54 protein-coding genes and 2 rRNA genes (1 of these 56 running past the window's edge) are annotated in these 55838 nt (G+C 61.8%); 36 read left to right on the forward strand and 20 right to left on the reverse strand.

Annotated elements, in window-relative coordinates; genetic code table 11:
* Both rrf (ACP7DE_RS24705) and rrf (ACP7DE_RS24710) read left to right on the forward strand, forming a co-directional pair.
* A 5S ribosomal RNA gene (rrf, locus tag ACP7DE_RS24705) occupies positions 1-93 on the forward strand; the annotation flags it as partial.
* 180 nt (positions 94-273) lie between these two features.
* Positions 274-386: ribosomal RNA gene (rrf, locus tag ACP7DE_RS24710) — 5S ribosomal RNA — on the forward strand.
* Between the two features lie 60 nt (positions 387-446).
* Here the strand turns inward: rrf (ACP7DE_RS24710) and ACP7DE_RS24715 are convergent.
* The 4 genes from ACP7DE_RS24715 to ACP7DE_RS24730 form a co-directional block, all read right to left on the reverse strand.
* A complete protein-coding gene (locus ACP7DE_RS24715) occupies positions 447-791 on the reverse strand; it encodes a DUF1840 domain-containing protein (protein ID WP_426074586.1) in 345 nt (114 codons plus the stop codon).
* Between the two features lie 179 nt (positions 792-970).
* Positions 971-1516, reverse strand: a complete 546-nt coding sequence (locus ACP7DE_RS24720; RefSeq protein WP_426074587.1) for a hypothetical protein — start codon at positions 1514-1516, stop codon at positions 971-973.
* A 64-nt stretch (positions 1517-1580) separates the two neighbouring features.
* Positions 1581-3101 (reverse strand): YifB family Mg chelatase-like AAA ATPase, encoded by a 1521-nt coding sequence (locus tag ACP7DE_RS24725; RefSeq protein WP_426074588.1) that lies wholly within the window; start codon positions 3099-3101, stop codon positions 1581-1583.
* 111 nt (positions 3102-3212) lie between these two features.
* A complete protein-coding gene (locus ACP7DE_RS24730; protein WP_046683506.1) occupies positions 3213-3461 on the reverse strand; it encodes an accessory factor UbiK family protein in 249 nt (82 codons plus the stop codon).
* A 269-nt stretch (positions 3462-3730) separates the two neighbouring features.
* Between ACP7DE_RS24730 and ACP7DE_RS24735 the strand changes: the two genes are divergently transcribed.
* From ACP7DE_RS24735 to ACP7DE_RS24795, 13 genes are all read left to right on the forward strand, one after another.
* Positions 3731-4498, forward strand: a complete 768-nt coding sequence (locus tag ACP7DE_RS24735) for a TorF family putative porin (protein ID WP_426074589.1) — start codon at positions 3731-3733, stop codon at positions 4496-4498.
* A gap of 11 nt (positions 4499-4509) precedes the next feature.
* A complete protein-coding gene (locus ACP7DE_RS24740; RefSeq protein WP_010393464.1) occupies positions 4510-4848 on the forward strand; it encodes a P-II family nitrogen regulator in 339 nt (112 codons plus the stop codon).
* Between the two features lie 11 nt (positions 4849-4859).
* Complete coding sequence (locus tag ACP7DE_RS24745; RefSeq protein WP_426074590.1) at positions 4860-6398, forward strand: ammonium transporter; 1539 nt, start codon at positions 4860-4862, stop codon at positions 6396-6398.
* Positions 6399-6602: 204 nt separating this feature from the next.
* Positions 6603-7901 carry a glutamate--cysteine ligase gene (gshA, locus tag ACP7DE_RS24750; RefSeq protein WP_426074591.1) on the forward strand — a complete coding sequence of 433 codons (1299 nt, stop codon included), beginning with the start codon at positions 6603-6605 and terminating at the stop codon, positions 7899-7901.
* Between the two features lie 97 nt (positions 7902-7998).
* Complete coding sequence (gene gshB, locus ACP7DE_RS24755) at positions 7999-8967, forward strand: glutathione synthase (protein ID WP_426074592.1); 969 nt, start codon at positions 7999-8001, stop codon at positions 8965-8967.
* Positions 8968-8969: 2 nt separating this feature from the next.
* The gene (locus ACP7DE_RS24760; protein WP_426074675.1) at positions 8970-9374 is read left to right on the forward strand and encodes a PTS sugar transporter subunit IIA; all 405 of its coding nucleotides are present in this window, start codon (positions 8970-8972) and stop codon (positions 9372-9374) included.
* Positions 9375-9466: 92 nt separating this feature from the next.
* Positions 9467-9736: an HPr family phosphocarrier protein gene (locus ACP7DE_RS24765; protein WP_034749416.1), complete on the forward strand. Its 270-nt coding sequence runs from the start codon at positions 9467-9469 to the stop codon at positions 9734-9736.
* A 44-nt stretch (positions 9737-9780) separates the two neighbouring features.
* Complete coding sequence (ptsP, locus tag ACP7DE_RS24770) at positions 9781-11523, forward strand: phosphoenolpyruvate--protein phosphotransferase (protein ID WP_426074593.1); 1743 nt, start codon at positions 9781-9783, stop codon at positions 11521-11523.
* Positions 11524-11656: 133 nt separating this feature from the next.
* Positions 11657-12856: a homoserine O-succinyltransferase MetX gene (gene metX, locus ACP7DE_RS24775; RefSeq protein ID WP_426074594.1), complete on the forward strand. Its 1200-nt coding sequence runs from the start codon at positions 11657-11659 to the stop codon at positions 12854-12856.
* The gene (gene metW, locus ACP7DE_RS24780; RefSeq protein WP_070222822.1) at positions 12853-13464 is read left to right on the forward strand and encodes a methionine biosynthesis protein MetW; all 612 of its coding nucleotides are present in this window, start codon (positions 12853-12855) and stop codon (positions 13462-13464) included. Before metX ends, metW begins: the two co-directional genes overlap by 4 nt.
* Positions 13464-14723, forward strand: a complete 1260-nt coding sequence (locus ACP7DE_RS24785; RefSeq protein ID WP_426074595.1) for an AmpG family muropeptide MFS transporter — start codon at positions 13464-13466, stop codon at positions 14721-14723. Before metW ends, ACP7DE_RS24785 begins: the two co-directional genes overlap by 1 nt.
* Positions 14704-15606: a M48 family metallopeptidase gene (locus tag ACP7DE_RS24790; RefSeq protein WP_426074596.1), complete on the forward strand. Its 903-nt coding sequence runs from the start codon at positions 14704-14706 to the stop codon at positions 15604-15606. Before ACP7DE_RS24785 ends, ACP7DE_RS24790 begins: the two co-directional genes overlap by 20 nt.
* A gap of 1 nt (position 15607) precedes the next feature.
* Positions 15608-16507, forward strand: a complete 900-nt coding sequence (locus tag ACP7DE_RS24795) for a pseudouridine synthase (RefSeq protein ID WP_426074597.1) — start codon at positions 15608-15610, stop codon at positions 16505-16507.
* Positions 16508-16513: 6 nt separating this feature from the next.
* Here ACP7DE_RS24795 and ACP7DE_RS24800 read toward each other — a convergent pair whose 3' ends face one another.
* Positions 16514-17290, reverse strand: a complete 777-nt coding sequence (locus tag ACP7DE_RS24800; RefSeq protein ID WP_426074598.1) for an exodeoxyribonuclease III — start codon at positions 17288-17290, stop codon at positions 16514-16516.
* Positions 17291-17399: 109 nt separating this feature from the next.
* On the opposite strand from ACP7DE_RS24800, the gene pyrE reads away from it, so the two are divergent.
* A complete protein-coding gene (gene pyrE / locus ACP7DE_RS24805; protein WP_071325453.1) occupies positions 17400-18062 on the forward strand; it encodes an orotate phosphoribosyltransferase in 663 nt (220 codons plus the stop codon).
* A gap of 55 nt (positions 18063-18117) precedes the next feature.
* Here the strand turns inward: pyrE and ACP7DE_RS24810 are convergent, their stop codons facing one another.
* Complete coding sequence (locus ACP7DE_RS24810; RefSeq protein ID WP_426074599.1) at positions 18118-18366, reverse strand: GNAT family N-acetyltransferase; 249 nt, start codon at positions 18364-18366, stop codon at positions 18118-18120.
* A complete protein-coding gene (locus tag ACP7DE_RS24815; protein ID WP_426074600.1) occupies positions 18363-19112 on the reverse strand; it encodes a sulfite exporter TauE/SafE family protein in 750 nt (249 codons plus the stop codon). The genes ACP7DE_RS24810 and ACP7DE_RS24815 overlap by 4 nt, the downstream gene beginning before the upstream one ends.
* A gap of 125 nt (positions 19113-19237) precedes the next feature.
* On the opposite strand from ACP7DE_RS24815, the gene ACP7DE_RS24820 reads away from it, so the two are divergent.
* The 5 genes from ACP7DE_RS24820 to ACP7DE_RS24840 all read left to right on the forward strand — a co-directional run bounded on the left by ACP7DE_RS24820 (position 19238) and on the right by ACP7DE_RS24840 (position 22165).
* Positions 19238-20131: a LysR substrate-binding domain-containing protein gene (locus ACP7DE_RS24820; protein ID WP_070222806.1), complete on the forward strand. Its 894-nt coding sequence runs from the start codon at positions 19238-19240 to the stop codon at positions 20129-20131.
* 21 nt (positions 20132-20152) lie between these two features.
* Positions 20153-21019: an alpha/beta fold hydrolase gene (locus tag ACP7DE_RS24825; RefSeq protein WP_426074601.1), complete on the forward strand. Its 867-nt coding sequence runs from the start codon at positions 20153-20155 to the stop codon at positions 21017-21019.
* A 95-nt stretch (positions 21020-21114) separates the two neighbouring features.
* Complete coding sequence (locus tag ACP7DE_RS24830; protein WP_152253502.1) at positions 21115-21306, forward strand: YqaE/Pmp3 family membrane protein; 192 nt, start codon at positions 21115-21117, stop codon at positions 21304-21306.
* Positions 21307-21371: 65 nt separating this feature from the next.
* Positions 21372-21836 (forward strand): carboxypeptidase regulatory-like domain-containing protein, encoded by a 465-nt coding sequence (locus tag ACP7DE_RS24835; RefSeq protein WP_426074602.1) that lies wholly within the window; start codon positions 21372-21374, stop codon positions 21834-21836.
* Positions 21836-22165, forward strand: coding sequence for a hypothetical protein (locus ACP7DE_RS24840; RefSeq protein ID WP_426074676.1), 330 nt, complete (start codon positions 21836-21838; stop codon positions 22163-22165). Before ACP7DE_RS24835 ends, ACP7DE_RS24840 begins: the two co-directional genes overlap by 1 nt.
* A gap of 20 nt (positions 22166-22185) precedes the next feature.
* Here ACP7DE_RS24840 and ACP7DE_RS24845 read toward each other — a convergent pair whose 3' ends face one another.
* The 4 genes from ACP7DE_RS24845 to gatC form a co-directional block, all read right to left on the reverse strand.
* On the reverse strand, positions 22186-23223 hold the full coding sequence (locus ACP7DE_RS24845) for an oxidoreductase (RefSeq protein ID WP_426074603.1): 1038 nt from the start codon (positions 23221-23223) through the stop codon (positions 22186-22188).
* A gap of 118 nt (positions 23224-23341) precedes the next feature.
* Complete coding sequence (gene gatB / locus ACP7DE_RS24850; protein WP_426074604.1) at positions 23342-24802, reverse strand: Asp-tRNA(Asn)/Glu-tRNA(Gln) amidotransferase subunit GatB; 1461 nt, start codon at positions 24800-24802, stop codon at positions 23342-23344.
* Positions 24803-24854: 52 nt separating this feature from the next.
* Positions 24855-26339, reverse strand: coding sequence for an Asp-tRNA(Asn)/Glu-tRNA(Gln) amidotransferase subunit GatA (gene gatA, locus ACP7DE_RS24855; protein WP_426074605.1), 1485 nt, complete (start codon positions 26337-26339; stop codon positions 24855-24857).
* 53 nt (positions 26340-26392) lie between these two features.
* On the reverse strand, positions 26393-26695 hold the full coding sequence (gene gatC, locus ACP7DE_RS24860) for an Asp-tRNA(Asn)/Glu-tRNA(Gln) amidotransferase subunit GatC (protein ID WP_010393184.1): 303 nt from the start codon (positions 26693-26695) through the stop codon (positions 26393-26395).
* Between the two features lie 351 nt (positions 26696-27046).
* On the opposite strand from gatC, the gene ACP7DE_RS24865 reads away from it, so the two are divergent.
* The 6 genes from ACP7DE_RS24865 to ACP7DE_RS24890 all read left to right on the forward strand — a co-directional run bounded on the left by ACP7DE_RS24865 (position 27047) and on the right by ACP7DE_RS24890 (position 33926).
* Positions 27047-28090, forward strand: a complete 1044-nt coding sequence (locus ACP7DE_RS24865) for a rod shape-determining protein (protein ID WP_010393186.1) — start codon at positions 27047-27049, stop codon at positions 28088-28090.
* 109 nt (positions 28091-28199) lie between these two features.
* Complete coding sequence (gene mreC / locus ACP7DE_RS24870; RefSeq protein ID WP_426074606.1) at positions 28200-29267, forward strand: rod shape-determining protein MreC; 1068 nt, start codon at positions 28200-28202, stop codon at positions 29265-29267.
* Entirely contained in the window at positions 29264-29776 is a 513-nt protein-coding gene (gene mreD / locus ACP7DE_RS24875) for a rod shape-determining protein MreD (RefSeq protein ID WP_035824494.1), read from the forward strand. The genes mreC and mreD overlap by 4 nt, the downstream gene beginning before the upstream one ends.
* Positions 29777-29788: 12 nt before the next feature.
* The gene (gene mrdA, locus ACP7DE_RS24880; protein WP_426074607.1) at positions 29789-31759 is read left to right on the forward strand and encodes a penicillin-binding protein 2; all 1971 of its coding nucleotides are present in this window, start codon (positions 29789-29791) and stop codon (positions 31757-31759) included.
* Between the two features lie 8 nt (positions 31760-31767).
* Positions 31768-32883: a rod shape-determining protein RodA gene (gene rodA / locus ACP7DE_RS24885; protein ID WP_426074608.1), complete on the forward strand. Its 1116-nt coding sequence runs from the start codon at positions 31768-31770 to the stop codon at positions 32881-32883.
* Positions 32883-33926: a septal ring lytic transglycosylase RlpA family protein gene (locus ACP7DE_RS24890; RefSeq protein ID WP_426074609.1), complete on the forward strand. Its 1044-nt coding sequence runs from the start codon at positions 32883-32885 to the stop codon at positions 33924-33926. The genes rodA and ACP7DE_RS24890 overlap by 1 nt, the downstream gene beginning before the upstream one ends.
* On the opposite strand, the gene ACP7DE_RS24895 is transcribed toward ACP7DE_RS24890, so the two are convergent.
* The 7 genes from ACP7DE_RS24895 to argS are packed head-to-tail and all read right to left on the reverse strand — an operon-like array spanning position 33927 to position 40140.
* Positions 33927-34613 (reverse strand): SPOR domain-containing protein, encoded by a 687-nt coding sequence (locus ACP7DE_RS24895; protein WP_426074610.1) that lies wholly within the window; start codon positions 34611-34613, stop codon positions 33927-33929.
* Positions 34607-35365 carry a type III pantothenate kinase gene (locus ACP7DE_RS24900; RefSeq protein ID WP_426074611.1) on the reverse strand — a complete coding sequence of 253 codons (759 nt, stop codon included), beginning with the start codon at positions 35363-35365 and terminating at the stop codon, positions 34607-34609. The genes ACP7DE_RS24895 and ACP7DE_RS24900 overlap by 7 nt, the downstream gene beginning before the upstream one ends.
* 4 nt (positions 35366-35369) lie before the next feature.
* Positions 35370-36173, reverse strand: coding sequence for a biotin--[acetyl-CoA-carboxylase] ligase (locus ACP7DE_RS24905; protein WP_426074612.1), 804 nt, complete (start codon positions 36171-36173; stop codon positions 35370-35372).
* Positions 36174-36186: 13 nt separating this feature from the next.
* On the reverse strand, positions 36187-36969 hold the full coding sequence (locus ACP7DE_RS24910) for an SDR family oxidoreductase (RefSeq protein WP_426074614.1): 783 nt from the start codon (positions 36967-36969) through the stop codon (positions 36187-36189).
* 46 nt (positions 36970-37015) lie between these two features.
* Positions 37016-37687, reverse strand: coding sequence for a thiol:disulfide interchange protein DsbA/DsbL (locus ACP7DE_RS24915; protein WP_426074615.1), 672 nt, complete (start codon positions 37685-37687; stop codon positions 37016-37018).
* Between the two features lie 9 nt (positions 37688-37696).
* On the reverse strand, positions 37697-38410 hold the full coding sequence (locus tag ACP7DE_RS24920) for an SPOR domain-containing protein (protein ID WP_426074616.1): 714 nt from the start codon (positions 38408-38410) through the stop codon (positions 37697-37699).
* Positions 38411-38430: 20 nt separating this feature from the next.
* A complete protein-coding gene (gene argS, locus ACP7DE_RS24925) occupies positions 38431-40140 on the reverse strand; it encodes an arginine--tRNA ligase (protein WP_426074617.1) in 1710 nt (569 codons plus the stop codon).
* 375 nt (positions 40141-40515) lie between these two features.
* On the opposite strand from argS, the gene rsmB reads away from it, so the two are divergent.
* The 8 genes from rsmB (at position 40516) to ACP7DE_RS24965 (ending at position 48759) form a co-directional block, all read left to right on the forward strand.
* On the forward strand, positions 40516-41943 hold the full coding sequence (gene rsmB, locus ACP7DE_RS24930; protein ID WP_426074618.1) for a 16S rRNA (cytosine(967)-C(5))-methyltransferase RsmB: 1428 nt from the start codon (positions 40516-40518) through the stop codon (positions 41941-41943).
* Positions 41944-42040: 97 nt separating this feature from the next.
* Positions 42041-42547 (forward strand): DUF4390 domain-containing protein, encoded by a 507-nt coding sequence (locus ACP7DE_RS24935; RefSeq protein ID WP_226939765.1) that lies wholly within the window; start codon positions 42041-42043, stop codon positions 42545-42547.
* Complete coding sequence (locus ACP7DE_RS24940) at positions 42547-44844, forward strand: sensor histidine kinase (RefSeq protein ID WP_426074619.1); 2298 nt, start codon at positions 42547-42549, stop codon at positions 44842-44844. Before ACP7DE_RS24935 ends, ACP7DE_RS24940 begins: the two co-directional genes overlap by 1 nt.
* A 98-nt stretch (positions 44845-44942) precedes the next feature.
* On the forward strand, positions 44943-45662 hold the full coding sequence (locus ACP7DE_RS24945) for a response regulator (protein WP_426074620.1): 720 nt from the start codon (positions 44943-44945) through the stop codon (positions 45660-45662).
* Positions 45663-45667: 5 nt separating this feature from the next.
* Positions 45668-46060: a GTPase gene (locus ACP7DE_RS24950; RefSeq protein ID WP_426074677.1), complete on the forward strand. Its 393-nt coding sequence runs from the start codon at positions 45668-45670 to the stop codon at positions 46058-46060.
* Between the two features lie 166 nt (positions 46061-46226).
* Positions 46227-46484, forward strand: coding sequence for a BTH_I0359 family protein (locus tag ACP7DE_RS24955; RefSeq protein ID WP_071079509.1), 258 nt, complete (start codon positions 46227-46229; stop codon positions 46482-46484).
* A 77-nt stretch (positions 46485-46561) separates the two neighbouring features.
* On the forward strand, positions 46562-47341 hold the full coding sequence (locus ACP7DE_RS24960) for a class II glutamine amidotransferase (protein WP_426074621.1): 780 nt from the start codon (positions 46562-46564) through the stop codon (positions 47339-47341).
* Positions 47342-47478: 137 nt separating this feature from the next.
* On the forward strand, positions 47479-48759 hold the full coding sequence (locus tag ACP7DE_RS24965; protein ID WP_426074622.1) for an EAL and HDOD domain-containing protein: 1281 nt from the start codon (positions 47479-47481) through the stop codon (positions 48757-48759).
* A 66-nt stretch (positions 48760-48825) separates the two neighbouring features.
* Here the strand turns inward: ACP7DE_RS24965 and ACP7DE_RS24970 are convergent, their stop codons facing one another.
* A complete protein-coding gene (locus ACP7DE_RS24970; protein WP_426074623.1) occupies positions 48826-49197 on the reverse strand; it encodes an SPW repeat protein in 372 nt (123 codons plus the stop codon).
* Between the two features lie 112 nt (positions 49198-49309).
* Positions 49310-53104 carry a methionine synthase gene (gene metH / locus ACP7DE_RS24975; RefSeq protein WP_426074624.1) on the reverse strand — a complete coding sequence of 1265 codons (3795 nt, stop codon included), beginning with the start codon at positions 53102-53104 and terminating at the stop codon, positions 49310-49312.
* Between the two features lie 662 nt (positions 53105-53766).
* Here metH and ACP7DE_RS24980 point away from each other — a divergent pair.
* Positions 53767-55838 carry the 5' portion of an IPT/TIG domain-containing protein gene (locus tag ACP7DE_RS24980; protein ID WP_426074625.1) on the forward strand. Its footprint extends 400 nt past the window's final position, so only the first 2072 of its 2472 coding nucleotides appear in the window; it begins with the start codon at positions 53767-53769; the stop codon falls past the right edge of the window.

The raw sequence follows: 55838 nt of genomic DNA on the forward strand, positions 1-55838 counted from the left end.
GGTCCCACCCCTTCCCATCCCGAACAGGACCGTGAAACAACTTTGCGCCGATGATAGTGCTGCAACCAGTGTGAAAGTAGGTTATCGTCAGGCTTGTTATTCGTAGTAGAGAAAAACCCCGCCAGCAATGGTGGGGTTTTTTTTCGTCTGCTGGTTTATTCATTATAAAAGCACCATTTTTAGTCCCATCTTCAGGCAAATTCCTATATAATTCGCCTCCTCAGATCAGATGGTTTGCTGCCCCGTTGGGAGCAGGCTGTTGAAAAAGTTATGCCTGATGACCATAGCAAGTTGGTCCCACACCTTCCCATCCCGAACAGGACCGTGAAACAACTCTGCGCCGATGATAGTGCTGCAACCAGTGTGAAAGTAGGTTATCGTCAGGCTTGTTATATAAAAAAACCCCGCGTGTGCGGGGTTTTTTTTCGTCTGCAGCATTCATCGGACTAGATGCCCCAGGTGATGCTTTCACCTTCCGCCTTGGCCGCGCGCAGCATTTCCATCAGTGGGTAGGCGCGCTGCGAAAAATGCACTTTCTGCGCGCGCGCATGGGTGCCTGTTTCGCCATCTTCCAGAGTTTCCGGCGTATGCGCATCGTGTTCGATGTCATTTTCCGGATGTAATTTACTTTCCGTGACTTCTTTTTCCAGCAAGGCCAGGGCATCGCCTGCTTCCGCTGGCGTGATGACGCCGCGCGTGGGGTTCTTGTGCAGGATGTCGAGGATACGCTGGGCATGTTCCTGGTACATCAGCACTTCAGGGGAAGATTTGGATTTGAATGAGATCAACATAAGCGCTTTCTGAAACTTGTCATTAGTGTCGAAACAATATCACGACTTGGGTGTCGCACAGGCCGTCCGATTACCCGGATTGCATATTTGCAAGCTGGATACTGTCAATTGTTGGACAACACACGTATTTACAAGGGCATGCTGACCGTGAAAACACCCGTTTAAGCGATCATTAAGTTTTAATCCAGTTTGACTGAATCCATGAAAGTATCGATGGTGTCACGTGACAGCTTGCTTTCTTCACCGAGAATGATGACCTGGAAGATGCGTTTGTCCTGCGCCACAAAACGCCCGACCAGCAAGACGGGTTTGCCTTGCTGTGTGCCAGTCGCTTCGACGCTCAGCGAACTGCGTTGATGGCTGCCGGCCGCTGTGCTGCTGTCAGCCGAGGCCAGTTTTTCGCTGCGCACGACGCCATTGATATTTTTCAACAGGGCAGTCTGCATGGCGGGCAGGGCCGCTTGCGCCTGTTCTGGGCTGTCGAGTACGGCGCTGCCGATGGCGAAGGTATTGCCATCAACCTCGCTGGCTGTCATGGTCAGGCTGACTTTCTTGCCATCCAGATCGATTTCGCGTGTCAGCACGGCCGGCTTGCCTGGAAACAGGGCCGTGAACTGGGCGTCGGGGCTGCGATAGTCGCGCCAGTCGAATTTTGGACTGCAGGCGGAGAGCGTGCAAGCTGTCGCGAGCGCGGCCAGGAAGAGGGCAAGTGATGTTTTTTTCATCAGCAGATGGTAGCAGCGCCGCCAGTCACGCGCAATCGCGCACGTGTGGCGGTCACTGGCCGCCTTATATCTCGCGCAGTACGCGCCGGTACTGGATCGCTTCGGCGACATGCGGCGGCGTGATGGCGGAGCTGTCCGCCAGATCCGCAATGCTGCGCGCCACGCGCAGAACCCGGTGGTAAGTGCGGGCCGACCAGTGCAGACGCGTCATGGCGCCATGCAACAACAGTTCGCCATGTGGCTCCAGGCGACAATGCTGTTCAATTTCCATGTTGCTCAGGCGCTGGTTTGATTTTCCCTGGCGTGCCAGCTGCAAGGCAAAGGCTGCGGCGACCCGGGAGGCGATGGCTTGCGTACTTTCGCCGGCGCCTGCATGTCGCCCCAGCGCCGCCGGCGGCATGGCGGCAACTTCAATTTGCAGGTCGATACGGTCGAGCAGCGGGCCGGACAGGCGACTGTGATAGCGCAGCACGGCGTCGGGCGTGCAGCGGCAACGGCCAGAAGCGTGGCCCAGATAGCCGCACGGGCAGGGATTCATGGCGGCGATCAATTGAAAGCGGGCAGGAAATTCGGCCTGGCGGGCCGCGCGCGAAATGCTGATGACGCCCGATTCCATGGGTTGGCGCAGCACATCGAGCACCCGGCGCTGGAATTCGGCGATTTCATCGAGAAACAGCACGCCGCAGTGGGCCAGTGAGATTTCTCCCGGGCGCGGCAGGTTGCCGCCGCCCACCAGGGCCACGCCGGACGCCGTCTGGTGCGGGGCACGATAGGGACGACGTTTCCAGTGTTCCACTTTGAAGTGGCCGCCCAGCGAATGAACGGCGGCCGATTCCAGTGCCTCTTCATCGCTCATGGGGGGCAGCACGCCGGGGAAGCGGCTGGCCAACATGGTCTTGCCCGCGCCCGGCGGTCCCACCATCAAGATGTTATGGCCGCCCGCGGCCGCCACTTCCAGTGCGCGTCGCGCTTGCAACTGCCCCTGCACATCGGCAAAGTCGGGATACGCAAAAGCGTGCGCTGCCAGTAGGGGTTGATGGCGCTGCAGCGCGTTCTGGCTGGCGGGCGCGGCAAAATGCGCGCAGACCTCAAGCAGGCTGTGGGCGGGATAGATGCAGGCATCGCTGACCAGCGCCGCTTCGTCCGCGTTCGCTTGCGGCAGGATGAAGGCGCGTGGCGCGCCCGATTGACTGCGCTGCATGGCAAAGGTCATGGCCAGGGCGCCGCGGATGGGGCGCAACTGGCCCGAAAGCGACAGTTCGCCTGCAAATTCGTAGTGCTGCAGTTGGTCGCCCGGCAACTGGCCGGAGGCGGCCAGGATGCCCAGCGCAATCGGCAAGTCGAAGCGGCCTGATTCCTTGGGCAAGTCTGCCGGCGCCAGATTGGCCGTGATGCGCCGCGCCGGCATGTCAAAGCCGCAGTTTTGCAACGCGGCCCGAACGCGGTCGCGCGATTCCTTCACTTCCGTATCCGGCAGGCCGACAATGGTAAAGGACGGCAAGCCATTGGCAAGGTGAACTTCGACACTTACCTCGGGCGCCTCCATGCCGGCCAGGGCGCGGCTTTTCAGGACGGCCAGACTCATCAGACTCCCCTGTGGCGCGGGCGCGGGCAAGATCAGTCTAGCGCTTGCAACGCCATCAGGCTTGATGTATGCCAGCAAGGCCGTCAATAACGGGGCCTTGCCGGCCGCACCTTACGCCTTGGACTCGTTCAGGCGCGTTTCCAGTTCGATCAGGCGTAATTCCAGTGCGTCCAGTTTGGCGCGGGTCTTGGCCAGCACTTGCGCCTGGATATCGAATTCCTCGCGCGTGACGAGATCGAGGCGGGCGAAGCCCTGGGTCATCATCGATTTCACATTTTTCTCGATATCCTTGGCCGGCGAGTTTTCGATGGCTTGATGGATCTTGCCTTGCAAGTCGTTAAAGAAGGTATTCATGTCCATGGTCAGTCCTTTTATGGTGCGGCCTGTGCATCGCACCATTGCGGTGCACAGCGGCGTTAATCTGGTGCGAAACTGGGCGGTTCATTGTGCTTCAGCAGTCCGTATCCGCATTCCTGGCGGTGTGCAGGGTATGTGTGGACGGAAATGCACCTGTCAAGGTGGCAAGCGAGCTGGCACGTATTCTGCTAAAGAAATGATGAACGCTTTGTGATCTCCAGCCAAGATTTTAAACCTCAACCGCTTTAAAAGTTCAATAAAAGGGAATCGCCATGAAGAATCTGTCCAAGAACATGACTTTAGTAGCTGCGTTGACGCTGGCCATGACCGCCTTGTGCGGTAGCGTCATGGCCCAGGATGCATTGGCGGTGCCTGCTGCAGCCGAAGCCGTACCTGATAACGTGGTGAGCTACAACGTGGCGCTGACCAGCGACTACCGTTACCGCGGCATCTCGCAAAGCCGCTTGAAACCGGCCATCAGCGGTGGTGCCGACTATACCCATAACCCAACGGGCCTGTATGTGGGCACCTGGCTGTCGAGCATCAAATGGATCAAGGACGGCGGCGGCGATACCAATCTCGAATGGGATATCTACGGCGGCAAGCGTGGCGAGATCAGCAAGGATTTTACCTATGACGTGGGCGGTCTGTACTATTTCTATCCTTCGAATGGACTGAGCACCAATGCCAACACCTTCGAGCTGTACGGCCAGCTCGGCTACGGCCCGTTGTATATCAAGTACTCGCATTCGACCACCAATCTGTTCGGCGTCGCCGACAGCAAGAATAGCGGCTATCTTGACGTGGGCGGCAACTTCGACCTGATTGACGGCTATATCATGAACGTGCATGTGGGCCGCCAGAAAGTCGAGCACAACGATTCCCTCAGCTATAACGATGTCAAGATCGGCGTGACCAAGGACTTTGGCGTGGCGACCGTTTCCCTGGCTGCCGTCAAGGCCAATATCGTATCACTGGCACCGAATGGCAAGAATCTGGCGAAATCCGGTCTCGTGCTGACCGTGTCCAAAACCTTTTAAGCGAGACTGCCATGAAAATGATTACTGCAATCATTAAACCGTTCAAACTGGACGAAGTACGCGAAGCTTTGTCGGCTATCAATGTGCAAGGCATTACCGTCACCGAAGTGAAAGGTTTCGGCCGCCAGAAAGGTCACACGGAACTGTACCGTGGCGCTGAGTATGTCGTCGATTTCTTGCCAAAGACCAAGATTGAAGCGGCCGTCGATGACGCCATTGTCGACCAGGCCATCGAAGCGATCGAAGGTGCCGCGCGTACCGGTAAAATCGGCGATGGCAAGATTTTCGTGTACAACCTGGAACAGGTTATCCGCATCCGTACCGGTGAAACCGGCAACGAAGCGCTCTAAGGGGAATATTGATGCATAAAAATATAACAAAATTGCTCGCCGGGATAGCCTGCCTGTGTGCGTTTGGCGTTGCCACGCCGAGCTTTGCCGATGCGCCCGCCAAGACGGAAGCGGCTACGACCACTGCCGTCGCCACCCCCGCCGTCACGCCTGTTCCTGACGCCGCAGCACCGGCTGCTGCCGCTCCGGCCCCGGCCGCTGCCGTGCCAGCCGCCGCGCCCGTCGCCAACAAGGGCGACACCAGTTTCATGATGATCAGCACCTTGCTGGTGATCTTGATGACCATCCCCGGCCTGGCCCTGTTCTACGGCGGCCTGGTGCGCTCGAAGAACATGCTGTCGGTGCTGATGCAAGTGTTCATGGTGTTCGCGCTGGTCATCGTACTGTGGTGCATCTACGGCTACTCGATCGCCTTCACGGAAAAAACCGCCTTCTTCGGTGGCTTCGACCGCCTGTTCCTGAACGGCATCTGGGACCCGGCCAAGGGTACGTTTGCCGCCGCCGCCACCTTCAGCAAGGGCGTCGTCATTCCCGAGTTCGTGTTTGTCGCTTTCCAGGGCACCTTTGCCGCCATCACGTGCGCACTGATTGTCGGCGCCTTTGCCGAGCGCGCCAAGTTTGCCGCCGTGCTGGCCTTCGTCGTGCTGTGGTTCACCTTCGCCTACCTGCCAGCGGCCCACATGGTCTGGTTCTGGACGGGGCCTGACCTGATCACCAATGCCACCACCTCGGCCAGCGAAGCGCTTAAAGCGGGCTGGATCTGGCAAAAAGGCGCGCTGGACTTTGCCGGCGGCACCGTGGTGCACATCAATGCCGCCGTCGCCGGCCTGGTGGGCGCGATCATGATCGGCAAGCGTGTCGGCTACGGCCGCGAATCGATGGCGCCGCACTCGCTGACGATGACCATGATCGGCGCTTCCCTGTTGTGGGTGGGCTGGTTCGGTTTCAATGCCGGTTCCTCGCTGGAAGCGGGCGACGTGGCTGCCCTGGCCTTTGTCAACACGCTGCTGGCCACCGCTGCCGCCACCCTGTCGTGGGTATTCGGCGAGTGGATCAGCAAAGGCAAGCCATCCATGCTCGGTGGCGCATCGGGCGCCGTTGCCGGCCTGGTGGCAATCACCCCGGCGGCCGGCTTTGTCGGTCCGATGGGTGGCCTGGTCATCGGCTTGTTGGCCGGTGTCGTCTGCCTGTGGGGCGTGAATGGCCTGAAACGCCTGATCGGCGCCGATGATTCGCTCGACGTGTTCGGCGTGCATGGCGTGGGCGGCATCCTCGGTGCTTTGCTGACGGGTGTCTTTGCTGCACCACAACTGGGCGGTCAAGGCATCTTCGACTATGTCACCAACAAGATGTCGGCTGACCCATACTCCATCGGACACCAGGTATGGGTGCAGACGCAAGCGGTCGGCACCACCATCATCTGGTCGGCCGTGGTCTCCGTCATCGCCTATAAACTGGTCGACATCGTCATCGGCCTGCGCGTACCGGAAGAAGAAGAGCGCGAAGGCCTCGATATCACCAGCCATGGCGAGCAGGCATATCATGGTTAAATGATCATTATCTGGCATGCCAGCGCCCAGGCGCGGCATGCCTGGCTTGAAGAGGCGCCTCATTGAGGTGCCTTTTTTTCGTTGTGGGAATGGAAAAGGTCTTTAAAACAAGGCTTTTGCCCCGATTTGGGGTACTTACACGGTAATATAGTCGGCAGTTCTGTGTGCTTTTTTGAATACTGCACATAATTTAAGGATGTAACTATGGTTCCCCATCTCGTCACGGCCCTGACCGGACCGCTGCTCGACCTCGAAAAAAAGATTCTGGCCGCGACGCCGGCCATTGAGCGCTGGTTTCGCATGGAGTGGCAAGAGCACACGCCGCCCTTCTATTGCTCGGTAGACTTGCGCAATGCGGGTTACAAACTGGCGCCCGTCGATACCAATTTGTTCCCTGGCGGTTTTCATAACCTGGCCACGGAAATGCTGCCCTTGTCCGTGCAGGCGGCCATGGCCGCCATCGACAAGTATTGTCCGGACGCCCGCAACCTGCTGATGGTGCCGGAATTGCACAACACCACGCCGCAATACCTGCAAAATGTGGCGCGATTGATGCAGATCTTCCGCCAGACGGGGCTGCACGTACGCCTGGGCTCGTGGTCGCCCGAGATCACCCAGCCGACACCGTTGGCGTTGCCAGATGGCAACATGCTCGTCATCGAGCCCCTCGTGCGCCTGAACAACGGCCGCCGCCTGGGCTTGAAGGATTTCGATCCATGCACGATCTTGCTGAACAACGACTTGTCGGACGGTATCCCCGATATCTTGCAAAATATTCATGAACAAAGCTTGCTGCCGCCTCTGCACGCGGGCTGGGCCTTGCGCCGCAAGAGCAACCACTACGCGGCCTACGATGAAGTGGTGAAAAAATTCGGCAAGATGATCGATGTCGATCCATGGATGCTCAACCCCTTCCACGCCAAGTGCAGCGATGTGAACTTCCAGGAAGGCGAGGGCGAAGATGCGCTGGCCGCCAGCGTCGACGTGTTGCTGGCCAAGATCCGCAAGAAATACAAGGAATACGGCATCAAGGAAAAGCCCTTCGTCATCGTCAAGCCCGATGCGGGCACGTATGGCACGGGCATCATGACAGTGCGCGACGCCAGCGAAGTGCGCGACCTGTCGCGCAAGCAGCGCGACAAGATGTCCATCGTCAAGGATGGCAAGGTCGTCACCGACGTGATCATCCAGGAAGGCGTGCCTACCTTTGAAAGCATCAAGGATGCGGTAGCCGAACCTGTCGTCTACATGATCGACCGCTATGTGGTGGGCGGCTTCTATCGTGTGCACGCAGAGCGTGGCGTGGATCAGAATCTGAACGCGCCCGGCTCGCAGTACGTGCCGCTGGCGTTTGCCCAGCAGCATGCCGTGCCGGACTTGAAGGCCAAGCCGGGCACTGCCGCGCCGAACCGCTTCTATGTATATGGCGTAGTGGCGCGCCTGGCCTTGCTGGCCGCGTCGCTGGAAATGGAGCGCACGGACCCGAATCCCGAGGTGTATTGATCCATCCATGCAGCGTGCCGGGCGCGGTGACTACTGTGCCTGGCGATCTCGGCTAGAATCAAGCATTCCTTATCCAGGCTCCCCGATTGGACGCACCATGAAAATTGCATTCCTTGCCGACCCGCTGGCAGGCTTCAAGACTTACAAAGATTCCACCTTCGCCATGATGCGCGAGGCGGCAAAACGCGGTCACACCGTCTACGCCTTCGAGCAGAAGGACATGGCGTTGGAAGAGGGCATCGTCACGGCACTGGTACAGCACATCGAGCTGACCGGCGACGAGCACGACTGGTACAAGGTGATATCCACCGAGGAAGTACGCCTGTCATCACTGGACGCCATCATCGAGCGCAAGGACCCGCCGTTCGACATGGAATACGTGTATGGCACGTATTTGCTGGAGCTGGCGGAAAAGCAGGGCGCCTGCGTCTTCAACAAATCGTCCGCCATCCGCGACAACAATGAAAAGCTGGCCATTGCCCAGTTTTCCGAATTCACCTCGCCCACCCTGGTGACGTCGAACGAAGCGCGCCTGCGCGCCTTCCACGCCAAGCACCAGGACGTCATCTTCAAGCCGCTCGACGGCATGGGCGGCACAGGCATCTTCCGCGTCAAGGCCGATGGCCTGAATCTGGGCGCCATCATTGAGACCTTGAGCGAGAATGGCGCGCAAACCATCATGGCGCAGCGTTTTATCCCCGACATCGACAAGGGCGACAAGCGCATCCTCGTCATCGGCGGCAAGCCGGTGCCGTTTGCGCTGGCACGCATCCCGCAGGCGGGCGAAGTACGCGGCAACTTGGCCGCCGGCGGCACGGGCGTGGCGCAGCCCTTGACGGTGCGCGACCTGGAAATCGCTGAAAAACTGGGCCCGATCCTGGCCGCGCGTGGTCTGATGCTGGTAGGATTGGACGTGATCGGCGACTATCTGACGGAAGTCAATGTCACCAGCCCGACCTGCTTCCAGGAAATCATGCAGCAGACGGGGTTTGACGTGGCTGCCATGTTTGTCGACGCCGTCGAGCATGGCGTTGCGCAAGCGCAGCAGCGCCAGAAGGTGAAATGACTATGGTAGGGATTTTGCTTATGACACACGCACCGTTGGGACAGGCGTTCATCGCCGCCTGCGCGCATGTGTTTCGGGGGCCAACGGAACGTTTTGAAGCCATCGATGTCGTCGCCGACCAGGACCTGGCGGAAGTGCAGAAGCTGGCGTCGGACGCCATCTGCCGCCTTGACGAAGGCTCCGGCGTGTTGGTGATTACCGACGTGAAGGGCGGCACGCCGTCGAACTGCTGCAACAAGCTGGCCGATGCGGGCCGGGTGGAAGTCATCGCCGGCATCAGCCTGCCGATGCTGCTGCGCGCCATCACGTATCGCCGCGATACGCTTGACGTGGTGGTGGAGATGGCGCTGGCCGGTGCGCAAAGCGGCGCCGTGCGCGTCGATAACCGCATTCGTGTGGGCGAATAAGGAAGTGCATGGCCGCCGCCCTGAAGGCGGCGGGTTTTATAGGCCAAGATTGTCATCAGCGTAGTGCATTCAGGGATAGAGACCATACAAAAATGATTCAAAGAGAACTCGAAATCATCAACAAGCTGGGACTGCACGCACGCGCCTCCGCCAAATTTACCCAGCTCGCCGCCAAGTTCAAGAGCGATGTCTGGCTGACCCGCAACGCGCGCCGCATTAACGCCAAGTCCATCATGGGCGTAATGATGCTGGCCGCCGGCAAGGGCGCGAAAGTGACCCTGGAAGCCGAGGGCGATGATGAGCAGGCATGTGTCGATGCGCTCACCGCCCTGATTAATGACAGGTTTGGCGAAGGCGAGTAATGCTCGCCGAACGCAGCCGCAGCCGTATTTCGACAGGTCACCCCATGGCATCTTTCACGCTCCACGGCATCCCGGTCTCCCGCGGCATCGCCATTGGCCGCGCGCATCTGCTGGCGCCGGCCGCCCTTGACGTCAAACATTACCTGGTCGCCCAGGAGCAGATCGAAGCCGAAGTCCAGCGCTTGCAAAACGCCATCGCCGCGGTCCACAAAGAGCTGCAAACCCTGTGGAACGAGCTGCCGAAAGATGCGCCCACCGAGCTGGGTGCGTTCATCGACGTGCATGCGCTGATCCTGTCGGACCCGCTGATCGCCGAAGCGCCGCTCGACATCATTCGTTCGCGCCACTACAACGCCGAATGGGCGCTGCTGACGCAAATCGATGAATTGTCGGCGCAGTTCGACGAAATCGAAGACCCGTATCTGCGCGAGCGCAAGGCCGATATCCAGCAAGTGGCCGAACGCGTGCTGAAGGTCTTGCTGGGCACCGAACAGCTGCTGCCCAAGGCGGCCGCCGAAGATGAATTGCTGGCGCAGATGATCGTTGTCGCTCACGATATTTCGCCGGCCGACATGCTGCAGTTCCGCGACCGTTCCTTCATCGGCTTCATTACCGACGTGGGCGGACAGAACTCTCACACGGCCATCGTCGCGCGCAGCCTGGATATCCCGGCCGCCGTCGGCATGTCGCAGGCGTCGATGCTGATCGAGCAGGACGACTGGCTGATCATCGACGGCGACGCTGGCGTCGTCATCGCCAACCCCAGCGCGCTGGTGCTGGAGCAGTACCGCGAGCGCCAAGTGGCCATGCAGCGCGCGCGCAAGAAGCTGGGCAAGCTGAAAAAGACGCCGGCCGTCACCCGATGCGGCACCCCCGTTACCCTGCTGGCCAATATCGAATTGCCCGAAGATTGCGCGTTTGCGCTGGAATCGGGCGCCAGCGGCGTGGGCCTGTTCCGCTCCGAATTCCTGTTCATGGGCCGCGCCCACAAGATTCCTACCGAGGACGAGCAATTCGAGGCTTACCGCAACACGGTGCAGTCGATGAAAGGGCGCGTGGTGACCATCCGCACGCTCGACATCGGCGCCGACAAGCCGCTCGACCAGTCCGACCATACGGCCTTGAATCCCGCCCTGGGCTTGCGCGCCATCCGTTACTGCCTGGCCGAGCCGCAGCTATTCCTGACGCAGCTGCGCGCGATTCTGCGTGCCTCGGCTTTCGGCAAGGTGCGCATTCTGATCCCGATGCTGGCGCATGCCTTCGAGATCGACCAGTCGCTGGCCATGATAGAGCAGGCCAAGGCCAGCCTGCGCGAGGAGGGCGTCAAGTTCGACGACGCCGTCGAAGTGGGCGCCATGATCGAGATTCCTGCTGCGGCGCTGGCCCTGCCCATGTTCGTCAAGCGCATGGATTTCCTGTCGATCGGCACGAATGACCTGATCCAGTACACCCTGGCCATCGACCGCGTCGACTACGAGGTGGCGCATTTGTACAATCCGCTGCACCCGGCCGTACTGCAACTGATCTCCATGACGATTACCGCCGGCCACAAGGCGGGCATCGACGTGGCCGTCTGCGGCGAAATGGCGGGCGACGTAAAGCTCACGCGTCTGCTGCTGGGCATGGGACTGCGCGAGTTTTCCATGCATCCGGCCCAGTTGTTGGCGGTCAAGCAAGAGATCCTCAACAGCGACCTGGGCCTGATCGCACCACAAATGCGCAAAATTATGCGTTCCATGGAACCAAATGTGATCGCGGAAGCCGTACAACAGTTGCAGCTCATGTAAACTGTCGCGTTATCAGCACCAGAAGACATCGCGCGCGGCAAGATGTCTCCTGGTGTTAAAGTTGCAGAACCTATCATCGCGGTGCTGCATCGACCATGGCCCGCGGGGCCACCCCCTTTATAAACCGACACACATGTCATCCATTGGAATTGTTTCGCCGCAAACCATGTATTTTGCGCAACCCCTGCAGCTGCAAAGCGGAGCATCGCTGCGGGACTATATGTTGATGTATGAAACCTACGGCACCCTGAACGCCGACAAATCGAACGCGGTGCTGGTCTGCCACGCCTTGAATGCCTCGCATCACGTGGCCGGCGTGTATGCCGACGAGCCAAAGAGCACGGGCTGGTGGGACAATATGGTCGGTCCCGGCAAGCCGCTCGACACGGACAAATTCTTCGTCATCGGCGTCAACAACCTTGGCTCCTGCTTCGGCTCGACGGGCCCCATGCACATCAATCCCGCCACCGGCAAGCCGTATGGCGCTTCTTTCCCCGTCGTCACGGTGGAAGACTGGGTCAGCGCGCAGGCGCGCCTGGCCGATGAACTGGGCATTCGCCAGTTCGCCGCCGTGATGGGCGGCTCCCTGGGCGGCATGCAGGCGTTGGCGTGGAGCATCATGTTCCCCGAGCGGCTGCGTCACTGCGTGGTGATCGCCTCGACGGCCAAACTGTCGGCGCAAAATATCGCCTTCAATGACGTGGCGCGCCAGGCCATCCTGTCCGACCCCGATTACCGGGGCGGCGATTTTTATGCGCATGGCGTGGTACCGAAGAACGGCTTGCGCGTGGCGCGCATGGTGGGCCACATCACGTATCTGTCGAACGATGACATGGCCGAGAAATTCGGCCGCAAGCTGCGCGACGCGGCGCAGACGGGCGATTACAAATTCGGCTTCGGCATCGATTTCGAGATCGAATCATATTTGCGCTACCAGGGCGACAAGTTTTCCGAGTACTTTGACGCGAACACCTATCTGCTCATTACCAAGGCGCTCGACTACTTCGACCCGGCGCGCGCGCATGGCGGCGACCTGGCCAAGGCCCTGTCGGGCACCAAGGCTAAATTCTTCCTCGCCTCGTTTTCCACAGACTGGCGCTTCTCGCCCGAGCGCAGCCGCGAAATCGTCGAGGCGCTGGTGTGCAACCGCCGCCAGGTGACCTATGCGGAAATCGACGCGCCGCACGGCCACGACGCCTTCCTGCTGGAAGACCCGCGTTACATGAATATGGTGCGCGCCTATTATGGCCAGGTATGGAACGACATCGGGGCGGGCTTGCCCGCTTCTGCACAGCACACCGCCGTCCGCCATGGCGCGAAGGAGACCGCATGACTTTTGACGAATTGAGCGCGCTGCGCCCCGACTTGGCCTTCATCGCCCACTGGGTGCCGAATAACGCGCATGTGCTCGACGTGGGCTGCGGCGAAGGCGTGATGCTGCAGTACCTGCAAAGCGACAAGGAATGCAGCGGCTATGGCATCGAGATCGCCGACGACAAGGTGCTGGCCAGCACCCTGCGCGGCGTGAACGTGATCCAGCAAGACATGGAAAAAGGCCTGGCCATCTTTGGCGACAACAGTTTCGATACGGTGCTGTGCCTGTCGTCGCTGCAGATGATGAAGCAGGTCGAGCCGCTGCTGCGCGACATCGTGCGTGTGGGCGCCGAGGCCATCGTCTCATTCCCCAACTTCGCCTACTGGCCGCACCGGGTGGCATTGCTGAAAGGGCGCATGCCCGTGTCGAAATCGCTGCCGTACCAGTGGTACGACACGCCCAACGTGCGCTGCGCAACCATCAACGACTTCCGCGAGCTGGCCGAGGAATGCGGCCTGGAAGTGATCGAATGCGTGGCCCTGGCCGAAGGCAAGATGGTCTCCGTGCTGCCGAACCTGCGCGGCGACCTGGCCGTCTTCCGCCTGCGTAAAAAAGCGGTGCATTGATGACGACAAGCCCGGCGCCGGGATGGCGTTCCTATGCCAATGGCCGCATGCTGGCCGTGCTGGTGCTGGGCTTCAGTTCCGGCCTGCCGCTGTTCATCCTGTTGTATTTGTTGCAGGCTTGGCTGGCCAAGTCGGGCTTGAATGTGAAAGCGTTGGGGCTGTTCGCCCTGGTGCAGTTTCCGTATATCTGGAAATTCCTGTGGGCGCCCCTGATGGACCGCTACCGCGTCCTGGGACTGGGACGCCGGCGCGGCTGGATGGCGCTGACGCAAGTGGCACTGTTTTTTGCCATCGGCGGCATGGGCATGCTCGACCCGCTGACGCAGATCGGCCTGATCGCAGCCGCCGCCGGCGGCGTCGCCTTCCTGTCGGCCAGCCAGGACATCGTCATCGACGCCTACCGGCGCGAAATCCTTGCCGATAACGAGCAGGGACTGGGCGCCGCCGTCATCGTCAACGCGTATAAGGTGGCGGGCATGGTGCCGGGTGCGCTGTCGCTGATCCTGGCCGACCGCATGCCATGGCAGCCCGTCTTCTGGATCACGGCTGCCTTCATGTTGCCGGGCTTGGTCTGCACCTTGCTGATCAGGGAGCCGACCGTGTATGGCTCGCCGCCGAAGACCATGCGCGAAGCGATCATCTTACCGTTCCAGGAATTCATCGCGCGCGATGGTTGGCGTAACGCAATGTGGATCCTCGCTTTCGTATTACTCTACAAAATCGGTGACAGCATGGCCACGGCGCTGGCGACGAAGTTTTATCTCGACCTGGGTTTTAGCATGACGCAGATCGGCCTGGCCGCCAATACCACGGGTTTCTGGGCCAGCCTGGCCGGCGGCGTGGTGGGCGGCATATGGATGCTCAAGCTGGGCATCAACCGGGGCCTGTGGGTGTTCGGCGCGCTGCAGGCCATCGCGATTCTCGGCTTTGCCTGGCTGGCGCAGGTGGGACCGAACACCATGCTATTGAGCGCCGTGATCGGTTTTGAAGCCTTCGCCAGCCTGGGCCTGGGTGCGGCCGCCTTTGTCGCGTTCCTGTCGCGCACCACGGACCCGCGCTACACGGCGACGCAATATGCACTGTTTTCCAGCCTGAGTGCCGTGCCGCGCACTCTGATCAACGCCTCGGTGGGTTTCCTGGTCGCCGAGCTGGGCTGGTTCTCGTTTTTCATCGTTTGCTTCTTCCTGGCCTTTCCGGCCATGATGATGCTGCCTAAAATCGCTCCATGGAGGTCTGCCAATGGCACCAATATCCCTTAAACGTTACACCGTCCTGGCCAGCCTGTGCGCAGCCACCGCGCTCGCGCCGATGTCAGTCTTCGCCCAGCAGGCGACGATACAGGATGGCATCAAGGTGCGCCCTTTGTCGACCACGCGCATCTTTGCCGGCGGTGCCGATTTCAATGCACAATCGAAGCAGCAATATACGCAGCTGGTCAACGAAGCGAAGGAAAAAAATGCGCTGGTGCCGGACAGCGATCCGCAGGTCAAGCGCCTGCGCGCCATCGCCCAACGCATCATCCCGTTCGCCACGCGCTGGAACGAGGCGGCGGCCAACTGGAACTGGCAGATCAACCTGCTCAACTCGGACGAGGTCAACGCTTTTTGCATGCCGGGTGGGCAGATCGCTTTTTACAGCGGCATTATCACCAAGCTGAACCTGACCGACGATGAAGTGGCCGTCGTCATGGGGCATGAAATTTCGCACGCCTTGCGCGAACACTCGCAGGCGCAGGCAGGCAAGGGCAACCTGGCCGCCGTTGGCGCCAAGCTGGCCGGCGCCGGCCTGTCGGCTTGGCTCGGTGTCGATCCGAACCTGACCAGCACCGCCACTAACATGGCAGCCAAGGGCGTGATGCTGAAATTTTCGCGCGACGATGAACGCGAAGCGGACTTGATCGGCATGGACCTGGCCGCGCGCGCCGGTTTCGATCCGCGCGCCGGCGTCATCCTGTGGCAGAAGATGGCAGCGGTGAGCGCGGGCGCGCCGCCGGAATTCCTCTCGACGCACCCATCGGGCAAGGACCGCATCTCGCAGATGAACAGCCATATGGCACAAGTGCTGCCGCTGTACGCGCGCAGCAAGGGCGTCAGCGTGGATGCCTTGCCGCCCTACCGCAGCAACGCCATCGCGCAGCGCTAGGATGTCTTCCCGTAGCGGCCCTGCGCCGCTGCCCCTGCGCGACGGCGTCGCGCCCAGCTATCTGTGGCTGCCGGAGGGGCAGTGGCCGGACATGCTGTCGTTTCTGCTCGAACGTTATCCGCAGATCAGCGCCGCGCAGTGGCAAGACCGCATGGCGCGCGGTGAAGTGGTCAACGGCGACGGCGCCGTGCTGGGACCGGACAGCGCATACCGGCGCGGCATGCGCATTTTTTACTACCGCGAGCTGGAGTGCGAAACGCCGATCCCCTTCCAGGAAGAGATCCTGTTTCAGGATGAATACCTGGTGGTGGTCGACAAGCCGCATTTTCTGCCCATGACGCCGGCCGGGCGCTTCGTGCAAGAGACCCTGCTGACGCGCCTGAAGAAGCAGCTCGATAGCGCCGACCTGACGCCTATCCACCGCCTTGACCGCGAGACGGCCGGCGTGGTGATTTTTTCGCGCCAGGTAGCCAGCCGTGGCGCCTACCAGTCGCTGTTCCAGCGCCGTGAAGTACGCAAGACGTATGAGGCGCTGGCGCCGCGCCTCGATGGCCGCGATTTTCCATTTACCTACCGCAGCCGCATGGTCGAAGGCGCGCAGTTTTTTCTCATGCGCGAGGAAGCGGGGGCGCCGAATTCGGAAACCGTCATCGACATCATCGAAGAGCGCGGCGAGGTAAACCTGTACCGGCTGCAGCCGCACACGGGGCGCAAGCACCAGCTGCGCGTGCATCTGGCGTCACTCGGCATCCCCATTGTCAACGATGCGTTTTATCCGCTGGCCCTGCCGTGCAAGGAAGACGACATGTCGCACCCGCTGCAGCTGCTGGCGCGGGCGATCGATTTCACGGACCCTTTGAGCGGCGAGCCGCGCCACTTTGAAAGCCGGCGCAGCCTGTAGCGGAGCTTACGCCTTGATGGTGTAATCGATGATCAAGGGCGCGTGGTCGGAAAAACGCTCGTCCTTGTAGACGTTGACCGTATGCGCCTGGGCTGCGATGCCGGGCGTGGCGACATGGTAGTCGATGCGCCAGCCCACGTTCTTCGCGTAGGCCTGGCCCCGGTTGCTCCACCAGGTGTACTGGTCTTCGCGCTTGTCCAGGCCGCGGTGCACGTCGACAAAGCCCACTTCGTCGAAGACGCGCGTCAGCCATGCGCGCTCTTCCGGCAGGAAGCCGGAATTTTTCTTGTTGCCCTTCCAGTTTTTCAGGTCGATTTCATGGTGGGCGATATTCCAGTCGCCGCAGATGATCACTTCGCGCCCTAACGCCTTCAATTCCAGCAGGTGCGGCAGGAACAGCTCCATGAAGCGGAACTTGGCTTCCTGGCGTTCCGGGCCGGACGAACCGGACGGGCAGTACACGGAAATGACGGACAGCTTGCCAAAATCACAGCGCACGTAGCGGCCTTCGGCATCGAATTCGGGGCTGCCGAAACCGATATGCACGGCGTCCGGCTCGACCTTGCTGTACACGCCCGTTCCCGAATACCCTTTTTTCTCGGCATAGTGAAAGTGGCCATGGTAGCCGTGCGGGTTGAGGAATTCGGGCGTCATGTCGGGCAACTGCGCCTTCAATTCCTGCACGCAGATGAAATCGGCCGTTTGCGTGCCCATCCAGTTGAAAAAGCCTTTTTTGGCGGCGGAACGGATGCCGTTCAGGTTGGCGGAGATAATTTTTGGCATAGAGTGAGAGTGAAAAGGGCGCTGGACGGGGCCGGCGGGCGCGGCATGGCGATTGTCTCGCCGCTGCGCGCGGATTAAAATACAGGCACTTTTAAAAAATGAGGCTAATGTGAATAATTTACGCCAGCAGTTTATCGCGTTTTCAGTATCCAAGGGAGTCTTGCGGTTTGGCGAGTTCACCACCAAGGCCGGGCGATCATCGCCATACTTCTTCAATGCTGGCCTGTTCCATGACGGCGCCACGCTGGCCGAGCTGGCGCAGTTCTACGCGCAGACCCTGCTCGACTCGGGCGTCGAATTCGACATGCTGTTTGGCCCCGCCTACAAGGGCATCACCCTGGCGTCGGCCACCGCCGTGGCGCTGGCAGGCAAGGGCCGCAACACCTCGTTCGCCTTCAACCGCAAGGAAGCCAAGGACCATGGCGAAGGCGGCACCATCGTCGGCGCCAAGCTGCATGGCAAAGTCGTCATCATTGACGATGTGATCTCGGCGGGCACCTCGGTGCGCGAATCGGTGGACATGATCCGCGCCGCGGGCGCCGAGCCATGCGCCGTGTTGATTGCACTGGACCGCATGGAGCGTTCTGGCCCGGACGGCCAGCTGTCGCCAAGTTCGGCGGTGCAGGAAGTGTCGAAACAGTATGGCATTCCCGTCATCTCGATCGGCAACCTGGACGATTTGTTCGGCTACCTGAACGGCGCTGGCGCCGATCCGGAACTGCTGAAACATAAAGAGGCTGTTTCCGCGTACCGCACCCGCTACGGCATTTAAAGCGCCCATGGCGGCGTTGCAGCGCGTTGCCGCACCGCGCCTTGCCCTGAGCACTTTAAGTCGCGCTACTTTCCAGCAGCGCCCGCAGCCGCGGGTCGCTGCAGGCGGCGCCGGCTTGCGGGTGGCATTGCAATAGCCGCCGCAGCAGCGCGCCGCCGATGCCGCGCCGCCGGAACGGCGGTTTCACGAACAGCATGTTCACCGTCACCCCGTTCGCGCACTTGCTGATGTCGAGAATGGCCACTTGCTGGCCGTCGATCCACGCGCACAGCGCGCTGTCCCCCTGCCAATCGATGTGCATCATGCCAGCCATGGCTTGAGTGCCGCATGCAGGCCCAGTGCGAACAGGCCGACAAAAAAGCATCGCTTAAACACTGGCTGCGCGATGCGTCCGCGCAACCATTGACCGGCCAGCATGCCGGCCAGCGCCGGCAGCAGCGCATACGCGGAAGCGCCGGCCGCGCCGAGACTGAAGTCACCGTGCAAGGCCAGGCTGGCCGCCAGCGCCACGGTCGATGCGGTAAACGCCAGGCCCAGCGCCTGCACCAGCGCATCGCGCGCCAGGCCCAGTCCCTGCAGATACGGCACGGCGGGGATGACGAAGACGCCCGTGGCCGCCGTCACCAACCCCGTCACGGCGCCCGCTACGGGCCCCAGCCAGGCTTCGTGCCGTGCCGGCACGCGCAGCTGCAGCGAGAATAGTCCCGCCAGCGCGTACAGCATCAGCGCCACGCCCAGCGCGACGACGGCCCCGGTGCCGCTGTCGCTCTGCAGCAGGGCGCCTCCCGCCAGGGTGCCCGCCATGATTGCCGCCAGCATGGGCCACAAACGCCGCAGCAGGAGCAGGGTGCGCAGGCCGGGGCCGGCCGCCAGCTGCCAGACATTCGTCACCATCGATGGCACGATCAGCAGGGCCGCCGCCTGCACGGGTGGCATGACAAGGCTGAGCGTGCCCATGGCCACCGTCGGCAAGCCCAGTCCGACTACGCCCTTGACGAAGCCAGCGATGAGGAAGCTGGCGCCGACGGCCAGCAGGAATGACGTCTCCATTTTTTTATTCCGCAGTAATTTTGTGTGGATTCTGCGCTTGCCCGCGACTTTCGCCAAGGTGGATTATGTTGAGTCAGCCTAAGTGATAGCCGAAGGCTGATAAGATGGCGAAAAGGGGAGCTGCCATGCGCTTTGATCTGGTCGATTTGCAGCTGTTTGTCAACGTGGTGGAAGCGGGCAGCCTGACGGCGGGCGCCGCGCGCAGTCATCTGGCGCTGGCCTCAAGCAGTGCGCGCGTGCGCGGCATGGAAGAGATGCTGGGCATGCCCCTGCTGCTGCGCGGGCGGCGCGGCGTGGAACCGACCCCCGTGGGCCAGACTTTGCTGCATCACGCGCGCCTGGTGCTGCTGCAAATGGAGAAAATGCGCGGTGAGCTTGGTGAATTTGCGCGGGGTTTGAAAGGGCAGTTGCGGCTGCTGTGCAATACGGCGGCGCTCAGCGAGTTCCTGCCCGAGGCGCTGGGCGCTTTCCTCGACCGCCATCCGAATTTGACCATCGACCTGGAAGAGCGCCTCAGTTACGATATCGTCAAGGCCGTCTCGGAAGGGCTGGCCGACATGGGCATCGTCTCCGATTCGGTCGACATGCGCGGCTTGCAGACGTTTTTATTTCGCCCCGACCGGCTGGTGGTCATCGCCGCGGCCGACGGCGTGCATCACCGCGCGCTCGGACAGGATGGCGTCGTCGCGTTCTCCACGCTGCTGGATCACGATTTCATCGGCCTGGCCGACGACAGCGCGATGCAGCAGTACCTTGGCATGCATGCGGCGCGTCTGGGCCGTCCGTTGAAGGTGCGCGTGCGCTTGCGCAGTTTCGATGCCGTGTGCCGCATGGTGGCTAGTGGCGTGGGCATCAGTGTGGTGCCACTGGCGGCGGCCAGCCGCTGCCAGCAAACGATGGCGCTGCGCTGCCTGGAATTATCCGATCCCTGGTCGGTACGCAATCTAACGATCTGCGTGCGCCAGTTCAGTGAATTACCCCTGTATGCGCGCCAGTTGATCGATCATCTGAAAGCGTGACAGGGTATGACAGGAGCAGCGATGCGTTTTTCAGAAGACAAGATGGGCAGCCTGCAGTGCAGCGACCAGGTCGAGCGGCCCATCCACATCTGGCAGCCACAACACCCTCGCGCCGTGATCCTGGCGATCCACGGCGGCATGGCGCATGCGGGCGACTATGTCACGCCAGCGCTGTACTTCCGCCAGCACGGCATCGCCACCGTCAGCTTCGACATGGTGGGCCACGATGGCAAGCGCAAGGTTGATATACCTTCGTTCGAGGCCTTCCTCGACGACGAGGAGCGGTTCCTCGCCTGGGTCAAGCAGACGTATCCGGGCTTGCCGATTTTCGTCATGGGCCATTCCATGGGCGGCCTGATTGCCACCCACCTGGGGCTGCGCCGTTTCGCGGGCGATCCGGCCATCCGGGGCTTCATCATCTCGTCGCCGTATTACGTGAATGCGATTCCCGTGCCGAAGGTGCTGCAGATGCTGTCTGGCTGGCTGGCCAGGCGCTACCCCACGATGAAGGTACCGCTGGGGAATCTGACCATGCTGCTGACGCACGATCAAACCATCACCGCGCGCCATTTCCAGGACGAGCGCGACGGCATCCGCGCCAGTGCGGCGTCGGTGCGCTTCGCCCATGCATTGACGTCGGCGCAAAAGGAACTGGCGGGCGGCTTGTCGGATTGGCGCTTCCCCCTGTTCGCCGTGGTGGCGGGCGACGACAAGCTGGCCGACAGCCGCGCCACGGAAAGCCTGCTGCGCAGCGTGCCCGAGGGCCTGCTCGACTATCACTACTACCCGGCCAATTACCATGAGAATTTTAATGAAGTGAACCGCGACGTGATCTTCGCCGCAATCCTCGCGTGGATGGAGAAACTGCTGGCACCCGTAGCGCCTTGAGGCGCCAGTATCGTTATAATCGGTTTAACTGAATTCACCGTCGGCGCATGCCGGCCCGGTCCCCGCGGCACAGGGGAATACTCAAGGAACGAACGATGCGCTTGTTGATTGCCCTGATATTTCCGTGGCTGACCTTTTTCACCATTGGTCGCCCCATTGCCGGCATCATTTGCCTGATCCTGCAAATCACCTTGATCGGCTGGCTGCCAGCGACGATCTGGGCCGTGTATGCGCTGAGCCAGTACAAGACGGACCAGAAGATCGCCGAGGCCATGCGCCGGCGCTGATGGCGATCTAAGCCCTGTTTAAGCTGCGCTTTCTATCTTGATTCAAGCAACATGAGGAGAGTGAAATGGCACCAGACAGACGCAGTACCTTGAGCCTGGCGGCGGCAATGCTGGCCGCCGGGCTGTTGCTGGGAAGTGCGGCGCAGGCGCAGACCGATAGCGCCTTGCCGCCCGTGCAAAAGAGCGGGGCGGTTGAGTACCTGAGCGGCGGCATCGGCCTCGATGAGTCGACTGCCATCAAGAGCGCCAGCCGGCAATGGCCTTTGAGCTTGGTGTTTTCCGTGCAGGCGGCGGGCAAGGCGGAATTTGCCTCCGACGTGAAGCTGGAGATACGCGACGCCAAGGGCGCGCTGGCGCTGGAAACGACGGCCAGCGGGCCGTTCCTGCTGGCGAAACTGGCGCCAGGCAGCTACAGCCTGCGCGCCACCCTGGCCGGCAAGACTCTGGAACGCAAGGTGCGGGTCAAGGCGGGATCGTCCGCGCGCGTGGAGCTGGTCTGGCCGCCGGGAACGAACCAGGGCCGGCCTTGATGCCGGGCGACGGCAAGGCGCCCGAACGGGGCTTGTCGGCGCGGGGCTTGTCGACGCATATACTGCCCACGTCGGCGACGATGGTCGGCGTATGCATGACGGTGCTGTCGATCGGGCACTTGGCGCCGCGCGGCGAGGTGCGCGTGGCCATCGACAAGCTGCTCGCCATCGATGCCATCGTCTTTCTCGTCAGCGCGGTGCTCTCGTTCATGTCGTTGCGCCCCGGCCAGTCCCGCTTGCGCTATGAATGGTGGGGCGAGCTGCTGTTCATTTGCGGCCTGGCCCTGCTGGCGCTGGGCGCCGTGGTGCTGGCCTTCGTCATCAACTGACCCCGATCAACGACCTTGCATCAGCTGACCGCGAGCACGCGGCCTTCGGCGGCGCTTTGCAGCGCCAGTTCGATCAGGCGTATCGTCGCCGCCGCATCTTCGGCCGCCACGGGCGCCGGTGCGCCGTGGCGGATGGCGTCGGCCATGCCCTGGTAAAAGTCCTGGTAGCGGCCCGCCTGCATCTCGAGGTGTTCAAAATGTCCGTCCGCCTGCGTGCCCAGGTGCAGCGCGCCGCGCACGGGGTCCGCGCCCCAGCCGGGTTGGCCCGGCCTGCCGCCCGCCTTCAAGGCGTCTTCCTGAGGGTCGAGACCAAACTTCACGAAACTACCCTTGTCGCCGTGCACGGCGAAGCGCGCCGTCGGCGCTTTCACCAGGCAGCCGGCTTGCAGCACCACGCGCAGGCGGTCGTAGTACAGCACAAGGTGGAAATAATCTACAGCCTGCGCGCCATCACGCTGCAGGGCGATATCGGCAGACAGTTTTCGCGGCATGCCGAATAGCTGCATGGCCTGGTCCAGCATGTGCGGGCCCAGGTCGTACAGCAGGCCGCCGCCCGGTGCGCCGGACTCGCGCCAGCGCTGGCGGATCTCGGGGCGGAAACGGTCGAAATGCGATTCGACGCTGGCGATACGCCCCAGCGTGCCCTGCGCCAGCAGCGCTTTCAAGGTGAGGAAATCGCCATCCCAGCGCCGGTTGTGGTACACGCTGAGCACCAGCTTGCGCTCTTGCGCCAGGGCGATCAGGCTCTCTGCCTCGGCGCTGGAAATGGTGAAGGGCTTGTCGACCACCACGTGCTTGCCCGCCTGCAGGGCCGCTTGCGCCAGGCTGAAATGCGCCTCGTTAGGCGCGGCGATGACGACCAGCTCGATCGATGCATCGGCAAACAGCTGCGCCGCTTCCGCATACACGCTGGCGTTCGGCAAATCCTTGTGTACAAGCTCCGGCTTGCTGGAGGCGACGGCCGCCAGTTCCAGGGCATCGATGGTAGACAGCACGGGAGCGTGGAAGGTGGAGCCGGCAAAGCCGTAGCCGACCAGGCCGGTCTTGATCTTGTTCATGGCGGGTTCACAGGTGCGTGGAATAATCCATGATCATACCCGCAAGCGGGTGGCGCCAGCGCCGATGCGGCGCATAAAAAAGGGATGCCGCAGCATCCCTTCTTGGCAAGCGGGGGGCTTATCCCGCCAGCTTGGCCTTCAGCAGTTCCGTCAACTGGGCCGGGTTGGCCTTGCCCTTGGATGCCTTCATGGCTTGTCCGATCAGCGCGTTGATGGCCGCTTCCTTGCCGGCGCGGTACTGCTCCACCGATTTGGCGTTCGCCGCCAGCACTTCATCGACGATGGCTTCCAGGGCGCCCGAGTCCGAGATCTGCTTCAGGCCCTTGGTATCGATGACGGTATCGACCAGGTGTTCGTCACTCGATTTGGCTTCCCACATGCCGGCGAAGACTTCCTTCGCCGCCTTGTTCGAGATCGTGCCGTCGGCGATGCGCTTGAGCATGGCGGCCAGCTGCGCGGCGGAGACGGGCGCGTCGTCCAGGTCCACGCCTTCGCGGTTCAGGGTCGACGCTACGTCGCCCATCAGCCAGTTGGCGGCGGCCTTGGCGTTTTCCTTGCCGGCCTTGTCCACCACGGCAACGAAATAGGTCGCCATGGCTTTCGACTGCGTCAGCACCAGCGCATCGTATTCCGGCAGCGCGTACTCGCTGATGAAACGGGCGCGCATGGCGGCTGGCAGTTCCGGCATCGAGGCCTTGATCGTTGCTATCCACTCTGGCGAGATGACCAGCGGCGGCAGGTCAGGGTCCGGGAAGTAGCGGTAATCCTGGGCGTCCTCCTTGCTGCGCATTTCGCGCGTTTCCTTGCGATCCGGATCGTACAAGCGCGTCGCCTGCACGACCTTGCCACCGTCTTCGATCAATTCGATCTGGCGGCGCACTTCGACGTGCACGGCTTCCTCGATGAAGCGGAAGGAGTTCAGGTTCTTGATCTCGCAGCGCGTGCCGAATTCCTTCTGGCCGACCGGGCGGACGGAGACGTTGACGTCGCAGCGGAACGAGCCTTCCTGCATGTTGCCGTCGCACACGCCCAGCCACATGACCAGCGAGTGCAGGGCCTTGGCGTAGGCCACGGCTTCGGCGGCGCTGCGGATTTCCGGTTCCGAGACGATTTCCAGCAGCGGCGTGCCGGCGCGGTTCAAGTCGATGCCGCTCATGCCCGCATAGTCTTCATGCAGGGATTTGCCTGCGTCTTCTTCCAGGTGGGCGCGCGTCAGGTTGACCGTCTTGGTGACGAATTCGCCATCCTTTTCATAGCCGAAGGTCAGCGCGCCGCCGATGACGACGGGGTCCTCGAACTGGCTGATCTGGTAGCCCTTGGGCGAGTCAGGATAAAAATAGTTTTTGCGCGCGAAGACCGAGTGCGGCGCGACGGTGGCGCCCACGGCCAGGCCGAAGCGGATCGCGCGGTCGACGGCTTGCTTGTTCATCACCGGTAGCACGCCTGGCAGGGCCAGGTCGACAGGGCTGGCCTGTGTGTTGGCATCGGCGCCGTACTTGATCGGCGAACCGCTGAAAATTTTGGATTCGGTCGTGAGCTGCACGTGGTTCTCAAGACCGATGACGACTTCCCATTGCATAGTGTTCTCGCTTTTTTTTTGGTGGCGCCGGCAAAGCGGCGCAAATATATATTTAGATGCCGGCAGGAGCGCGCGTATGCCAGTCCGTCACTTGCTGGAACTGGTGGGCCACATTCAGCAGTTTGGCTTCGCCAAAATAATTGCCGATGATTTGCAGGCCGACGGGGCGCTTGTTGTTTTTCTCTCCGGTGCCGAAACCGCAAGGGATCGACATGCCGGGCAGGCCGGCCAGGCTGGTCGACAGGGTGTAGATGTCGGCCAGGTAGTTCGCGACCGGGTCGTCTGTCTTGTCGCCCAGGTCCCAGGCGACGGTTGGCGCGACGGGGCCCATGATGACGTCGCAGACGGCGTTCGGGCCATTCAGGACGGCGTCGAAATCCTGCGCGATCAGGCGGCGGATCTTTTGCGCCTTCAGGTAGTAGGCGTCGTAGTAGCCATGGCACAGCACATAGGTGCCGACCATGATGCGGCGCTGCACTTCCGGGCCGAAGCCCTGGGCGCGCGACTTCTTGTACATGTCCTGCAAGTCCTTGTACTCGGCCGCGCGGTGGCCGTAGCGCACGCCGTCGTAGCGCGACAGGTTCGACGACGCTTCGGCCGGCGCGATCATGTAGTAGGCGGGAATCGACAGGGCCGTGTTCGGCAGCGAGATATCGACCAGGGTAGCGCCCAGCTTTTCATACTGCGCCAGTGCGCCGCGCACGGCCGCTTCCACGTCCTTGGCCAGGCCCTCGCCGAAATACTCGCGCGGCACGCCGATGCGCAAGCCTGTGAGGGGTTCATCAAGACTGCGCGAAAAATCTTCCGCCACGCCCCCCTGTTCCGGCGACAGGCTGGTCGAATCGCGTTCGTCGAAGCCGGCCATGGCGGTGAGCAGCAGGGCGCAGTCTTCGGCCGAGCGGGCCATTGGGCCGCCTTGGTCCAGTGACGAGGCAAAGGCGATCATGCCGAAGCGCGAGACGCGGCCATAGGTTGGCTTGATGCCAGTGATGCCACAGAAGGCGGCCGGCTGGCGGATCGAGCCGCCCGTGTCGGTACCGGTGGCTGCTGGCGTCAAGCCGGCAGCAACGGCGGCGGCCGAGCCGCCGGACGAACCGCCTGGCACGGCGGCGTTGTCCCACGGGTTCTGCACGGCGCCGAAGGCCGAGTTCTCGTTGCCGGAACCCATGGCGAATTCATCGCAATTGACCTTGCCCAGGGTGACCATGCCGGCCGCCTGGAATTTTTCCACCACGGTGGCGTCAAATGGGCTGGCGTAGTTGGCCAGCATTTTCGAGCCGGCCGTCGTGCGCCAGCCCTTAGTGACGAACAGGTCCTTGTGCGCGATCGGCACGCCCGTCAATGGCGTGGCTGTGCCGGCGGCGATGCGCGCATCGGCCTCGGCAGCTTGCACCAGGGTCAGGGCACGGTCGACGTGCAGGAAGGCGTTCGAAGTGTCCGCTGCGATGCGGTCGAGGAAGTGCGTCGCCAGTGCAACGGCGGAAATTTCCTTGTTCTGCAAAAGCGTGGACAGCTGTTTGATGGATTTTGTATGCATGGCGTTTCTATTTTGATATTCGGCAAAAAGGCGGGGACTGCACAGCGGCGTAATTACTCGATGACCTTGGGCACCAGGTACAGGCCATCCTGGACTTTCGGCGCCACAGCCTGGTAAGCCTCGCGGCGATTTGCTTCGGTGGCGATGTCCTCACGCAGGCGCAGGGCGATATTGTCCATGTGGGCGGCCAGCGGATGGCTCAGGGGGGCTACGCCATCGGTATTGACGGCTTGCATTTGTTCCGCCAGTGCAAAAATCTTGTTCAATTGGGCCAACGACGTGACGGCCTGATCGTCGGCCATTTCAAGTTGTGCCAGGTGGGCGATGCGTTTTACGTCGGAGAGTGTCAGGGACATGGCGAATGGCGCGGAGTGACGCGCATGAGTATTAAGTTGGCGTTTTGATAAAACGCGGGTATTTGCTGCTTTTTTGCTCACAAAAGCCGAGGAATGCCGCGTAAGTCGCGGCCGCAAGAGTCGCACTTTTCCATGGTTTTTGAGCAAATCGCATTCAAATTATAAGGTAGAATGGCGGGTTAATGCGTTGCCGGCGCTGATGGACCGCTGCCGCAGCATAGAAAAGATTGCGCAAGCGCCAAGTGACACCCGGGAAAATCGCCTTCATGGATTTTCAGGGGGCCTGAAAGCGCCCGCTTTGAAACTCCCTATAAACAGCTTTTGCGCAGCTCGATGCGCTACAGGACACTCATGTTTGGTTTTTTACGCAGGTATATCTCCACCGATCTGGCCATTGACTTGGGCACGGCCAACACCCTTATTTATGTGCGCGGCCTCGGTATCGTTCTGGACGAACCGTCCGTTGTCGCCATCCGCCAGGAAGGCGGTCCGAATGGCAAGAAAACCATTCAGGCAGTCGGCAAGGAAGCCAAGCAGATGCTGGGCAAGGTGCCGGGCAATATCGAAGCGATCCGTCCGATGAAAGATGGCGTGATCGCCGACTTCACCGTGACCGAGCAGATGCTCAAGCAATTCATCCGCATGGTGCACGACTCGAAATTCTTCCGTCCTTCGCCGCGCATCATCATTTGCGTGCCGTGCGGTTCGACCCAGGTCGAGCGCCGCGCGATCCGCGAATCGGCGCTGGGCGCCGGCGCTTCGCAGGTATACCTGATCGAAGAACCGATGGCAGCGGCCATCGGCGCGGGCTTGCCCGTGTCCGAAGCGACCGGCTCGATGGTGGTCGACATCGGCGGCGGCACCACGGAAGTGGGCATCATCTCGCTGGGCGGCATGGTCTACAAGGGTTCCGTGCGCGTGGGCGGCGACAAGTTCGATGAAGCCATCGTCAACTACATCCGCCGCAACTACGGCATGCTGATCGGCGAACAAACGGCCGAAGCCATCAAGAAAGCCATCGGTTCGGCTTTCCCGGGTTCGGAAGTGAAGGAAATGGAAGTCAAGGGCCGCAACCTGTCCGAAGGCATCCCGCGCTCGTTCACCATTTCCAGCAACGAGATTCTCGAAGCGCTGACCGATCCGCTGAACAACATCGTTTCGGCCGTGAAGAACGCGCTGGAACAGACACCGCCGGAACTGGGAGCCGACATCGCCGAAAAAGGCATGATGCTGACGGGTGGCGGCGCACTGTTGCGCGACCTGGATCGCCTGCTGATGGAGGAAACCGGCCTGCCGGTGCTGGTGGCCGAGGACCCGCTCACCTGTGTGGTGCGCGGTTCCGGGATGGCTCTGGAGCGTATGGACAAGCTCGGCTCGATCTTCTCCTACGAATAATCTGACAGAAGGGCCGGAAACCAACTCCGGCCTTTTTTTGGTTTTGGCGCCGGCGTTCGACCGGGGCTTGCACGTTGGCGCACTGCGCCTGGCCTGATTATTGGAAGTCATGGAATACAGTCCTCCGCCACTTTTCAAACAAGGCGCCTCCGCCCGCGTCAAGATGATGGTGTTCGCCGGCATCTCAATCGCCCTGTTGCTGGTCGATTCGCGCATGCACGCTTTGACGGCCGTGCGCCAGGCAGTCGGCACGGTGCTGTATCCGGTGCAGATGGCGGCCCTGGTGCCGCGCGATGTAGCGCTTGGCGTCGGCAACTACTTTTCTTCGCTGTCCTCCCTGGAAAAACAGGTGCGTGACCTGAAGCACGAACAAATCGCTTCGGCGCAGATCATGCAGCAGGCGCAGCTCAATATCGTTGAAAACAACCATTTGCGCAAGTTGATGGAGGCGCGCGAAAGAGTTCCGGTCAAGACCATGATGGCTGAAGTCCTGTATGACACGCGCGATTCTGCCACGCGCAAGATCGTGCTGGACCGGGGCATCCAGAATGGCGTCGAATTGGGCCGTCCCGTGATCGACAACCTGGGCGTGGTGGGACAAGTCACGCGCGTGTTCCCGTTCACCTCGGAAGTGACCTTGCTGACCGATGAAGAACAGGCCATTCCCGTGCAGCTGCTGCGTAATGGCGTGCGCAGCGTGGCTATCGGGCGCGGCAAGTCCGGCACCATGGAACTGCGCTTTACGGCTCCCACCGCCGACATCCAGATTGGCGACATCGTCATTACCTCTGGCCTCGATGGCCTGTATCCGGCCGGCCTGGCCGTGGCGCGCGTGACCCTGGTCGAGCGCAATGCGCACGGTCCATTTGGCCGCGTCGTGTGCCAGCCGCTGGCTGGCATTGAACGCAACACCCAACTGCTCATCTTGATGACGTCGCCGGAGATCCCACCGCGTCCGCCAGTCGAAGACGTCAAGACGGGCCGCAAGATCGCCGGCAAGATGGCGCCGATCAAGGATCCGGTCAAGGAGCCTGCCGCCGCCGCTGCGACACCACCGGCCACCAATACAGCCACCGCGCCGTTCGCGAAACCGCCTGCCGGCCCCGCGCCGAAACCGGCGGCGCCTGCCGCCGCACCAACACCTGCCGCCGTGCCACCGAAGGAGGCGACACGATGAACCGCCCGCATTACATCCTGCTGCCGGTCAGCCCCCTGTTCATCGGTTTTTCCCTGCTGTGCGCTTTTCTGCTGAACCTGCTGCCATGGGGGCAGTTCGTCGGCGTGCCCGATTTCGTCGCCCTGGTGCTGGTCTTCTGGGGTATCCACCAGCCGCGCAAGGTCGGCATCGGCGTGGCCTTCTTCATGGGGTTGATGATGGACGTACACGACTCGACCCTGCTGGGCGAGAATGCGCTGGCCTACACCTTGCTGTCCTACTTCGCCATCATGATGCACCGCCGCGTGCTGTGGTTCCCCATCCTGACGCAGGCGCTGCATGTGTTGCCGCTGCTGCTGCTGACGCAGGCGCTGCAATTGCTGACGCGTTTGATCGTCTCGGGCCGTTTCCCCGGCTGGCTCAATTTCATCGAGAGCTTCGTCGCCGTCGCCCTATGGCCCTTCGTCACGTGGATCTTGCTGGCACCGCAGCGCCGCGCCGTGGACCGCGATCATAACCGGCCGATTTGACGGGCGCCTGCCATGACTGAACTTAAGAATACCGAGCGTGAACTGCATTTTTTCCGCATGCGCCTGACCATCCTGGGCGCGCTCGTCTTCGTCTGCTTTTCGCTGCTGCTGGCGCGCTTCATCTGGCTGCAGGTGATCAAGCACGAGGACTACGCGACCAAGGCCGAAGACAACCGCATCGCCGTGGTGCCCATCGTGCCCACGCGCGGCCTGATCCTTGACCGCAACGGCGTGGTATTGGCGCGCAATTACTCGGCCTATACGCTGGAAATCACGCCATCGAAATTGAGTGCCAGCCTCGATTCGGTGATCGACGAGCTGTCGACGCTGGTGCAGATCGACATTAAGGACCGCCGCCGCTTCAAGAAGCTGCTGGAAGAATCGAAGAATTTTGTCAGCGTGCCGCTGCGCACGCGCCTGACGGATGAAGAAGTGGCGCGCTTCACGGCGCAGCGTTTCCGCTTCCCCGGCGTGGAGGTGCAGGCGCGATTATTCCGCCAGTATCCGATGGGCGAGGTGGCGTCGCACGTGGTGGGCTTCATCGGCCGCATCAACCGCAATGAAGCCAAGGCGCTGGAAGAGGGCGAGGACGCGGCCAACTACAATGGCACCGACCATATCGGCAAGGAAGGCCTGGAAAAAAGCTACGAAAAGCAGCTGCATGGCACCACCGGCTACGAAGAAGTGGAAGTGTCGGCCGGCGGGCGCGCCATGCGCACGCTGTCGCGCACGGCAGCGACGCCTGGCAACAACCTGATCCTGTCGATCGACATCGAACTGCAAAAAGTGGTCGAGGAAGCGTTTGGCGAATGGCGCGGCGCGGCCGTGGCGATCGACCCGGCCACGGGCGACATCCTGGCCTACGTCTCCAAGCCCGGCTACGACCCGAACCTGTTCGTCGACGGCATCGACCAGCAAAGCTGGAATGAACTCAATACTTCGCTGGACCGGCCGATGGTCAACCGGCCCCTGTCCGGTACCTACGCGCCCGGTTCGACCTTCAAGCCTTTCATGGCGCTGGCCGCACTCGAACTGGGCAAGCGCACGCCGAGCCAGTCGATCTCCGATCCAGGCTTCTTCATCCTGGGTGGCCACACCTTCCGCGACGACAAGGTGGGCGGTCATGGCACGGTGGATATGCACAAGTCTATCGTCGTGTCCTGCAACACCTATTACTATCAGCTGGGCCGCGACATGGGCATCGACGCCATCCACGACTTCATGAAGCCGTTCGGTTTCGGCCAGTTGACGGGCATAGACCTGAATAATGAAAAGACGGGCGTGCTGCCGTCGACGGAATGGAAGCGCAACCGCTTCAAGACGCCACAGCAGAAAAAATGGGTGGGCGGCGACACGATTTCGGTGAGTAATGGCTCCGGCTACAATTCCTATACGCCGCTGCAGATCGCCCACGCGACAGCCAACCTGGCCAATAACGGCGTGGTGATGAAACCGCATCTGGTGAAGATCATCGAAGACGCCGCCACGCGTGCGCGCACCCTGACGGTACCGAAGGAAAGCTACCGCATCGCGCTCAAGCAGGAAAACATCGACATCATCAAGCGCGCCATGGTCGGAGTCACCAGCGAGCAGGGCGGCACGGCCGCGCGCATCTTTGCCGGCGTGCAGTACACGGTGGGCGGCAAGACGGGGACGGCGCAGGTGGTGGGCATCAAGAAAAACGAGAAGTACAATGCCAAGTTGCTGGCTGAACGCCTGCGCGACAATGCCTTGTTTACGGCCTTCGCACCGGCCGACAAGCCGCGCATCGCGATTGCCATCGTGGTGGAAAACGCGGGCTTCGGTGCCGGCGTGGCCGCCCCGATCGCGCGCAAGGCGCTCGACTACTACCTGCTGGGCAAGCGCCCGAGCGACAAGGAAAAGGACACCACCAAGGTGCCCAAGGAAGATGTCGACGAAGTGCGCACCCTGGAAGAAATCACTGACGAGCAGGCCGCCCCGGCGTTACCTGCCAGGCAATAAGGAAGCACATGCCCATTAACGAGAGGCGTTCGCTGTGGCGGCGCGCCAAACCCTACCTGGCGGTGTTCGATCCGCCGCTGATGATCATCATTCTGATGCTGCTGTGTACCAGCCTGCTGACCCTGTATTCGGCCAGCATCGGCATCCCCGGCAAAATCGAGGACCATTTGCGCAACATCCTGCTGTGCTTTTTCGTGATGTGGGTGGCGGCCAACATCACGCCGCAGATGATGATGCGCATCGCCGTGCCCGCGTACACGATATCGGTGATACTGCTGGTGGCCGTGGCGCTGTTCGGCACCATCAAGCTGGGTGCGCGGCGCTGGCTGCATATCGGCGTGATCGACATTCAGCCATCCGAATTCCTGAAGATCGCCACGCCGCTGATGCTGGCCTGGTTCTTCCAGCATAATGCGGGCGCCCTGCGCTGGAAATCGTTCCTGATGGCGGCCCTGCTGTTGCTGGTGCCTGTCTACCTGATCGCGCGCCAGCCCGACCTGGGCACGGCATTGCTGGTGGTGGCGGCAGGCTTTACCGTCATCTTCCTGGCCGGCCTGTCGTGGAAGGTGCTGGCCGGCTTGCTGATCACCTTTGTTTCCTGCCTGCCGATCGCCTGGTCGCACCTGCATGATTACCAGCGCGACCGCGTGATGATGCTGATCGACCCGACCAAGGACCCGCTGGGCAAGGGCTTCCATATCATCCAGTCCATCATCGCCATCGGCTCCGGCGGCATGACGGGCAAGGGCTGGACGCACGGCACGCAGGCCCACCTGGAATTCGTCCCGGAGCGCACGACCGACTTCATCTTCGCCGTGTATTCGGAGGAGTTCGGCCTGGTGGGTAATCTGATTCTGATGCTGATGTATTTGCTGCTGGTGGGACGGGGGATGATGATCGCCGCCAATGCCCCCAGCTTTTTCACCCGTTTGCTCGCAGGAGCCATTACCATGATTTTCTTTACTTACGCCTTCGTCAACATGGGCATGGTCAGCGGCATCGTGCCGGTGGTCGGCGTTCCCCTGCCTTTCCTCAGCTATGGCGGCACCGCGCTGCTGACCCTGGGCGTGGCCACCGGTATCCTGATGAGCATCCAGCGTCATCGCAAGCTGGTGCAGACCTGATGCGCGCGCCTTTCGACATCTTCGCCATGCGCGGACTGAGCCTGGCGGTCTTGCTGACCCTGGCCGCCTGCGGCACCACGCCGCAAAAGCCCGCATCGAATAACGTGCCGCTGCCATCCGGCGGCAAGGTCAAGGTGCCCGTGCGCCAGGATCCCACCTTGCCGGCGCTGCCGGCGGCCGGTTCCGGGCGCGGCGGCTACTACAAGGATGACGGCCCGGGCGACAATCCGCCCGCCAAGCTGCGCGACGTGCCCGATGCGGAAGTGCGCAACGAGCCGTATTCCACGCGCTCGAACCGTCCTTACGTCGTGTTTGGCAAAACCTACACGCCGATCACCGACAACGAACCGTTCAAGCAGAAGGGCACGGGCACCTGGTATGGCAAGAAATTCCATGGCCAGCGCACCTCGTCGGGCGAAATCTACGATATGTACAAGATGACGGCAGCCCATCCTACCTTGCCGATTCCATCGTATGCGCGCGTGACCAGTCTCGACAGTGGCGAACAGGTGATCGTGCGCATCAACGACCGCGGTCCGTTCCACGCCACGCGCGTGATCGACGTGTCCTATACGGCGGCGCTGAAACTGGGATTCCTGAGCAAGGGCAGCCATCAGGTGGTGGTCGAACGGTTGCTGCCAGCCGATATCGATGCCATCCTGGCTGCTCGAGCGGCGCCCAAGCCGGTGCCTTCCGTGGTGGCTATCTCCATCGATACGCCGGTGGAAACGGGCGCCGTGGTGCAGCCGGAAGTGTCGACGCAGATGCTGCCCGGCGATGCGACGGTGGCGATGCCTGCCCCGGCGGCGCTGGCCAGCGGCTTTTATTTGCAACTGGGCGCCTACTCGCGCGCCGACAATGCGGAAACGGGACGTTCGCTCCTGGCGCCATACGCGGCGGCGCTGGGGACGCTTGGGGTGGTGCAGGCCGGTAACCTGTTCCGTCTGTATGGCGGACCGTTCTCCAGCCGTGCCGACGCGGCCCGCGCGGCAGCGAATCTACCTGAGTCGACGGGTATCAAGCCTATCGTGATTCAAAGGTAGTTATTTACAATTGCGCAGTTCTTGCTCCGGGAACTGCGTTTTAATTTTCTCCAGCCGCGCGCGCGTGGCGGCGTCGAGGTCGCGGAACTGGTAAGCCAGCTGCTTGCTGGTGCTGTAGCGCGGCGCGATGCGGGCGCTGTGCACGCCCTGCTTGTTGAGCGATGCCAGCTGGCTTTGCGCGCTGTTTTCCGATTTGAAGACACCCAAGGAAATGCCCCAACGCAGCGGGCTGCCTTCGTTCATGATGAAGTAATTCGTCACGCCCAGCTGCTTCAATTCACCGGCCTTGCGGTCGGCGCCTTCCTTGCTGCCCTGCGGCGGGATGTACACCATGTAGCTGGAAATTTCCTGGCCGGCCACGTTGCGGCGCGACTGGCGGTCGCCCAGGTCCAGCGCTGCCACTTGTGCCTCGAAGCGGCGTCCGTCGGCCAGCAGGAAATTGCCCACCTCCGTGCAGGCATACGATGGCGGTGCAGCCGGTGCGGTCGCCGTCGGCGTCGCGCCCTCTTCGGCGGCGGGCGCCGTGGCCTGCTCCTGCGTCAGCAAGGTGAGCTTGCCGGCCTGCAGCTGGTTTTTCAGGCGCGCCGGTTCGCGCGTCTCACTACGAAAACTGCCCAGATATCCCTGCCCGATGGCCAGCACCAGCAGGTTGATGCCGGCCAGCAGCCAGAAGATAAATTTCAGCATACGTGGTTTCCTTGTGTTCCTGCCGCGCCAGCGCGCGCGGCCGCCTGCAGGCCGAGCATGACAATATTGTCCACCAGATGCAGCGGTACCGCCAGTGCCAGGGCCGGTGCGATACGCGGCGCGGCACCGCCTGACAATAAACAGGCGCTGGCGCCGTGCATGCGCACGGCCCGTTCGATGGCGCCCGCCTGGGCAGCCAGGCAGCCGGAGAGGATGGCGTCGTCCGTGTTGTCGGCAAAGCCGGCTGGCAGCATGGCGTCGCTGGCGATTTGCGGCAGCTGCGCCGTGTTGCGCGCCAGCGAGCTGGCCATCAGTCCCAGTCCCGGCAAGATCATCCCGCCGAGGAAAACGCCATCGGCCGTGATGGCGTCGATGGTGGTGGCGGTGCCGCAATTGGCGACGATGACCGCCTGGCCAGGCGCCAGCGCGTGCGCGCCGATGGCGGCGGCAAAACGGTCGCAGCCCAGTTGCGACGGCGCGCGGTAGCCGTTCGTCAGCCCGGCCAGCTGCGGCAGCGAGGCAAAGTCACGGGCAGCGACCGGCAGCATGGCGCGCAGGCGCATGCCGATGACATTGCCTGCCACGTTCGACAGCAGCGCTTCGTTGATGGCGAGTGTCGCCCACTGCGCGGCCAGGGTGTCGATCTGCGCATGCGTGACGGCGCCGCTGGTCAGCCAGCCGCCGGGGGCACTCCCGGTGGCCACGAGTGCCCACTTGATGCGCGTATTGCCGGCGTCTATCAGCAGTAGCATGTGCTTACTCCCCGGTCAGGCGCAGCGACACGTCGCCGGACATGATTTCTTGCAGGCCGCCATCGGTGCGCAGCAGCAGGCGGCCAAGGTGATCCACGCCGGCGGCCACGCCTTGCTGCAGCAACTGGCCGTTGTCGAGGATTTTCACGTGCTGGCCCTGCCACGCATGCAGCAGCTTCCAGCGTTCGGCAAAGGGCGCAAAGCCCGTGTCGTCGAATTCGGCCAGCACGCCAGCCAGGCGGCTGAGCAAGGCCGCCACCAGCGTATTGCGTTCCATCTGCGCCAACCAGGGCACGGCCGAGACACTGCGCCCGATCTGCCGTTCCAGCGCATCGGGCATCAGCAGATTGATGCCGCAGCCGATCACGGCCCATACGCCGCCACTATCGTTGCCCTGTGCCTGCTGCGTCTCGACGAGGATACCAGCCAGTTTATGGCCATCCTTGAGCAGGTCGTTCGGCCACTTCAGCTGCACCGGCACGCCCAGCGCCGTCATGCTTTCGGCCAGCGCCACGCCGACGGCCAGCGGCAGGCCGACCAGCTGATGCAGCGGCCCCTTGAAGCGCCAGGCCAGCGAGAACATCAGGCTGGCGTCCGCCTGCGACACCCAGGGCCGCCCGGCACGCCCCCGTCCGGCCGTCTGCTGGCCTGCGACGCGCAGGGTCGGTCCGGTCAGGGCGGCGCAGCGCGCCAGCAGATCGGCGTTGGTCGATCCCGTTTCGTCGACCACTTCGATGGCCACGTGGGCGGCGCCTGTGGCGCAATGGGCGGCGATGGCCGCGCTGTTCAAGTCTGAGTGCTTCGTCATGGGGAGAGTCGGGTTACTGGCTGTCGCCGGATGGCTTGCTGCGCGCCTTGTGCGGCGCATTGGCGAAGGCCATATCGTAGACGGCATTGGGCAGCGCGCGCAGCAGCTTGGCGACGACGCCCATCTGCCACGGGATCACGCGATAGCTGTCGCCGTCGGCGATGGCGCGCGCGGCGCGCACGGCGAATTTTTCGGCCGGCATCAAAAAGGGCATGCGGTAGGCGTTGTGGCGCGTCATCGGCGTGTCGATGTAGCCGGGCGTGATGGTGACGACCTTGATGCCGGCCGGTTTGAGTTCCAGGCGCAGCGATTCGCAGTAGCTGATCACGGCCGCCTTCGAGGCGCTGTAGGCTTCGGCGCCGGGCAGGCCGCGTATGCCGGCCACGCTGCCGATGCCCACCAGGCGCCCGTTGCCCTGGGTTTTCATGGCGGCGATGAAGGGCGCGAAGGTGGCAACGGTGGCCGTGACATTGATGGCCATCAGGCGCGCAAAGGCGTCCAGGTCTTCCGCGTGTTCGGTCAGGGTGCCGAACGACACGCCGGCGCTGGCGATGACGACGTCGATGCGTCCGGCGCAGGCGATAAAGTCATCTGCCGCGCTTTTCAGGGCGGCGTGGTCGCACACATCGATGGCGTAGGCGCGGTGGCGTTCAGGGTGGGGCAGGGAGGCGATCAGTTGCTGCAGCGCTTCGCCGCGGCGGGCCAGCAAGCCCAGTTGGGCGCCCTGGCGCGCGTACTGCAGTGCCAGGGCGGCGCCCAGTCCACTCGACGCCCCCGTGATGAAAACGCTGTGCATCAGGCGATGCGCGCGTGCCGGGGCTGCGTCAGGGAAGTGGTCATGCTTATTTCTTTTCCGCTTTGGCTTTCGCGACCAGCACGTCCATCACGTTCAGCGCCTGGGCGTTCAGCTGCTCTTCGTTCTTTGTCGACTTGCTGCCTTGATCGGCTTGCGAAGGCGAGGTGATGTAGCGACCGTCGATGGCGATCATGGGCCAGAACGTCACGTTATAACCCTGCATCATGGCATCCGCACGGCGCACGCGGGCCGAGATGCCCATCGAACGATAAGTGTCGATGAACTTCTGGCGGTCCACGTCCTGCTTGGCGACGAAGTCGAAAACGGCGTCGTCGGTGTTCAGGCGGTTGCGCTCCACGTGCATGGCGTGGAAGACGCTGGTGTGCAGCTTGTCGAGCATGCCCATGGCTTGCAGGGTGAAGAACAGGCGCTGCTGCGGCGCCACGCTGTCATCGCGCGACACATGCACGCGCTTGAAGACGATGTTGTCGCCCTGCTTCTTGACCCAGGCCGCCAGTTGCGGCTCAAGCACGTTGCAATGCGGGCAGTAATAGGCGAAAAATTCCGTCACTTCGATTTTCTTGCCCGATTCCGTCGCCTGCGGCGTGGCCAGGGTTTCGTATTCGACGCCGTTCTTCGGCTCGGCCGGCGAGGCCGATGCGCCCATGGCTACGGTGCACAGGGCGGCGGCGAACAGGATTTTCTTCAGAAAACGCATGCTGGTTCCTTATTTTTGGTTGCGGACGACGGCGACATCGATGCCATTTTCAGACAGCTTGGTGCGCGCGCGGTTCATCGCTTCGAGCTGGTTGAACGGTCCGATGCGCACGCGGTGCAGCACGCCGGCATCGGTGCTGCGGTCACTGATGGCCGCTTCGAATCCCAGTAGCGCCAGTTTGCCGCGCGTGCTTTCGGCGTCCGACATGTCATGGAAGGCGCCGGCCTGCAGATAATAAATCCATTTGTCGGTGGCTGCATCGGCCTTGGTCTCTTTCACGTCGGCCTTGGCTTGCGGCGCGGGTGCTGCGGCCGGCGTTTTCGGCGCCGGCTTGTCCTTCAGGGTGCCGATCAATTCCTGCAGTGCGTCCGGCGGCGGTGCCTTCGGCTGCTGCGCGGTGGTGGGCGCGGGCGCAGCTGGCTGCGTCGGCGTGACGATCTCGCGTGGCTCCTTGGAGAAGTCGCGCGCCGCTTCCTTGGCCGCTTCCTTGTTGCCGTACATCGGCTTGTTCGGATCGGCGATCTGGCCGGCGGTCGGTTCGGCCGATTTGCCGGCCTTGCCCGACTTGTCGGTGAAGGGCGAGGCGCCCTTTGTGATCACCAGGGCGACTACCACGGCGATGCCCAGGCCGATGACCAGGCCGATGATGATGCCGACCAGCGTGTTGCCCTGCTGGCGGCGGCTCGGCGTGGCGCGCGAAGTGTAAGAGGAGGCGTGATTCATTGACGGTTAGACCTTCGCGATTACATTTTGTTTGGCGCGGATACGCCGATCAGTGCCAGGCCGTTGCGCAGTACCTGGCGCGCGGCGATGACGAGGGCCAGGCGGGCCATCTTGACGGCTTCGTCCTCGACCAGCACTTTTTCGGCGAAGTAGAAGCTGTGCAGATTGGCGGCCAGGTCGCGCAGGTAGAAGGCAACTTGATGCGGCCCCAGCTCCGCTTGCGCGCGCGCCAGCATTTCCGGGTAGGCGGCCAGGGTCGCCAGCAGGGTCGCTTCGGTCGGTGCCGTCAGGGGAGACAAGTCAATGCCGGTGACCGTGCTTCCATCGCCACCCCAGTTTTCCAGGATGCGGCAGATGCGCGCATGCGCGTACTGCACGTAATACACCGGGTTTTCATCGGTGGTTTTCAGCGCCACGTCGACGTCGAAGACGAATTCCGTATCGGCTTTGCGCGAGATCAGGAAGAAGCGCACGGCGTCGCGGCCCTTGGCGATGTCGCCGCCGCCCGACCATTCGATCAGGTCGCGCACGGTCACGTAGGAGCCGGCGCGCTTCGAGATTTTCACCTCTTCGCCGTCCTTCATGACGGTAACCATCTTGTGCAGCACGTAGTCGGGGTAGCCTTGCGGGATGCCCATGTCGACCGCCTGCAGGCCGGCGCGTACGCGCGCGATGGTGCCGTGGTGGTCGCTGCCCTGGATATTGATGGCCTGCACGAAGCCGCGCTGCCATTTCACCAGGTGATACGCCACGTCCGGCACGAAATACGTGTAGGTACCATCGGTCTTGCGCATGACGCGGTCCTTGTCGTCGCCGAAGTCGGTGGTGCGCAGCCACAGCGCGCCATCCTGCTCGTAAGTGTGGCCCGCCTTGACCAGCGTTTCGACCGCGCTATTGACCTTGCCGTCCGCGTACAGCGATGACTCCAGGTAGTAATTGTCGAACTTCACGCCAAACGCCTGCAGATCGATATCCTGCTCGTTGCGCAGGTAGGTGACGGCGAACGGCCGGATCGAATCGATGTCTTCCACGTTGCCATTCGCCGTGGCGGGCAAGCCATCGCTGGCCGAGACGGTCTTGCCGGCCTTGAAATCGTTGGCGATGTCGGCGATGTAGTCGCCGTTGTAGGCGGACTCTGGCCATTCGGCGTCGCCCGGCTTGAAGCCACGCGCGCGCGCCTGCACGGAATTGGCCAAGGTCTGGATCTGCACGCCTGCGTCGTTATAGTAGAACTCGCGCGTCACCTGGTAGCCTTGCGCGTCGAACAGCGAGGACAGGGCGTCGCCCAGGGCCGCCTGGCGGCCGTGGCCCACGTGCAGCGGGCCGGTCGGGTTGGCCGAGACGAATTCCAGGATGACCTGTTTGCCGGCGCCTGCCGTGCTGCGGCCATAGCTGTCGGCTTCGCTCAAGATGGTCTTCACGACGGCCTGCTTGGCGGCGGCGGAGACGCGCACGTTGATGAAGCCGGGGCCGGCGATTTCCACTGCCTCGATCAGGCCATGGCCAGCCGGGTTGGCCAGCACGGCCGTGACGATGGTTTGCGCCAGTTCGCGCGGATTCTGTTTCAGCTGCTTGGCCAGTTGCATGGCGATGTTGCAGGCGACGTCGCCATGCGATGCATCGCGTGGTCGCTCGAGCACCACGGATGGCGTCAGCGAAGTGCCGGCCAGGACGGGAGCGAGGGCGGCCTGGAACAGGGCGATGATTTCTTGTTTCTGTTGGGCGAGCATGAGCAGGATGGCGGTGGAACCGCGTTAAGAATGAATAGAATGAATCAAAAAGCAAAACGGACGGCAATTACCCAGCCGCCCAGACTGTGTCAATTATACTGGTTTGCCGTCGGGAACAATACGCTTGCCGGCAAGGTCCCCGTGCCGGCGCATTTCACGATATTATCAGGACAACATGCCCATGTTGGTGCATGAAAACATCAGCATGGCGCATTCTGCTTGTATATATGCAGTTTTTTGCCGCAATTTACATATATCGCTGCAATCGCTTGGGCCAGAGGGCGCCACAAACGCTACAATCGACCCTTTATTGATGACGCGCGGCCGCGTATTTGCCTCCATGCCGCCAGCCGCGCGCAGCCACACCGGATAATTATGAACAAGCGCCCCACGCTGAAATTGAAAACCAAGCCGGCGCCAGGCCAGGCTCCTGCCCCTGCCGCACCGAAATTGCGTCCCAGCTACCATCCCGACCTGAAACCGGTCTTGCAGCCAGGCTTCCAACCCGATTTGCGCGCCGACTCGCTGGCGTTTTGCCTGCTGGGCGCCGCCAATGCCGTGGCGCAAGTGCGTACGGGCACGGCTTTGCCGCAGGCGCTGGCCAAGGTGTTTGCGCAATCGAACGCCAACCCGCAGGCGCGCGGCGCCATCCAGGATATTTCCTACCGCACCATGCGCCAGCTGGGCCGCAGCGAAACCCTGGTTGGCCTGATGACCTCGAAGGCACCCGAGCCGCCGATGCTCGCTGCGCTGCTGTGCTGCGCGTTGTCCCTGATGTCGGCCGAGCCTGGCGAGCAGCCGTACGAAGAATTTACAGTCGTCGACCAGGCTGTTACGGTGGCCACTTCGCACCCTGACCTGGCGCATGCCAAGGGCATGGTGAATGCCGTTTTGCGGCGTTTCTTGCGCGAGCGCAAGTCCTTGCTGGAAGCGGCCCTGCAGCAACCTTTGGCGCAATGGAATTATCCGCAATGGTGGATCGATTCGCTGCGCCTGGCCTATCCGCGCGACTGGCAAGCCATTCTGACGGCCGGCAATGCCGTGCCGCCACTGACCCTGCGCGTGAATCGCCGCAAGAGCACGGTCGAAGCCTATCTGGCCGTGCTGGCAGAGGCGGGCATTGCCGCGCGCCAGGTGGGACCGTTTGCCGTGCGGCTGGACAAGCCCATCGGCGTGGCGTTGATTCCCGGCTTCGAGCAGGGCGTCGTCTCCGTGCAGGATGCCGGCGCGCAACTGGCCGCACCGCTGCTGGACTTGCAAGATGGCATGCGCGTGCTGGACGCCTGCGCGGCGCCCGGCGGCAAGACGTGCCACATTCTGGAACTGGCCGATGTGCAGGTCACCGCCATCGATGCGGACGCCAAGCGCTTGCCGCGCATCGCGGAAAACCTCGAGCGCCTGGGCCTGGACGCCACCTTGAAGGCGCAGGATGCGCAATCGAGCGCGTGGTGGGACGGCCAGCAGTACGACCGCATCCTGGCCGACGTGCCGTGCACGGCCTCGGGCATCGTGCGCCGCCATCCCGACATTCGCTGGTTGCGCCGCAAGGGCGATGCGTTCCAACTTGCAACACTTTCCTCCAAAATTCTGGACAACCTGTGGCAGATGCTGCGCCCCGATGGTAAATTGCTGTTCGTGACATGTTCATTGTGGCCGCAAGAGTCCGAGGCACAGGCGGCGGCATTTGCGGTGCGCAATAATGCGACCCGATTGACAGCGCCTGGCCAGCTGTTGCCGACTGGCAGCGCGGAGCAGGACCATGACGGTTTGTTCTATGCGCTATTCCAAAAAAATGCGGCTTGATCGATTCGTCGAACTTTTTCCTACGGACACCACCGGCACACTTGTGACAACACGACTCTTCCGACTCCTGGCCCTGCTGCTGATGCTGGCATGTAGCATGCCACGCGCGCATGCCGCCGACATGGTCGAGATCACCCGTGCCTACATCGAGGCTAGCGAAGAGGGCTACAAGCTGGCCGCCACGTATTCCTTCGAGCTCAATCACGACCTCGATGATGCGGTACAGCATGGCGTGCCGCTGTATTTCACGACGGAAATCGAACTGACCCGGCCCCGCTGGTACTGGTTCGATGAAAAAGCCATTGTGGCGCGCCAGACCAGCAAGCTGTCGTACAACGTGCTCACGCGTCAGTATCATGTGTCGGGCGGTGGCTTGCAGCAAAGCTTCCCCACCCTCGACGATGCGCTGTTCCTGATCCGCCGCCCCAGCCGCTGGCTGGTGGCGCGGCGCGGCGAGCTGAAAGTGGGGCAGACGTACAACGTCACCTTGCGTATGGGCATGGACCGCGACTACCTGCCCAAGCCGATACAGGTCAATGCCTTCAATAACAGCGACTGGCGCCTGGCTTCGAATAAAAAAACCTTTTTGTATACGGCGGAGTAGTGAGTCAAGCATTGCGCTATCTGCTGGTGGTGGGCGGCGGCATTGTCAGTATCCTGCTGTTCCTGCTGGCGTCGGCTTCCGATAATTCCGGCTTTTTCGACCGCTATTACACCTGGCTGCTGGGCCTGAACGCCGCCGTGGCCGTATCCCTGCTGACGCTGGTGGGCATTTCCCTGGGCCGCCTGTACGCGCGCTACAAGAGCGGCAAGTTCGGCTCCAAGCTGATGACACGCCTGGTAATGCTGTTCGCCGCCGTCGGCATCCTGCCGGGCCTGGTGATTTTCCTTGTCTCCGTGCAATTCGTTTCCCATTCCATCGAGTCCTGGTTCAACGTCAAGATTGAAGCGGCGCTGGAATCGGGGATTGAGCTGGGCCGTGCCGGCCTCGATGCGGCCCTGGTCGAGCTGGATCACCGGGGCCACAAGGCGGTCGAGGAACTGGGCGCCGACCCGGTGGCCGGTCCGGCAGTGCTGACCAGCCTGCTGCGCGAAGAGGGCATGCAAAATGTCATGATCGTCAGCGGCGATGGCGTGCTGCTGGCCAGCGCCGGGCCGCACAGCGCGGCTGACTTGCCTACGCCGGCCATGCTGGTGCAAGCCGCCTTGCCGGCCGGCTATGCCTCCGCCGAAGGGGGCCTGGAGTTGCACGACGATGGCACGGAGTCGGGCGGCGGCGGTTTCCGCGCGGGCACGCCGGCATCGCTGGAAACGGCGGCCAGCCTGCGCCTGCGGGTGCTGGTGACCGTGCCGGGTCCCTCCGTTTCGCCCCGCTACCTGCAACTGCTGCAGGCGGTGCCGCCCAAGCTGGCGACGAATGGCGAGGTGCTGCGGGCCGCCTACAGCGAATACAAGGAACGTTTCGTCGCGCGCGTCGGCTTGCGCAAGATGTACATGGAAATCCTCACCTTGACCTTGTTGCTGGCCATTTTTGGCGCCATCGGCAGCGCTTTCCTGATCGCGGGTAACCTGGCCCAGCCCCTGCTGCTGCTGGCCGAAGGCACGCGCGCCGTGGCCGAGGGCGACCTGTCGCCGCGCCCGATCGTCGCCACCAAGGATGAACTGGGTACCCTGACGCAGTCGTTCAACATCATGACGCGCCAGCTGCTCGATGCGCGCACGGCAGTGGAAAGCAACCGCGCCGCGCTGCAAAACGCCAAGGCCCACCTGGAATCGGTGCTGGCGAATATGTCGGCAGGCGTGATGGTGCTCGACGGCGATTTCAAGCTGGTGACCTGCAATGAGTCGGTCGAACGCATCCTGCAGCATTCGGGCATGAGCATGGTGGGCCAGCCGCTGGCGCATATTGCTGGAATGGAAGAGTTTGGCTCGGCCATCATCAGTGCCTTCACGGCGCAAAGCGCGCAATCGGCCTCGGGCCGCAACCAGCAGCGCCTGCATTGGCAGCGCCAGATCGAGATTCCGCGCCGCCTGGGCAGTAGTGCCGACGAGCATGACATCACCCTGCTGGCGCGCGGTTCGCGCCTGCCGCTGGAGTCCGGCAGCGGCTACATCGTCGTCTTCGATGATATTTCCGACGTCATTTCTGCGCAGCGCTCGATCGCCTGGGGCGAGGTGGCACGTCGCCTGGCGCATGAAATCAAGAATCCGCTGACGCCCATCCAGCTGTCGGCCGAGCGACTGCAGATGAAGCTCGAAGGCAAGCTGGAGCAGCACGATGCCGATCTGCTCAGCCGCGCCACCACCACCATCGTCAAGCAGGTCGATGCGATGAAGCGCATGGTCGATGACTTCCGCGACTATGCGCGCACGCCGCCGGCCGTGCTCACGCCCTTGCGTTTGAACGAACTGATCGAAGAGATCCTGAACTTGTACTTGCGCGGTGATGATGGCGACATCATTCATCCGCAACTGGCGCCGAATCTGCCGATGGTGATGGGCGATCCGACCCAGTTGCGGCAGGTGATCCATAACTTGCTGCAGAACGCGCAAGACGCCATGGCCGATCTGCCGCCGGACTCGCCGCATCCGCGGATTGACGTAAGGACGGAAGCAATTCATTATCGCAGTGCGGACGGCGGCGTGAATATCGCCGTGCGGCTGGCCATCACCGACAATGGCCCTGGTTTCGCGCCAAAAATCCTGGCGCGCGCCTTCGAGCCCTATGTGACGTCGAAGGCGCGCGGTACGGGATTGGGCCTGGCGATGGTAAAGAAAATTATCGATGAACATGGCGGACGCATCGATATCGAGAACCGGGTCGACGGCAATGGCGCTGCGGTGGTCATTTTGCTGTTAAAGTTAGCTCCCGACACTCCTGCCCAGGAATTCCTGGCGTGAGGGTCTGGTTTAGTATTTAAAAAACTAATAAAATCATAGCTGTCCGCCGTGTGCATCTTGTGCGCGAGGGCTGGCGAAATGAGGAAGGCAAGACACGAATGGCAAACATACTCGTAGTGGATGATGAAATGGGTATCCGTGAGTTGCTCTCGGAAATATTGGGTGACGAAGGACATGCTATCCAGCTGGCCGAAAATGCGCAGCAGGCGCGTGAAGCGCGTGCCGCCGGTGCGCCGGATCTGGTACTGCTGGATATCTGGATGCCCGACACCGATGGCGTGACCCTGCTCAAGGAATGGCAGCGCGACGGCTTGCTGACCATGCCGGTGATCATGATGTCGGGCCACGCCACCATCGATACGGCGGTCGAGGCGACGCGCATCGGTGCCATGAACTTCCTGGAAAAACCGATTGCCCTGCAAAAACTGCTGAAAGCAGTCCAGCAAGGCTTGACGCGGGCACAGGAAACCGTGCGCGCGACTAGCGTGGCGCCGCGTCCCGTGGCACCCGTGGTGGCCGAGGAAAGCAGCCATCCCGTGCCCAGCTTTGGCGGCAGTGCGCCGCAACAGCTGATGGTGCGTCCAGGCATCGCCGTACCGGCGGTAGCCGAAGGCCATGGCTACAACCTGTCGTTCGACTTGCCGCTGCGCGAGGCGCGCGACGCGTTCGAGCGCATGTATTTTGAACACCACCTGGGCCGCGAAGGCGGTAGCATGACCCGCGTGGCGGAAAAAACGGGCCTGGAACGCACCCATTTGTACCGCAAGCTGAAACAGCTGGGCGTCGAACCGGGCAAGCTGGCCAAGAAGAACCTGTGACGGCAATGCCGCGGCGCGTGACGCCGCTGACCCTGGTCAGCGGTGGCTGCGCCGCCGGGCGCGAGGCAGCCATCGCGCAAGCCTTGGCGCCGGACGAGCCGACCGCCGTGATCCTCGAGGGATTGGCCGATGGCAACGCCATCCTGGCGGACCTGGCCGAGCAAGTTCCCCCTTCTCCATCATTTCCATTGCAACTGTTGCGCATCGCACCCGGTTGCCTGTGCTGCAGCGGCAATCTCGTATTGCGTGTAACATTGAATCGTCTGCTGCGCCACCCCCCCGCGCACTTGTTCATCAGCTTGGCCAATGCCTCGCACATCGAACAATTGCGCACCTGGCTCACTGCCAGTCCCTACGATGCCCTACTGGCGCTGCAAGCAGACATACAGGTTTCCTGAGCGCGGCTTCTTGGCGCTTTCCTGATCGACGTACCGCAGTCGCAATGTGCATCTCGTTACAACTCTGCAGCCCGCCGGGTGGCATGGCGCTTGAAATAGTGCCGTATCAGCCCCACCTCTGTTCTGAAACCGCAGGAGCTTCTCCTGCCTGAGCGAAGGATGCAAAATGAACCTGATCTATAACAGCGAGCAATACAGCGTCGTGGAATTCGGCGCCGACGTCGACCTGGAAGCCCTGCGCTTTGGCGGCTATGAAATCGTCGACAAGGGCGGCAAACGCGAGACGTTTATCGCCGGTATCCTTGCGCAAAACTTCCGCCGCGACGTCACGGAACTGATCGCCAGCGAACCCAGCATGGAAGAGATCGATGAATTTTTAGGCAGCTATGATTCCCTCATGAGCCAGCCAGTTCTGTTGCACTAGTGTGATGGCTATCGCCACCATACCAATCCGTCTGACGGCATGGTATGGTGGTTGTGTTATCCAGCTGCAAACAGACCATGTGCCAACTTCTCGGAATGAATTGCAATGTCCCCACGGACATTGTCTTTAGTTTTACCGGCTTCGCCATGCGCGGTGGCCACACCGATACCCACCATGACGGCTGGGGCATTGCCTTTTTCGAGGGCGCAGGCGTGCGCCATTTCGTCGACCACCAGGCGGCCATCGCCTCGCCCGTGGCCGAACTGATCAAACGCTATCCCATCAAGTCGCGCAATGTCATCGCGCATATTCGCAAGGCTACGCAAGGCCAGGTGGCGCTGGAAAACTGCCACCCGTTCGTGCGCGAACTGTGGGGCCGCTACTGGGTGTTCGCCCACAATGGCGATTTGAAGGAGTTCAACCCCGTGCTGACGGGTAGTTACCGCCCCGTCGGCTGCACGGACAGTGAGCTGGCCTTCTGCTATCTGCTGCAGGAGCTGCATGCGCGCTTTGGCGACGCTCCGCCGGCGTTGCCGCAACTGCACGCCGCCCTTGCGGAGTTGTTGCCCAGCATCGCGGCCCACGGCACTTTTAACATGATGCTGTCGAGCGGCGAGGCGCTGTTTGCCCATTGCTCGACCAGCTTGCACTATCTGGTGCGACAACATCCGTTTCCAACTGCTAAACTCTCCGATGAAGACCTGAGCGTGGACTTTTCCCAGGTGACGACGCCACAGGATCGCGTGGCTGTGATCGTCACCCAGCCGCTGACGACGAATGAGCAATGGACGGCGTTTACGCCGGGCGAATTGAAGTTATTTGTCGACGGGATGGTGCAAGACACGCCAGCGGCCTAATTTGTTGACGACAATACGCTTGATTGCTGCCAAAATACCCACAGCGCGGGCGAAATTCAGCTAAAGTATTGTCAATAGTGAACCTTGATGCGGGCGCCGCGCGGCCGGTGTCACTCGACCTGATTGATGAAGACTTAATGATCGATATTTCCAGCAACGACATCACCCCGAAACCCTTGCGCGTGCGCGAGTTCTATCTGGGGCGACAACCTATTCTTGACCGCAATCAAGCCCTGTTTGGCTATGAGTTGCTATTCCGCAACGCCCCGGTCGGTCCCGCCAACATCACCAGCGATCTGTCCGCCACGGCGTCCGTGATCGCCCACGCTTCCCAGCTGGGGATGGAAAAGGTCATCGGCGACGCACTCGGTTTCGTCAACGTCGATGCCGACGTGATCATGAGCGACATCTTCGTTTTCCTGCCGCGTGAAAAAGTCGTGCTGGAAATCGTCGAATCGATGCCCGTCACGCCGGAAGTGCGCGCGCGCATCAGCGAACTGGTGGGTCATGGTTTCACCTTCGCGTTGGAAAACGTGGTGGCCGATACGTCGCAAGTACAGCAGCTGTTGCCGCTTGTGCAATATGTCAAAATGGACATGAGCAAGGTCGAGCCGAAGGTGCTGGCAGCACTGGCCCCCCGTTTCAAGCAGGAGCAGAAGAAACTGGTGGCGGAGAAGGTCGAGACGCGCGAAGAATTCAAGTCCGGGCTGGACCTGGGCTTCGATTACTTCCAGGGGTATTATTTTGCCAAGCCCGCCATCATGACGGGCAAAAAACTGTCGCCGTCGCAACTGGCCGTCATGGAACTGATGACCTTGGTTACCTCCGACGCCGAGAATATGGAGATCGAGCGCGCCATCAAGCGCGACGTGTCGCTGGCCCTGAACCTGCTGCGTCTGGTGAATACGCCTGCCGTGGGCGCGCGTCAGCGCATCGATTCGCTGAGCCAGGCTGTGACCGTGCTGGGCCGCCGCCAATTGCAGCGCTGGCTGCAAATCATGCTGTATGCGGAGCCAAGCAAGCGCGGCCATAGCATGACGCCGCTGCTGATGTTGGCCACCACGCGCGGCCGTTTGCTGGAGCTGCTGGCGCATAAATTGCGTCCTAACCACGCCCACTCGGCCGATATCGCCTTTACGGTCGGCATCATGTCCCTGATGGATACCCTGTTCGGCGTGCCGATGTCGGAAATCCTCAGCCAGATCGAAGTGATCGATGAAGTGGCCGAAGCGCTGCTGTCGCGCGAAGGCTTCTACGGCGACCTGCTGCGCCTGGCCGAATGCATCGAGCGCATCGAAGACATGGAAGGCGAGATCGTGCCGACCTTGCGCGACCTGGCCATGTCGCCGGACGACCTGGTGGAGCTGGAAATGGCTGCCTACGAATGGAGCGACAATGTGGTGAGGTATGCGTTGTAACTGACGCCTCCCGTAACGTTAAAAAAACCCTGCACGGCCTAGCCGTGGCAGGGTTTTTTTACGCCGCTATACGGCGGCACCGGGCCAGTGCTTGTGCAACTCGGGGTCGGTGCGCAGTTCCCACAGGGCCAGCACGACGACGGCGATACCGACGAGCAGCTCGTTCCACATGACGACGCGCTGTTCGGCCAGCTGCAAGATCCACGGCGAGGCGGCCACCCAGACGCCGACCAGCAGGTTGACGACGACGGCCCAGAAATACGTTTTGTACAGGTCGAAGGCGGCCAGCACGGCGATCACCAGGCCCGAGACAAAGGCGTTGATCATCTGCGGCGAGCCTTCGGGGTAGGAAAAGGCCCAGGGCGAGACGAGCAGCCACAGGCCCAGCAACAGGATCACTTGATCTTGCCAGCGTTTCAGTTTGAAATTGTTTGCCATATATCCTCCTTAGCCAGTTAGGGAACGGGCCGGAGCGGGCATGCAGCATGCCGACCGGCATACTGCGTTAGTGCGCTGCGGCGCGCGATAAGTTCCGCGCGCCTTGTGCTTATCATGACAGATTGGGCGCCAGCCAGCGTTCCACGTCCTCGATGCTGGCGCCGCGGCGCTTGGCCATGTCTTCCACCTGGTCCATGCCGATCTTGCCGACAACGAAGTATTTCGACTCCGGGTGGGCAAAATAGAAGCCGGAGACGGCCGCGCCGGGGAACATGGCATACGATTCCGTCAACAGCATGCCGATTTCCTCGGCCTGCATGACCTCGAACATTTCTTTCTTGACGGTATGCTCGGGGCAGGCGGGGTAGCCGGGTGCGGGGCGGATGCCGACATATTGCTCGCCGATCATGGCGTCGTTGCTCAACTGCTCGTCCGGCACATAGCCCCATAAATCCTTGCGCACGCGCTCATGCAGGTATTCGGCAAACGCTTCGGCCAGGCGGTCCGCCAGCGATTTGAGCATGATGGACGAGTAATCGTCGTGCGCATCTTCGAAGCGCTTTTCGTATTTCTCGATGCCCAGGCCGGAGGTGACGGCAAACATGCCGATGTAATCCTTCACGCCCGATGCCTTCGGTGCAATGAAGTCGGCCAGGCACTGGTTCGGCCGCTGCACGCCGTCGACCACGGGTTTGACGCCCTGCTGGCGCATGCCGTAATAGGTGAACGCTACGCTACTGCGCGTATCATCCGTGTACACCTCGATATCGTCGTCATTGACGCTGTTCGCCGGCAGCAGGGACACGACGCCATTGGCCGTCAGCCAGCGCCCGTCGATGAGTTTTTTCAGCAAGGCCTGGCCTTCCGCGTACACCTTGGTGGCCGCGTCGCCCACCACGTCATCGGTCAAAATGGCAGGGAAGGGGCCGGCCAGGTCCCAGGTCTGGAAGAACGGACCCCAGTCGATATAGTTGGCCAGGGTGGCCAGGTCGACATTCTTGAATACGCGGCGGCCGATGAATTTTGGTTTCACGGGCTTGCACGGGCCGTCGAAGGGCACGATCATCTTGTTGGCGCGCGCTTGCGCCAGCGGCAAGATGGGCAGCGCCTTCTTGTTGGCGTGCTGCTCGCGGATGCGCGCGTAGTCGAGTTCGATGTCTTCCACGTACTTGTCGCGCTGTTCCGGTGTCAGCAAGGATTGCGCGACAGACACGGAACGCGAGGCATCCGGTACATAGATCACGGGGCCCTCGTAGTTGTGCGCGATTTTCACGGCCGTGTGGGCGCGGCTGGTGGTGGCGCCGCCGATCAGCAGGGGAATCTTCAGCATGCGGAAGTGTTCATCGCGCTGCATTTCCTTGGCGACATACGCCATTTCTTCCAGCGACGGCGTGATCAGGCCCGACAGACCGATGATGTCGGCGTTTTCCACCTTGGCGCGCGCCAGGATTTCCGAGCACGGCACCATCACGCCCATGTTCACCACTTCGAAGTTGTTGCATTGCAAGACTACCGTGACGATGTTCTTGCCGATGTCATGCACGTCGCCTTTGACTGTGGCCATGATGATCTTGCCCTTCGGCTTGGCGACGATGCCCGTGCGTTTTTCTTCCAGCAGCTTTTCTTCCTCGATGTACGGAATCAAATGGGCCACGGCCTGCTTCATGACGCGCGCCGATTTCACCACTTGCGGCAGGAACATCTTGCCCTGGCCAAACAGGTCGCCGACCACGTCCATGCCGGCCATCAAAGGGCCCTCGATCACGTGGATGGGGCGCCCGCCATTGTGCAGCAGCTCCTGGCGCGCTTCTTCCGTGTCTTCTACGATGAATTGCGTGATGCCGTGCACCAGCGCATGCGACAGGCGCGCCTGCACCGTGCCTTCGCGCCAGGCCAGGGTTTGCGCCTCGGCCTTGCCGCCCGCCTTCAGGCTGCCGGCAAACTCGATCATGCGCTCGGTGGAGTCTTCGCGGCGGTTCAGCACCACGTCTTCCACGCGCTCGCGCAGTTCCGGGTCCAGGTTGTCGTACACGCCTACCATGCCGGCATTGACGATGCCCATGGTCATGCCGGCCTTGATGGCGTGGTACAGGAAGACGGTATGGATGGCTTCGCGGGCCGGGTCGTTGCCGCGGAAGCTGAACGATACGTTCGACACGCCGCCCGAAATCTTCGCGTACGGCAAGTTTTCCTTGATCCAGCGCGTGGCGTTGATGAAGTCGACGGCGTAGTTGTTGTGCTCTTCGATGCCGGTGGCGACGGCAAAGATGTTCGGGTCGAAAATGATGTCTTCCGGCGGGAAGTCCAGCGCATCGATCAACAAGTGATATGCGCGGGCGCAAATCTCGATCTTGCGCTCGAAGGTGTCGGCTTGCCCTTTTTCATCGAAGGCCATGACGATCACGGCGGCGCCATAGCGGCGGCACAGCTTGGCCTGGCGCAGGAATTCCTCTTCGCCTTCCTTCATCGAGATGGAGTTGACGATGGCCTTGCCCTGCACGCATTTCAAGCCCGCTTCGATGACCGACCATTTCGACGAGTCGACCATGATGGGGACGCGGGAAATATCGGGTTCCGAGGCGATCAGGTTCAAAAAGCGCGTCATGGCCGCCAGCGAGTCGAGCATCGCCTCGTCCATGTTGATGTCGATCACTTGCGCGCCGTTTTCCACTTGCTGGCGCGCCACGGATAGGGCTTCGTCGTATTGCTCGTTGAGAATCATGCGCGCGAACGCCTTTGAGCCCGTGACGTTGGTGCGCTCACCCACGTTGACGAACAGCGACTCGTCATTGACGACAAACGGTTCCAGGCCGGCCAGGCGCAGGTCGTGCGACGGCGCTGGCACCGTGCGCGGGGTATTTTTCGACAGCAACTCGCCGATGGCGGCGATATGTTCGGGCGTGGTGCCGCAGCAACCGCCCGCCATGTTCAAAAAGCCCGCGTCGGCAAATTCGCGTAGCAGGGCGGACGTGTCGGCTGGCAACTCGTCGAAACCCGTGTCGCTCATGGGGTTGGGCAAGCCCGCGTTCGGGTAGATGCAGACGAAGGTGTCGGCGATCTTGGCCAGCTCTTCCGCGTACGGGCGCATCAGGGCGGCGCCCAGCGCGCAGTTCAGGCCGATGGTCAGCGGTTTTGCGTGGCGCACGGAATTCCAGAAGGCGGGCACGGTCTGGCCCGACAAAATGCGGCCCGAGGCGTCCGTGACGGTGCCGGAAATCATCAAAGGCAAGCGCACGACGGTCGGGTTTTGCTCGTAGAACAGATCGATGGCGAACAGGGCCGCCTTGCAGTTCAAGGTGTCGAAAATGGTTTCCACCAGCAGCACGTCGGCGCCGCCTTCCACCAAGCCCTGCGTCTGCTGCAGATAGGCGGCCACCAGCTGGTCGAAACTGACGTTGCGCGCGGCCGGATCGTTCACGTCGGGCGAGATCGATGCCGTCTTCGGCGTGGGGCCCAGGGCGCCGGCGACGAAGCGCGGCTTGTCCGGGGTGGAATATTTATCGCAGGCGGCGCGTGCCAGTTTGGCCGCCTGGACATTCATTTCATAGGCCAGGTGGGCCATGTGGTAATCATCTTGCGCGATGGTCGTGGCGCCAAAAGTATTCGTTTCGATCAGGTCGGCGCCCGCCGCCAGGTAGCGCTCGTGGATTTCCTGGATGATGTGCGGCTGCGTCAGGGTCAACAGCTCATTATTGCCTTTGACGAACAGTTCACGCGCGCCACTGTTGACCGGTGCGGCGAAATCGATGAAGCGGCCAGCGGGGCCGCCACGGTACGCTTCTTCGTCGAGCTTGTACTGCTGAATGATCGTGCCCATCGCGCCGTCGAGGATCATGATCCGCTGCGCCAGAATGGCGCGCAAGGTGGCTTCGGTCGGGGACATGGCGGGGATCACGGTATCGTTCATTTCATGCTTTCAATAGGCAAACGGGCGGCGGCGCGGCGACAAGACTTTACGAGGCGGATGCGGGCCAGCAGGATCAGCTGACGGAGAGTGCCAGCCGGGTAGGGCAGGCAGAAGGTGGCAATCGCCTGATTTCACCGGGTCTAAAATTATACGGCATCAGGCTGCTTTGGTTTTAAGCAAAAGCGGTGGCAGGCCAGTCTGCCGTGGTTCGAGCAACACAACGGCGCCACGGCTGGCGCTACGGTGGCATCATCGCGGCCGCAGCTGAAAATGCCAGGCCTGAAAATCTTATTCAAAATGTTAATTTTTCCGCCAAGGTTAGCAGGAAGGTATGTGCTCTATGCTGTGGAAAAATTTCCACATTATTTGAATCCGCTCCCATTATTTTTCATGAATGGAATGGCAATAGCTGCAAAGGAAAATAATTGGGGTGTAAGGCAATGCAGAATGAGACACGTATTGCTGAAAATAAAGTTTGCCAGGTAGATATTTTAACTATTATCAAAACCAATTAAATCAAAAGCATTAATAGTTGTCTTATGGAATCGAAATAACCCATAATGTTGGTTCCTCGCAATTAAATTCTCACCAAAAGTCACCGATATGTCACATTCCTCTCCTATCCTCCCCGGCATCGCGCTGTATCAGTATGGATGCCAGCCATGAAAAACCATGTGCTTGTTGGATTGTTTCTCATGCTGGGCCTGTCCGCTTGCGGCGGCGGCGGGGGCGGTGGTGATACGGTAGTAGCGACCGCCTCGGGCAATCCCGTCGTAATTCCTGCCGTCTCGGCCGTCTCGGCGGCAAATGTCGCCGTGGGTGGCAGCCTGGTGGTCACGGGCACCAATTTGAGCCGCGTGACGGCCTTCCAGGTGGGCGGCGTGACGCTTGCCACCAGCGCCGCCAGCGAGACCAGCGTGACTCTGGCCATGCCAGGCGTGCCCGTGTCGGGTGCCTTGAGCCTGGTCAGCGCCAGCGGCACGGCGGCCACCAGCTATAACCTCAATGTGTACCTGCCATTGAGCGTGGGCAGCATCACGCCATTGACGGGCGGCGCCGGTTCCAGCGTGACGATCGCGGGCGGTGGCATGGGCGCCGTGACGGCGGTGCAGTTTGGCAATGGCGCGGCGGCGACACCGCAAAGCCAGACGGCCGGCAGCGTGACCGTGGTGGTGCCCCTGGGGGCGGCAACAGGAGCGCTGACGGTGCGCGGTCCGTACAACGATGTCATCAGCAGCGATACGTACAAGGTCTTGGCGAGCGTGGCAGTGACGTCGATCACGTCGGCCATCAGTGGCGGGACCTTGTCGGTGACGGTGCAGGGCAGCAATCTTGACCAGGTCAGCTCGGCCTCGGTGGGCAATACGCCAGCCGTCATCGTCAGCGCCAGTGCCAGCCAACTGCTGTTGTCTGCACCAAGCTCGGCAACGGGCGATGTGATGCTGTCAGCCGCTGCGCGCATTGCCGTCAATGCAGGCACGGTGTCGGCGTTTACCCTGGGCAGCATTGATTTCGCGCAGGTACTGAACTTGAACGCCAGCAATACGGCCTTGCGCCTGACGCGCGGCAAGCCGGCCGCCGTGCGCGTGTCCGTGCTGGCCACGCAAGCGGGCCAGGCCAGCCCGGCAGTCACCTTGAATGCGACTGCCGCGAATGGCAGCAACCTGGGCAGCATCAGCATGAGCGGCCCATCGGTCTTGCCAACGCAAAAGAACGATGACAGTTTCAACGGCAATTTCAGTGCCGTCCTGCCTGCCGGCTGGATCTTGCCCGGCGTGCGCGTGCGCGTGACGGCCGTTGGCAATGACGGCGTGCAAGTGAGCCAGGAAGCTGCGCCCGTGGTGGCCAGCCTGGCCAAAATCCGCTTGGTGCTCGTGCCCTTGAGCACCGACGATGGCGTGGCGCAACTGCCTGACGCCGAGGTGATCCGTGCTGCGCTGCTGCGCGTGTATCCGTATGCGACGGAAAATATCAGCATCACGACGCGCGCTGCGCTGAGCATGCCGGGCAGCAGCACGGCCGACAGCTGGTGGAGCGATACCCTGGGCAAACTGGAAAGCAAGCGCGCGCTGGAAGACAGCGGCGCCTATTATTATGGTTTCGTGCCGCGGATGTCTTCCACCCGCGCCGCCGGCCTGGCCTACATCAACCAGCGCAGCAGCGGCAACGACTTCACGTCGGCCATCGGCCTGGATGCCAGGTTCAACAGCATCGCATCGGTCGATCCCTTCGGCAATCAATGGCCGGAATGGCTGACCACGCTCGTGCATGAGCTGGGCCACAACCACTCGCTGCAGCACGTTGCCTGCGGCGGCCCGGCTGGCGCCGCTGCCGACTACCCATATGCGGATGGCAATCTGGGCCCGCAACCGCTGTACAACAGCAACTACGCAGGCAATATCGGCCAACTGAGCAAGGCAGTCTATGGCAGCACGCCGATGAAGGACGTGATGAGCTATTGCAGCGGTGCCTGGTTCTCCGACTATAGCTATGCGCGGGTGCAGCAATTCCTGGAAAAACGCAGCACGCAGGTGACGGGTAGCAATGTGTTGGCCGCCAGCATGTCCGTGGCCGAGAATGGCTATCTGACCATTTCCGGCCGCATCACGCCGACTGGCGTGGCATTGCGCCCGGCCGTTGCCTCGTCCACGCGTGTGGGCGCAGCGGCCAGCGGCAGCGGTCAGGCGTACACCCTGCGGGTCTTGACCGCGTCGGGAACGACTATCGACTTGCC

Source organism: Janthinobacterium sp. DSP2-3-3 (assembly GCF_049897325.1).
Taxonomy (GTDB): domain Bacteria; phylum Pseudomonadota; class Gammaproteobacteria; order Burkholderiales; family Burkholderiaceae_D; genus Janthinobacterium.

What these genes read in the sequence shown, in the direction of transcription:
- ACP7DE_RS24715 (WP_426074586.1), bottom strand. Translation starts at nt 791, where the DNA reads ATGTTGATCTCATTCAAATCCAAATCTTCCCCTGAAGTGCTGATGTAC.
- ACP7DE_RS24720 (WP_426074587.1), bottom strand. Translation starts at nt 1,516, where the DNA reads ATGAAAAAAACATCACTTGCCCTCTTCCTGGCCGCGCTCGCGACAGCT.
- ACP7DE_RS24725 (WP_426074588.1), bottom strand. Translation starts at nt 3,101, where the DNA reads ATGAGTCTGGCCGTCCTGAAAAGCCGCGCCCTGGCCGGCATGGAGGCG.
- ACP7DE_RS24730 (WP_046683506.1), bottom strand. Translation starts at nt 3,461, where the DNA reads ATGGACATGAATACCTTCTTTAACGACTTGCAAGGCAAGATCCATCAA.
- ACP7DE_RS24735 (WP_426074589.1), top strand. Translation starts at nt 3,731, where the DNA reads ATGAAGAATCTGTCCAAGAACATGACTTTAGTAGCTGCGTTGACGCTG.
- ACP7DE_RS24740 (WP_010393464.1), top strand. Translation starts at nt 4,510, where the DNA reads ATGAAAATGATTACTGCAATCATTAAACCGTTCAAACTGGACGAAGTA.
- ACP7DE_RS24745 (WP_426074590.1), top strand. Translation starts at nt 4,860, where the DNA reads ATGCATAAAAATATAACAAAATTGCTCGCCGGGATAGCCTGCCTGTGT.
- gshA (WP_426074591.1), top strand. Translation starts at nt 6,603, where the DNA reads ATGGTTCCCCATCTCGTCACGGCCCTGACCGGACCGCTGCTCGACCTC.
- gshB (WP_426074592.1), top strand. Translation starts at nt 7,999, where the DNA reads ATGAAAATTGCATTCCTTGCCGACCCGCTGGCAGGCTTCAAGACTTAC.
- ACP7DE_RS24760 (WP_426074675.1), top strand. Translation starts at nt 8,970, where the DNA reads ATGGTAGGGATTTTGCTTATGACACACGCACCGTTGGGACAGGCGTTC.
- ACP7DE_RS24765 (WP_034749416.1), top strand. Translation starts at nt 9,467, where the DNA reads ATGATTCAAAGAGAACTCGAAATCATCAACAAGCTGGGACTGCACGCA.
- ptsP (WP_426074593.1), top strand. Translation starts at nt 9,781, where the DNA reads ATGGCATCTTTCACGCTCCACGGCATCCCGGTCTCCCGCGGCATCGCC.
- metX (WP_426074594.1), top strand. Translation starts at nt 11,657, where the DNA reads ATGTCATCCATTGGAATTGTTTCGCCGCAAACCATGTATTTTGCGCAA.
- metW (WP_070222822.1), top strand. Translation starts at nt 12,853, where the DNA reads ATGACTTTTGACGAATTGAGCGCGCTGCGCCCCGACTTGGCCTTCATC.
- ACP7DE_RS24785 (WP_426074595.1), top strand. Translation starts at nt 13,464, where the DNA reads ATGACGACAAGCCCGGCGCCGGGATGGCGTTCCTATGCCAATGGCCGC.
- ACP7DE_RS24790 (WP_426074596.1), top strand. Translation starts at nt 14,704, where the DNA reads ATGGCACCAATATCCCTTAAACGTTACACCGTCCTGGCCAGCCTGTGC.
- ACP7DE_RS24795 (WP_426074597.1), top strand. Translation starts at nt 15,608, where the DNA reads ATGTCTTCCCGTAGCGGCCCTGCGCCGCTGCCCCTGCGCGACGGCGTC.
- ACP7DE_RS24800 (WP_426074598.1), bottom strand. Translation starts at nt 17,290, where the DNA reads ATGCCAAAAATTATCTCCGCCAACCTGAACGGCATCCGTTCCGCCGCC.
- ACP7DE_RS24810 (WP_426074599.1), bottom strand. Translation starts at nt 18,366, where the DNA reads ATGATGCACATCGATTGGCAGGGGGACAGCGCGCTGTGCGCGTGGATC.
- ACP7DE_RS24815 (WP_426074600.1), bottom strand. Translation starts at nt 19,112, where the DNA reads ATGGAGACGTCATTCCTGCTGGCCGTCGGCGCCAGCTTCCTCATCGCT.
- ACP7DE_RS24820 (WP_070222806.1), top strand. Translation starts at nt 19,238, where the DNA reads ATGCGCTTTGATCTGGTCGATTTGCAGCTGTTTGTCAACGTGGTGGAA.
- ACP7DE_RS24825 (WP_426074601.1), top strand. Translation starts at nt 20,153, where the DNA reads ATGCGTTTTTCAGAAGACAAGATGGGCAGCCTGCAGTGCAGCGACCAG.
- ACP7DE_RS24830 (WP_152253502.1), top strand. Translation starts at nt 21,115, where the DNA reads ATGCGCTTGTTGATTGCCCTGATATTTCCGTGGCTGACCTTTTTCACC.
- ACP7DE_RS24835 (WP_426074602.1), top strand. Translation starts at nt 21,372, where the DNA reads ATGGCACCAGACAGACGCAGTACCTTGAGCCTGGCGGCGGCAATGCTG.
- ACP7DE_RS24840 (WP_426074676.1), top strand. Translation starts at nt 21,836, where the DNA reads ATGCCGGGCGACGGCAAGGCGCCCGAACGGGGCTTGTCGGCGCGGGGC.
- ACP7DE_RS24845 (WP_426074603.1), bottom strand. Translation starts at nt 23,223, where the DNA reads ATGAACAAGATCAAGACCGGCCTGGTCGGCTACGGCTTTGCCGGCTCC.
- gatB (WP_426074604.1), bottom strand. Translation starts at nt 24,802, where the DNA reads ATGCAATGGGAAGTCGTCATCGGTCTTGAGAACCACGTGCAGCTCACG.
- gatA (WP_426074605.1), bottom strand. Translation starts at nt 26,339, where the DNA reads ATGCATACAAAATCCATCAAACAGCTGTCCACGCTTTTGCAGAACAAG.
- gatC (WP_010393184.1), bottom strand. Translation starts at nt 26,695, where the DNA reads ATGTCCCTGACACTCTCCGACGTAAAACGCATCGCCCACCTGGCACAA.
- ACP7DE_RS24865 (WP_010393186.1), top strand. Translation starts at nt 27,047, where the DNA reads ATGTTTGGTTTTTTACGCAGGTATATCTCCACCGATCTGGCCATTGAC.
- mreC (WP_426074606.1), top strand. Translation starts at nt 28,200, where the DNA reads ATGGAATACAGTCCTCCGCCACTTTTCAAACAAGGCGCCTCCGCCCGC.
- mreD (WP_035824494.1), top strand. Translation starts at nt 29,264, where the DNA reads ATGAACCGCCCGCATTACATCCTGCTGCCGGTCAGCCCCCTGTTCATC.
- mrdA (WP_426074607.1), top strand. Translation starts at nt 29,789, where the DNA reads ATGACTGAACTTAAGAATACCGAGCGTGAACTGCATTTTTTCCGCATG.
- rodA (WP_426074608.1), top strand. Translation starts at nt 31,768, where the DNA reads ATGCCCATTAACGAGAGGCGTTCGCTGTGGCGGCGCGCCAAACCCTAC.
- ACP7DE_RS24890 (WP_426074609.1), top strand. Translation starts at nt 32,883, where the DNA reads ATGCGCGCGCCTTTCGACATCTTCGCCATGCGCGGACTGAGCCTGGCG.
- ACP7DE_RS24895 (WP_426074610.1), bottom strand. Translation starts at nt 34,613, where the DNA reads ATGCTGAAATTTATCTTCTGGCTGCTGGCCGGCATCAACCTGCTGGTG.
- ACP7DE_RS24900 (WP_426074611.1), bottom strand. Translation starts at nt 35,365, where the DNA reads ATGCTACTGCTGATAGACGCCGGCAATACGCGCATCAAGTGGGCACTC.
- ACP7DE_RS24905 (WP_426074612.1), bottom strand. Translation starts at nt 36,173, where the DNA reads ATGACGAAGCACTCAGACTTGAACAGCGCGGCCATCGCCGCCCATTGC.
- ACP7DE_RS24910 (WP_426074614.1), bottom strand. Translation starts at nt 36,969, where the DNA reads ATGCACAGCGTTTTCATCACGGGGGCGTCGAGTGGACTGGGCGCCGCC.
- ACP7DE_RS24915 (WP_426074615.1), bottom strand. Translation starts at nt 37,687, where the DNA reads ATGCGTTTTCTGAAGAAAATCCTGTTCGCCGCCGCCCTGTGCACCGTA.
- ACP7DE_RS24920 (WP_426074616.1), bottom strand. Translation starts at nt 38,410, where the DNA reads ATGAATCACGCCTCCTCTTACACTTCGCGCGCCACGCCGAGCCGCCGC.
- argS (WP_426074617.1), bottom strand. Translation starts at nt 40,140, where the DNA reads ATGCTCGCCCAACAGAAACAAGAAATCATCGCCCTGTTCCAGGCCGCC.
- rsmB (WP_426074618.1), top strand. Translation starts at nt 40,516, where the DNA reads ATGAACAAGCGCCCCACGCTGAAATTGAAAACCAAGCCGGCGCCAGGC.
- ACP7DE_RS24935 (WP_226939765.1), top strand. Translation starts at nt 42,041, where the DNA reads ATGCCACGCGCGCATGCCGCCGACATGGTCGAGATCACCCGTGCCTAC.
- ACP7DE_RS24945 (WP_426074620.1), top strand. Translation starts at nt 44,943, where the DNA reads ATGGCAAACATACTCGTAGTGGATGATGAAATGGGTATCCGTGAGTTG.
- ACP7DE_RS24950 (WP_426074677.1), top strand. Translation starts at nt 45,668, where the DNA reads ATGCCGCGGCGCGTGACGCCGCTGACCCTGGTCAGCGGTGGCTGCGCC.
- ACP7DE_RS24955 (WP_071079509.1), top strand. Translation starts at nt 46,227, where the DNA reads ATGAACCTGATCTATAACAGCGAGCAATACAGCGTCGTGGAATTCGGC.
- ACP7DE_RS24960 (WP_426074621.1), top strand. Translation starts at nt 46,562, where the DNA reads ATGTGCCAACTTCTCGGAATGAATTGCAATGTCCCCACGGACATTGTC.
- ACP7DE_RS24965 (WP_426074622.1), top strand. Translation starts at nt 47,479, where the DNA reads ATGATCGATATTTCCAGCAACGACATCACCCCGAAACCCTTGCGCGTG.
- ACP7DE_RS24970 (WP_426074623.1), bottom strand. Translation starts at nt 49,197, where the DNA reads ATGGCAAACAATTTCAAACTGAAACGCTGGCAAGATCAAGTGATCCTG.
- metH (WP_426074624.1), bottom strand. Translation starts at nt 53,104, where the DNA reads ATGAACGATACCGTGATCCCCGCCATGTCCCCGACCGAAGCCACCTTG.